This window comes from Mesorhizobium sp. M0991 (assembly GCF_040318915.1).
Classification (GTDB): Bacteria; Pseudomonadota; Alphaproteobacteria; order Rhizobiales; family Rhizobiaceae; genus Mesorhizobium.
Genome location: NZ_JAMYNE010000014.1, coordinates 114386 through 170808, shown reverse-complemented (window position 1 = coordinate 170808; position 56423 = coordinate 114386). Strand labels below are relative to the sequence as shown.

Genomic DNA, 56423 nt, shown 5'->3' with positions numbered 1-56423 from the left:
CGATACAGCCGCGGTCGGGCCGGAGGCTTTCTCCCGTTCGTTGGATTGGATGGGTCCGGGATGCCGGATTTCCGCTCCCGCCGACGCCCCTCGGTTGCGATAGTCAAATCCACGTCCATGCGCAGGTGGCGCGACACTATCACGCTTACCTTCACGTTTCAGCTGCTTCGCCGCCGGCACTATCGGCTAGATAGTGACGTCCGTTCAACCGGACGGGGCGTGGATCGGGGCGAACTCACCGAAGGACCGAGGGGATCGGATGCTGTTTCTGACCAGGCTGTGCATCGCTTCCGTTGTCGCTGACGCGACATGGCGCGACGCACGCTTCGGATTCGCCACGACTGCCGTCCCGTTCCAAAGATGGCGAATATCCGGCGATGCACGTCAGCAGCCTTGAACTGAGCCATGGCGTGCGTGTCTTAAGCGCGGTGCTAGCACCAGCTTACGGTTTCCGGAAGTCTCCTCAGGGGGAGGCATCGACAGCGGTGATCGCGGTAACCAGGATTTCGCCAGTGCGATGGTTCGCCGGAAATCCTCCGTTGATGTCTCTATCTGGTCTGCCGCTCCAGACGGCCTCTTCAACGGGCTGATCTGGCCGAAGGTCGGCTTCGCCTCAATCGCCTAAGCCGCAATGGCGCCGATCGACTTTCTTCCCCTGCCGGCTTCGCCGTCATTCCTCGCGAAACAACAAAGTCGCTTGGCTGCCATCCTCCGCTGACGCTGCGGTCCCAAGCGATGCGGCGTCGATCGCCTCCGGCCCGCAGATCGCCATCGAGGCCGCAATGGTGCGGGCTCGAAACAGAGTTCAAGGAGAAAGTTCATGGCGACCATCGGAACCTTCAAAAAGACCGGCAACAACGAGTTCACCGGCGAAATCGTCACCCTCTCGCTTCAGGCCAAAAACGTCCGCATCGTGCCCGAGGCAAACCACACCGGCGACAGCGCCCCCAGCCATCGCGTCTTCGTAGCGCAGGTCGAGATCGGCGCCGCCTGGGCCAAGCGCTCCAGTGAGGGCCGCGACTATCTCGGCCTGAAGTTGGACGATCCAAGCTTCACCGCTCCGATCTACGCCAACCTCTTCGACGATGAGGACGGAGAAGGCCACAGCCTCATCTGGTCCCGGCCCAACGGCCGCCGCAACGGCGATTGAGAAAGCCGCGAGCTCCCGCCCGCGAACCGAGCGGGAGCTGTCGTTGCTTGTGGACGCTGCAGTGGAGTGCCGTTGCAGTTCACAGCGGCCATCAAAATCGCAATCCGAGAATCATCCGTATCATCTTTGAATATTCGGTGCAGGACGTCTGAGCAGATCTGCGGCCTCGATGCCGAGAACGTTTGCCAACTTGTCGACAACGTCTATCGTCGCGCCGTAGACGCTGCGTTCCAATGCACTGATATAGGTGCGATCAACGTCCGCACGGTGGGCAAGTTCTTCTTGCGAAAGCGCCGCCGCCTTTCGGTGCTGCCTCAGATTGTGCGCAAATACCTCGCGTATTTCCATGTCCGCGAGTGCAATGCTTGTCGAGTATTCAGCCACGGAGTATTCTCGACAAATTGACTTCGACGATTGGAAATCGCTTGCTCAAGCCACTGCTCGATCCTGATGTCGCCGACATTGCACCGGATGCCCCGATCCTGACCGGCTATGATGAGGAGCGGCTACTTACCTACATTCGCCTGCTCGACGCGGCGGCGGAAGATGCCGACTGGCGAGAGGTGGCCAGGATCGTCCTGCACATTGACCCAGAACAGGAGCCGGAGCGGGCGTTCCGGTCTTGGGAAACCCATCTTGCACGCGCGCGATGGATGACGACCAGCGGCTACCGGTACCTTCTCGCGGGCGGCGCTCCGCACTGAGCGCCTTGTCATGCTTTGCTGAATCCGCGCAACGATTTGCCGACTCTCCAACTATTCAAATCTCTCATCACTCTGAATGTTGGTGCCGGGGCCTTAGATGCGGTTATGCGGAGAGGACAGGAACCGTGCAGGGCGATTGGACCGAACCGGCGGCCTACGTGCACATGTGCAGCTACCAAGCTGAGGAGTTCGCCGCCGAATATCTGATCCGGAACAATAAATTCATTGCCGAATGCCGCCAGATCGCCTCGCGGCTCTCAGGTTCCGGAGATCCTGTCGATCAGCGCGACTTCGCTGCCCGTTGGGGTGCGCGATTTCAAAACTGCCGGTGCCGGATTTCCGCAGGCTGAGAATATCGTCTGGACAGAACAGGCCTCGCCGCGCGTGCTGCGGGCCACGCGGATGTCCGCTTCCATCAGCCCCTCTCATCAGAGAATTCGGCCTTCCAGACTTATCGGAGCCAGCATTTGGCAGCAGAAGGAAGGACTTCACATTCTTTGGTCTGCTTCAACCGGGAAGAGCCATCTGGTCTGCGAAGACCGCTCCGGCGAATTCGATGCTATCTTATTGCCGCTCGACGCTGCATTTGAGACGCGACTCGATGCGGCGCGCCGGCTCTGGCGGGCGCTGAATGGCCGAGCTGTCAGTCCATCCTACGGCTCGCTACCGCAACAGACCAAGATCAGGCACATCCTCAATTTGCGCGCGCATGATGGTCGCCACATGGGTGCAACCTATCGTCAGATCGCGGAGGTGCTGTTGTCGCGAGAGCCGATTGTACCGCGGGACTGGCGTGATCATCATCTCCGGCACAAGGTCCGGGCCATCTTGCGCCGTGCAGCTTTTTTAGTCGCTGGCGGCTATCGCGATCTTCTCTTCTACCCCCACAGTCGCAGCGCGAAGTCCGGCCGCCGAAGACTTTCTTCGGGGTAGCAACAACACGCCCCCCGATCTTTGCCCTCCCTCCCTTTTCCCCATTTCGAGCATGGTCCGCTTTGCGCGTCCCGGCAGGCCAGGATGACAGCACAACCGAATGGAGATCGAGCAATGTCGAAGGGTCCCGCGGACGCGCCCCGAAAATACCTGCGCACGAAGGAGGCAGCACCCATCGTGGGGCTCTGCGCCCGTACTCTCGAAAAGCACCGGACCTATGGCACCGGGCCAAAATACCGAAAGATCGGCGGACGCGTCCTCTACGACATCGACGACTTGCATGCCTGGATAGAGCTCGGCGCACGCACCTCCACCAGCGATGCGAACGCGACCAATGTTCCGCCGGCAAAACCACATGCAGCCCGCGCGCCGGCTTATGTCGGCAGGCGCGACTGCAGCTCCTGATCTGTGGCACAATGAAAATGCAGTATCCCGAGACCATTCAGCAGCAGCTTGCGCTGCCTCATGCCTACTCATCTGGCTTCGCTCTACGCGGTACGCGGGATCTTATGGCGTGGCTGCTCGCCCCGTTGGTGAAATCCCGCCGCCTAACACCGATCCACTCTCATGCGGACAAGGAATCGCCCTGCGTTGAGGCGGCGAATATGCCTGGCATGGCAACGATTTGGAACGCTGACATCGGTCTGGGCCGCGCCGCAAATCATCCACGCCAATGCCAGGAAATTGCGACAGCGCCTGCTCGCGACGAAACAGCACCAAACGCCGACCTTCATGTGGCCTGGTCAACGCGTCCACAGCCAGACGGCAGCATGCGAGCAGCCGAGTTCCTACAGGCGCAAGCGTCGTAACGTTTGCCTGCTGCGCCCCAGGATCGAGTCATGAGCAAGCACATGAAGATCATCGCCGCGATGGTTGGCGGCTCAGTGCTCGCCGCGGCGCCGGCACTGATTAGCCATCCGCCGCTGGCCATCTGGAACGCGTCCGCGAGCGTCCCCATCGGGCTCTATCGCATTCTGCCGGCCGACAAAATCCGTGCTGCCAGCATCGCCGTCATCGTGCCGCCCGAGCCATTGGCGGCCTTCATGGCAAGACGCGGATATCTGCCGAAAAACGTGCCGCTCCTGAAGCAGGTTTTGGCACTCGGGGGCGCGACCGTCTGCCGCAAAGGTACAGCGATCATCGTCAACGGCAGGACCTATGGACATGCACGCGAGCGTGACAGCCGCGGTCGCCCCCTGCCCAGCTGGCGGGGCTGCCGCGAGATCGCCGACGACGACGCCTTCCTCATGAACCCGGACGCTCCCGAAAGTTTTGACAGCCGCTATTTCGGCCCGCTCCCGCTCTCATTGATTGTTGGTCGCGCCGTTCCCGTCTGGACCACCGAGCGCGCCGCTCCGGCGCTGGATGTCACCAACAATGTTTCCCGGCGAACCGTCACGTCTCGGCCTCAACGCCCACTAAACACTCATGAAAGGAGCACTGCAATGCCCCAGATCGGCACCTTCACGCGCAATGATGACGGCTTCTTCGGCAATCTCTCAACGCTGACAATCGAGGCGAAGATTGCCATCCTGCCTGCTGAGAAATCCAAAACCGAAAACGCGCCCGACCACCTCGTCTATTGCGAGGGAATGGCGGTCGGCGCGGCGTGGGACCGCACCGGAGACAAGGCTGGGGACTATATCTCCGTCTCAATTGACGACCCGTCCTTTACGCAGCCGATCCGCGCGAAGCTGTTCCGGTCCGACGCCGAGAACCGCGTCTGGAGCCTGCACTGGAACCGGTCATCGAAGCGCGAGGGGCGAGGCTGAACAGATGTTGTTTGAGCCCTTCGATGAATCTCTCTCGTCAACGTCTTTGACCGAGCGGACGCCGGTCAAACCCTTGGAGAGGATCGCCAGTCCGGCAGCAGCACGCGACGAACATCAGAGGCGGCCGGACACTTGCTTTTCACTCCAGAGGCCGATTTCATCAGCGTTTTGGCAAAGCTGGTCCGGCCAGCGAGGCGTCGCGCTTAGCGGAAGTGAACACCGAAGCGGGCTGGCAGCTCATCGGTTCCGGGGTCGGCGGGATGCCGTCCACAGAGGTGTGACAAGGATTGCCACATGCGTCGTGCTCGCCTTCGCGACTCCGGAAGCTGTTGCAGACGCATGCTCTCATGGTGAACGGCCGGCTCACTCCGAGAGCACGATCTTGTCGGCTGGCCAGTGGTCGCGGCATATCCGGGAAGCGGCTAAACGGTTCGCCATTCCGGAGCGTTTGCTTAGCGGCGTCATGCATGTCGAGAGCGTCGGCGATGTTCGAGCGCGTTCAAGAAAGGGCGCAATAGGGCTGATGCAGATAATGCCGGCGACGTGGGAAGAACTGCGCGTTAAGCATCGACTCGGCGACGATCCCTATCAGCCTCGTGACAACATTCTTGCAGGCGCTGCGTATCTTCGCGAAATGCTCGACAGCTTCGGGCGCAGCGGCTTTCTTGCCGCTTACAATGCCGGCCCTGGACGGTACAAGGAACATCTGTCAACCGGCCGTCCGCTGCCACGCGAGACGGTCGACTACGTCAGGAAACTCGCGCCGCTGATCAATGGCGCAATTCCCAGTCCGACGTGTGCACGGCAAGGAAGAGACAGAGCCAGCTCACGCAGAACCGCGCTTTTTGCGCATACCAATGACATTCGGAACGCCGCTGCATTGAATGGCAATGGTTATGCAGACACGACCTTTACGGCGATTCATTCGTCCACAATGCGGTCGCTAATGGGCAATTCTGTTGCTGACCTGACCGCGATCGAGCCGTGGCCAGGTGAGACCCGTTTCTGGTCGAACCACGCTGTTCCTGGGCTATTCGCTCAGCGCGCTTCACCCGCATTGCGATGATCGGCACATTCCTCCTCGATTGCATTCCGGCCTGCTCCGTCGCCGAAATTGCGGCGGAAGGGTTGGCCGCAGATGAGGGCGGAGAGATTGGCAGGATAAAGGGCCGCGAGGTGCGGCTCGGTCGGCCGATTGTTTTCCTTGTGAGTTTCAACTCAATTCGCGATGTGCTGGCACAAACGGCGATGTGCGCTATTCCTATTTTTCGGTTTTTCCAACGGAAACCGCACCTCTTGGCCGCCTAGCATGAAACGTGACGATAACTTTCGCGTCCGCCCTGGTCGCATCCGCTCCCGCGCCGGCCAGCGCGCGCGACCCTTCATCTTCCAGGCGCTTGCGGCCACACAGCGCGCTGGCGGTCACCTTACAAGCAAAGGCCGGATCACCTCGCCACGAGCTTCAACGTTTGGCCGCGGCAGGTCGGCGGCCATCCGCACCAGTCACCTCATCTCTGAGCGCTCACGAGGCGCCGTCGTCAAGACCCGTGTGGTGCGGCAGTTCAGGGGGTCTCCACCACTCGCCACCTATCTCAAGTACCTTCGCCGCGAAGGTGTTACACGTGATGGCGAGAAGGCGAGGATGTTCGGTCCCGGCACCGAAGAGGCAGATGATGACGCCTTCTCCGACCGCTGCAAGGACGATCGGCATCACTTCCGTGTCATCGTCTCGCCGGACGATGCAACGGAGCTCGGTGACCTCAAGAACTTCGCTCGTGAACTGATGGTCGACATGGAGCGCGACCTCGGCACGAGGCTCGACTGGATTGCCGTCGATCACTGGAACACCGAACATCCGCACGTTCACATCCTCGTTCGCGGCGTTGCCGACAATGGCGAGAATCTTGTCATCTCTCGCGACTACATCCGCCAGGGCATGCGCGATCGGGCGAGCGACATTCTGACCCAGACGCTGGGGCTCCGCACCGACCTCGACATCCGCCAGGCCATCGAGCGGCAGGTCGACACTGAACGCTGGACGCAGCTCGATCGCCAGCTTGCTCGCGACATCAACCGTCATGGCGTCATTGAAGTGGCACCACATCCTGATGGCCAGCCCGACGAGTTCCTAGGGCCTAAGGTCGGCCGGCTCCGGCAACTGGAACGCCTAGGCCTCGCTTATGAGATCCATCGGGGCCAATGGATGGTGGCCGAAGAAGCTGAGGCGACTTTGCGCGCCCTCGGCGAACGCGGCGACATCATCAAGCGCATGCACCGCAGCCTCACCGCGCAGGGGCTAGAAAGGGGGACAACCGACTATGTGCTCGCGGCCGAAAAGATTGATGCGCCCGTGATCGGACGACTGCTCGAACGCGGCCTCGACGAACTGCGCGGCACGGCCTACGCCATCGTCGACGGCATCGATGGTCGCCCGCACCACATTCGTTTCTATGACCCTGATGCGGCCGGGGACTCTGCCCCAGGCTCGGTCGTGGAGTTGTGCCGCGATGCGGGTGCAAATGGCTCTGGCAGGGTCAGTCTCGCCGTCCGCTCTGACCTTTCGATCGAACACCAGGTGCATGCTTCCGGCGCGACTTGGCTCGATCGGCAACTTGTTGCGCGCGAGCCGGCCGAACTCCGCGACGGCGGCTTTGGCAGGGACGTAAGACAGGCACTGGAAGATCGGGTCGACGAGCTTGTCAGGCGCGATCTGGCCAGGCGCGAGGGACAGCGCGTTATTCTAGTGCGAAATCTGATCGATACGCTACACGATCATGAGGTGGAATCGCTCGGTGCCCGCCTCGCCATCGAGACCGGCCTGTCATTCAGAAACACTGCCAACGGCGATCATGTGGCTGGGATTTACCGGCGGCGTTTCTCGCTGGCTTCCGGCCGGTTCGCGATGATCGACAATGGACTAGATTTCAGCCTCGTGCCCTGGTCGCCTTCGCTCGATAAGCGCTTTGGCAATCAGGTTTCCGGAGTCGCGTGTCTGGATACAGGGAGCATGGATTGGAGCTTGGGAAAGAAGCGCGGCATCGGGTTGTGAAACGTACAGGCACAGATTCTATCTGATGCTAGCGACAGGAAGCCAGCACCGTGCGTTCTGTCTGTACCTTCCCCCCCGAGCGCCATGGCCTCTTTCAAAACGAAGCTCGCAAAATCTTCAATCAGTCCGCTGTCAGCACGACCTTGACACTCTGTGAACGGTCGGCGGCAAGACGGAAGGCATCGGGGGCGGAAGAAAGCGTGCGCTCCGCTGTCACCAGCTTCAGGACGTCCACCTCACCCGACACGATGAGATCGACCGCCCGGCCGAACTCCGTGCCGAAGCGGAAGGTGCCTTTGAGGTCGATCTCCTTGGCCATCACCGCATTGGCCGGCAGTGGGATCTGGCCACCGGGAAGGTTGCCGACCTGGACCACCGTGCCGCCACGCCGGACGCTGGCGATCGCAGCGGCAAGGCCGGCCGCGCTGCCCGAAATCTCGAACGCCACATCAAGCGAACCGCCGGCCGAGAGCGCCTGGAGTTCGGCGTCGCCGCTGGAAATGTCGACCGTCCTGTCAGCGCCCAACCTGCGGGCGAAGGCGAGCGGCGCGGCGACGATATCGACGACGGTCAGTTCAGCGCAGCCGGCAAGCCTGGCCGCAAGCATGGTCAAGAGACCGATGGGGCCGGCACCAAACAGGACGACGTTGCGGCCCCTGATGTCGCCGGCCCGCGCGACGGCGTGCAGGCTGACCGCCAGGGGTTCGGCAAGTGCCGCCGCCTGGTAGGCCACATCAGATGGAACCTTGAAGCATTGCGCGGGCGTGGCGTCGAACAGACTGGCGAAGCCGCCCGGCATATGCGGTGTCTTCGATGCCGAGCCCATGAAATAGATGTTTTCGCAGAGATTGGCGCGCCCCTCCAGGCATCGCGCGCAATGCCCGCACCAGCGCGACGGATTGACCGCGACGTGGTCGCCGACGCCGAGTCCGGGCGCGGCGCCGTTGATCTCGACGATTTCGCCGGCGATTTCATGGCCGAGGACAAGCGGCGAGGTGACGACGAAGTCGCCGGTGCGGGCATGGCGGAAATAATGCAGGTCGGAGCCGCAGATGCCCCCTGCCCCGAAGCGCACCCGCACCATACCTGGTGCCAGCGGTTCGAGCGGATGCTCCACGACGCGCAGGTCCTGCGGGCCGAACAGCGTCGCCGCAATCACCTGGCCACTCACCGGATCAGGCCCATCTCGGTGGGCAGCCAGAGCGTGATGGCGGGTATGAAGGTGATCAGAAGCAGCGCCACGATAAGCGGCACCAGCCACGGCAGTATCGCCATGGTGGTGCGCTCGACCGAAAGCTTGGCGACACGTGACAACACGAACAGCACCATGCCGAGCGGCGGGTGCAAAAGCCCGATCATCAGGTTGAGCGTCATGATCAGCCCGAAATGCACCGGGTTGATGCCGTAGACGGCGGCGACCGGCAGCAGGATGGGCACCAAAATCGTGATCGCGGCGATGGTATCGAGGAAGCAGCCGACCACCAGCATCAGGATGTTGACCAGGATCAGGAAGACCCACTTGTTTTCGGTCAGCGCGAAGATGAAGGTCGAGAACAGCTGTGCTGCCTGGCTGACGGTGAGCAGCCAGGCGAAGATCGATGCGGCGGTGACGATGAACAGCACCGACGCGGTCGTTTCGATCGTGTCGAAGCTGGCCTTGGCAAGCAAACGCAGCGTCATCGTGCGGTAGCGCACCAGCCCGAGGAAAAGCGACCAGATCACGGCCGCCATCGCCGCCTCGGTCGGCGTGAACCAGCCCATCGTCATGCCGCCGATCAGGATGACCGGCGTCATCAGCGCCATGACCGCGGAGAAATTGAAATACCAGTCCGCCGCGATCAGCACCAGCAGCGCGATGCCGACCGCGATGTTGATCGACAGGCCAAGCTGCACAAGCACGTAACAGCCAATCGGAAAGGCAGCCACCACCAGCACCTCGCCCGCCGCTTCGGCCAGCCGCCGAAGCTCGAAAGGTGTGTCGGAACCCCAGCCGCGACTGTAGGCAAAGATGGCGACCGTAATCATCATCAGCACGGTCATGACCACGCCTGGCAGGATGCCGGCCATGAACAGCGCGCCGATCGAGACATTGGCCATCATGCCGTAGATGACGAAGGGCAGCGAGGGCGGAAAGATCGGCCCGAGCGTGGCGGAAGCGGCGGTGACGCCGACCGCGGCGTCGATAGGATAGCCGTGGTCCTTCATCGCCTTGATTTCGATGGTGCCGATACCGGCGGCGTCGGCGAGTGCAGTGCCCGACATGCCGGAAAAGATCACCGATCCGATGATGTTGACCTGCGCCAGGCCGCCCTTCATCCAGCCGACCAGGGCAAGGGCGAAGGAATAGATTCGCCCGGTGACGCCGGCGATGTTCATGAGGTTGCCGGCCAGGATGAAGAAGGGAACGGCGAGCAGCGGAAAGCTCTCCACCCCGGCGATCATGCGCTGGGCCGCGATGATATCGGGCGCGACGCCGTAGATGACGAGGTAAAGGATCGAGGCGGCCGCCATCGAAACAGCGACCGGCACGCCGATGAGCATCAGGACAAGAAAGCCCCCGACCAGAAGCAGCATCGCTCAGACCCCCGCCGTCTCGAACGCACCGGGACGCTCGAGCACCGAATAGCCGCGTCTGTAATTGCCGATGAAGACCTGGATCGAGCGCAGAAGCATCAGCACGAAGCCGGCCAGTACGGCGTAGAAGAACCAGCGCCGCGGCAGGTTCACGGTGACCATGCGCTCATGCGCCACGATCGTGACGTAGCGCCACATCAGCCATGTTCCGTAGGCGAAAAATGCGACGCGGATAATATCGACGGCGAGCGCCAGCCAGCGACCGACGCGCTCCGGCAGATAGTGGTAAAGCACGTCGACATGGATATGGCGCGACAGGCGCACGCACATCGCGGCGCCGAGAAAGACAACGACCACGAGCGCGTTGATGGCGATCTCCTCGGTCCAGGCAAGGCTGTTGTTCAGCGCATAGCGGGTGAAGAACTGCAGGAAGACACAGACGACCATGCCCCAGAATACGGCAAGCGTGATCCAATCCTCGATGCCGTGGTCCGACAGGTCGACGTGTACCGGCACCTCCTCGAAGGCGTGGGCGATCTCTTCGACGGTGATCTCGGTGTGGTGTTCCTCGGCCATTGGCGCGGGCTCCCGAAGCTGGTGGATCGTCAAGGATTGGAAAGGCCGTCCGGCACACTTTGAAGCCGGACGGATGGGCAGGTTAAAGCGGCGAATCCGATTGCCGCCCTATCCTCTTGATTGAGCATCCGATTTGCCGATGCTCTACTTGATGGCGCGGATCGCTTCCCAATCGGCCTTGTTGTAGCCGAACTCCTCGAAGGTGACCTTCTCAAGCACATTCTTCTCGAAGTCGGCACGGTCGACATCGGTTACGCTGATGCCGCGGTCCTTGAATACCTGCACCAGTTCCTTTTCGCGGGCGACGATCTTTGCCGTGGCGCGGGCGGCAGCCTCCTGCATCACCTCGGTAAAGATCTTCTTGTCCTCGTCGGACAGCGAGGCCCAGCGCGACGCCGATATGATGGTGTTGAGATGATCGACGATATGGCCAGTCATCACGATGTTCTTCTGCACCTCGTAGAATTTCTTCGCCTCGATGGTGGTCAGCGGGTTCTCCTGGGCCTCCACCGTGCCGTTCTGCAGGGCCAGGTAGACCTCGGCGAAGGCAATCGGCGCGGTGTTGGCGCCGCAGGCGCGCGGCATGGCCAGATAGGCCGGCACGTCGGGAACGCGCATCTTCAAGCCCTGCATGTCGGAGCACTTGGCGATCGGCCGATTCGAGGTGGTCTGCCGCGTCCCGTAATAGGTGGTGGCGGCGATGTGGTTGCCGGTTTTGTCCTCATAACCCTTGGTCAGGGCCTTGTAGACGTCGCTCTTGGTGTATTTCAGCAGATGGTCGGCATCGCGGAAAGTATACGGGAAATAGGTGACGCCGATCGGTGGATATTCGCGCGCCGCGAAGCTCGATCCGGAAATGATGATGTCGACGGTGCCGAGCATCAGGCCCTGGTTGATGTCTGCTTCCTTGCCAAGCTGCGAGGCCGGATAGACGTCGATGGCGTAGCGGCCCTGGGTGCGCTTCTTGATCTCGTCGGCCGCCCACACGGATTCGGTATGGAAGGGCTCCGTCGTCTCGTAGACATGTGCCCATTTCAGGACCGTTTCCGCCGAGGCCGACGCCATGGGTATGGCAATTGCGGCGATCGCACCGAGCAGAACTGCGTATTTTCTCAGCATCTAATTCCTCCCTGGTTGAATTTGACGGCCAGATCTCCCCCCGGCCAACTGCTATTCCGCAACCTCCTTGGCTGCGGCTCTCTCATCGAAATTGCGTGAGAATCTGATTTGCGACTGGCGCAGATGCTGCTGCATGGCGGCCTTGGCCCGCTCGGGGTCGCGCGCGGCAATCGCATCGCGCACGGCACCATGCTCCTTTGCCGCGATCTGCCAGGAATCGCTGGTCTCGAAATAGATCGACAGGCGTTCGAAGTACGGGTTCATGCGCTGGTCGAAAAGCTCGCCGATGAAGCGTACCAGCACCGCGTTCTCGAGAATGCCGGCGACTGCAGTATGGAATTCCCGGTCGAGCGCAATGGTCATCTTGTTGGGGTGACGCATGGCCTCCATCCGGCGCAGCACGTCGTCGAGCCGTTCGATATCTGCAGGCCGGACGTGTAGAGCCGCTTCGGCGGCGATCGCACCTTCGACGAATTCGCGCGCGCGCAACAGCTCGAACGGACCTTCCTCCATTTCGGGTTCGGAGGCGGCGGCGCTCGGCGGATCGGTGACGTAGATACCCGAGCCGACGCGGATGCGTATGCGGCCTTCGACCTCCAACGCTATCAGCGCTTCACGGACCGTCGGGCGTGAAATTCCGAGCTGGTCGGCCAGATCCCGCTCGGTCGGCAGACGGTCGCCGACGGAAAACTCGCCGGCATCGATCAGCTGCCTGAGCTGATCGGCGACCTGTCGGTAAAGCCGGCGTGGTTCAACTGCCTGGATCGGCATGCGCGTTTAGTTCCCTCCCGGGCCATCCCTGGTACATTGGTCTGACCCATTGACCACAGCTTAGACAGAGGATGCAGAGAGTCAAGCTCGATAGAACCGCGGCCTGCGCAACCGGAACGCGGCGGCATTGCGCAAGCATTCCATGCGTCAGCGCCGTCCGCGAATGACCAGGACGTTCCCGGCGGCGACGAGGACGAGCCCGATGATCGCGTAAGCGGTCCAGGCGTAGCCTTCCAGCGCTGTGGAGATCAAAAGCGCAAAGACGGGAAATATGACGGTCGCATAGCCGGCGCGGGCGCCGCCAATGCGTCCGAGCAGCGTCAGGTAGGCGGCGAAAGCCATGACCGTCGATATGACGGCGAGGAAAACCAGCGAGCCGATATAAGAGGCGGTCGTCGCGAACACGAACGGCTCACCGAGTAGGAAGGCCAGGAACGCCGACCACAGAGTGCCATAAAGCATGCCCCAGGCGCTCGTTGAAACGAGCGGCAGGCCGCGGCGCTGGTTTGCGACGGAGACGAGATTACCGGCGCAGAAGCTCAGCGTGCCGCAGAGGCACAGCAGAAGGCCCACCAACGTGCCGCCGGAAAGCCCGTTCGCGGCGATTTCGGGAAAGAACATCAGCGCTATTCCGGCGAAGCCAATGATGCCGCCGGCGAGAATGCGCGGCGCCGGGCGCTCGCCGATGACCAAGGCACCGAGCACCATGTTGATGACCGAGGCGAGTGAGAAGACGACCGAGAGCAAGCCGCTGACGAGATAGCCGGCGCCGTAATAGAAAAACAGGAAGTTCGATGAGAAGATGAGGATGCCGAGCACAGCAAAGCGGAAATGATCGGTGATCGGAAAGCGGAGCCGCCGGCCGGAAAAGCCCGCCCAGGAAAACATCAGCAGCGTGGCGATGGCGAAGCGCCAGACCAGATTGACCTCGTTCGATACGCCGCTGCCGACCTGAAGTTCGATCGCGAACCACGATGCGCTCCAGGCAATGACCGTCAGCGCGTAAAGCCCGTAGTCGACCGGTTCGAAGGGGCGGTCGCGCGTCGTCGTGCGCATTTCCGCGTTAGCCGGTTCCGCGGCGCCGTTTGGTTCTCTTGTTACTGACATGCTAGCAATGGTCCGTTTTTGCGTGGTCCTCATGTAAGTGAGGCAGGCCCGAGCGGTCACCAGGATAATTGCGCTGGGGTACGCCGCTGGCGCTCCGATGTTGCAGGAGTTTGATATTGATAGGCTCCGTTCGCCGCGAAGCGATGATCACTATCGCCCGCCACGGAAGAACGACGTGTCCCCGCCCGCGGCGCGGCGATTGCAACAACAATGCCGGTCGTTGTAACCATTCCGGCCGCTTGATTTTGGAGGAGACGCAGCATGGACCGATTCACCGGCGGTTGCCTGTGCGGCAACGTCCGAATTGTCGCGTCGGGGCGCCCATACCGGGTCGGCCTTTGTCACTGTCTCGACTGCCGCAAGCATCATGGCGCCCTTTTTCACGCTTCCGCGATTTTTCCTGAGGATGCGGTGACGATCGATGGCGAAACACGCGACTACGCCGGGAGGTTTTTCTGTCCCCGCTGCGGCTCCTCCATTTTCGGACGCACCGCAGACGAAATCGAAGTAAACCTGGGGTCCCTGGATGCGCCTGACCAACTGATGCCAACCTACGAAAGCTGGATCATCCGTCGCGAGTCCTGGTTGCCGCCGTTTCCGCTCACCAGACGATACGAGCGCGATCGTGACGCCACGGATCGCTTTGAAGAATAAGGTCGCACGAACGGTGCGCCGGCGCGTCAGTCCGGAAGATCGGCCTTGCGGAAGCCGTCAATGAACTGCTCAAGCAGCGCAGCGTCGTGGAATGGCTCCGAAGCGATGATCACAGGCTAGTGGTCGCAGCGACAATCAACCCGCCCAAGACGGCAACATTGATGGTGAAGCCGGTACGAAGCGCTTCGCGTTCATCGCCGCTGTAGCGCCAGAAGTTGAGCGCCATGAAAGACGCCGCAATGGTGAATACGGCCAAGGCCGCGGCGGGAAAGGGTCCACCAAGGCCCGTTGCCAGGCAAAAGCCGCCTGCAATCTCCAGCACCGATCCGGCCGCGAGAAGAGGCCCGGGAGCAGGAAAGCCCCGCTCGGCCAGGGACGCTGCGATCGCCCGGAACCTGAGGAAATGCTCGGCGCCCGCCCAGATAAAGACGCCGCCGAGCAAAACCAATCCGAGGTGGTGGAAGAACGCGATCATTCCTTGCTGCCGTCCTGGGTGTAAACCGCAAGCTCGTAACCATCCGGGTCAGCGAAATGGAAGCGCCGGCCGCCGGGGAAGCCATAGATCGGCCTGACGATCTTGCCTCCCGCTTGCTCGACACGCTTGACCGTTCCCGGCAAATCATCGGCATAGAGAATGACGAGCGGGCCTCCTCCCGACCTCGCTGGACCAGCGGCAAAGCCACCTGACAAGCGCCCGTCGTTGAACTCGCAATATTGCGGGCCGTAGTCAGTGAAGGTCCAGCCGAACGCCTTTCCGTAGAAGTCGCGTGACCGCGGAATGTCTTTCACGTTGAATTCGACGTAGTCGATCCGTTGGTCGTTGTTGTTGCTCATGACGCATACCTCTCATGTGATGTACGACGCCGAAAGATAAGCACGCATCTCGCTTGCCGGATTGAACAAAACGGCCATCGACGTATGAGCCGCACACGGCGCTGCCGATGGCGATGCACGTGGCATCACCCCTCGCCTACCCTCTTCGTTCCGGCCGGAAGAAAACGACCGATTCTTGCAACCGTTCTCGATTGGAAGACGTTGTCTCGAGCGACGGCCGGGCGCAGCCGCTGCGCCGTAGGTTCACCGCCGCTAATCCGAAGGGGAGCGAGATGAGCGATCCCGTCCCAGCGCAGGCAACGGGTTCATTTCAGCAACGTCCAGCGTCGGCGCGGCTTCGCGGGAGCTTCGCCTCGGTGTGGGTGCATCGAATGGACCCGGCGGGCTCACCGCCAATCGTCGTCATGCCCGACGCAACGATCGATCTGCAATGGATCGGAGGCAGCTTGCGAATTGCTGGCCCCGACAAGGAGCCGCAGACCGAGGTTCTGGCAGCGGACGAGGTCGTGATCGGCTTGCGCTTCCATCCTGCCGCGGCGGCGGCATGGCTGGGCGTGCCGCAAGTCGAGCTGGTCGGCAAGAGGCTGTCGCTCGACGATTTGTGGGGGGCGCGCGCTCGCCGCCTCGCCAGCCGCGTGCGCGCCAGCGACAATCTCGAGGATCTGGCCTGCTCGCTTCAACAGGTCGTCGCCGAGGAGGTGGCTTCCCGCGCGCCAGACGTTCCCATGCAGGCGGCATATCGCTTGATCGAGCGCGGGCCGCCAACCGACGCGCCGCTCGTCCCTTGGTTGATGCGCGCGCTCGAGATGAGCGAAAGGACGTTGCGCCGGCGCTTCGACGAGAGCTTCGGCTATGGTCCCAAGACGCTTGACCGTATCCTCCGCTACCAGCGCTTTCTGCGGCTTTCGAGCTACTCCAGCAGCTCCACCGCCATGCTGGCAGCCGAGGCGGGCTATTCCGATCAGGCGCATCTTGTCCGCGAGAGCCGCCGCCTGACGGGAAGCACCCCGCGACAGATTCATCACCTGCTGCACAACGAGTGAAACCTCGGCGCGTCCTTCGACTTGGCGGCACGCTGTTGGCCGTTTTGTTCAAGTCTTCACTGTCGCCCGACTTTATTCATGGTGTCTCCGATAACCAGAGGAGACTGCCATGAAACCGCGCATTTCGGTTTTGACTATCGCTGTCGCCGACCTCGAGAGTTCTCTCGCGTTCTACCGCGACGGTCTCGGCTTGCCGACGGAAGGGATCATCGGCCGCGAGTTCGAGCACGGCGCCGTCGCGTTCTTCACGCTGTCCGGCGGGTTGAAGCTCGCGATCTGGGCTCAGGACGACCTCGCCTACGACACCGGCCTGCCCAAGGCGCCGATTACCTCGACCTGGTTCACAATCGGCCACAACGTTGTGCGCCGCGAGGAAGTCGATCAAGTGATGGATGAGGCCGCCCGCGCCGGAGCCGAGATCATCAAGCCTGCCCGGGACACGTTCTTTGGCGGATATGCCGGATACTTCCGCGACCCGAACGGACATCTGTGGGAGGTCGTCTGGAACCCCGCCAACATACCGAGTGAGGATCCTCTTTAAGGGCGGCGCGGGCCTGCAGTCTCGAACCGCGTTAGTCATCCCCGGCGCTGGCAAATTCTGTCGGCATCGGGCGGCGAGCGGCCATGCTTTCCCAAGCAACGAGGACAGTGTGACGGCAGGCCACCAGCACAATCTTAAGGGCTGACTATGTTGCTCTATCCAGATTCGCCTCGCCTGCATGACGCATCATGCGGCGAAAGCTCATTGAGATATGCGCCCGCCTTATGTGCCCAATGGACTCCCAGTCGCCGATCTCGGCGGCGGCAAGGACCTCTTCCATTTCGCGGCGGAACGCGGTGAACTCCTCGACAAGGCCCAATTGCGGCATCATCTTCAGGACGACGCGCGCGACTTGAAAATACAGGCGCTCGCTGATCTCGCGTAGCGGCTGGTTGCCGGTCATCGCGGTGAGCTCGTAGAAAAAATCCATATTGAGGCGCAGGAAAGCGCGCTGGTCGGGATTGAGTATATCGGAATCGCAGCGCGCGATGAGCGCCCTTATCCGGTCGAGATCGTCCGCCGTGCGCGGGATCGGCGAGAGCTTGCCGACGAGCAGCGCCAGCTCCAGGCGCAGGTGATAGACCTGTTGCAATTCCTCGATATCGACATCGGTGACGATCGTGCCGACGCCATGGACGGACTGAACCAGACCTTCGGATTCAAGGCGTGCCAGGACGCGTCGTACCGGCGTGCGACTGATCTGGAACTCCTGGGCAAGTTCTTCCTCGGAGAGATGGCTTCCCGGTGCATAGTCGAGCAGGCAGATGCGGTCGCGCAGTATCCGGTAAATGCGCTCGAACCGTTCCCGCGCCGAGAGCGGGCGCGGCGGCGCGGCGGTCACGGCCATGGGGGTGGCATCTTTCTCAAGCGTCACCCAGCCTCCAGGACAGCGTGCAGGAACTGCCGTGTCCGCTCGTTCTTGGGGGCGCCGAACAACTCGCTTGGCGGTCCCTGCTCGCAAATCTTGCCCGCGTGGAAAAAGCAGACGCGATCGGAGAATTCCTTGGCAAATCCCATCTGGTGGGTGACCATCAGCATGGTGAGGTCATGCTCCCTACCAAGTTTTCGGATGACTTCAAGCACTTCGCCGACAAGTTCGGGGTCGAGGGCCGAGGTCACCTCGTCGAACAGCATGATCTTGGGCCGCATGGCGCAAGCGCGTGCGATGGCGACACGCTGCTGCTGACCGCCGGAGAGCTGCGAGGGATAGTGGTCCTTCTTCTCCGACAAGCCGACCATGTCGAGCAGCTCGGCGGCACGCGCCTCCGCATCGGCCCGCTTCATGCCGAGCACGGTTATCGGTGCCTCTATGCAGTTCTGCATCGCCGTCATGTGCGGAAACAGGTTGAACGACTGGAACACCATGCCGATCTTGGCGCGGATCTTGCGGATATGTGCGAGATCGGCGGGAACAAGCTTGCCGTTCCTCTCCATATGGGTGAGCGGCTCGCCTTCGACCCAGATGACGCCGTCATTGATCGTCTCCAGCGTCATCAGCATGCGCAGCACCGTCGTTTTGCCGGAACCGGACGGGCCGATGATGGAGACCTTTTCGCCGCGTGCTATTTCCAGATTAAGCCCGTCGAGAACGGTTAACGTGCCGTAGCGTTTCGATACATTGTCGAAGCGGACCATCGGTTGTTCCGTCATCGCATGGTCCTCCGGTTGAGCAGGCCTTCGAGGGAGCGAATGAGCGCGGCAGAAACCAGGCTCATGGCAAGGAAGAAGAGGCCGACCAGCGTCATCGGCTCGGTGTAGCGGAAGGTTTCGGAGCCGATGATCTTGGCCGTCTGCATCAGCTCCAGCACGGCGATTGCGGAAAGCAACGGCGTCTCCTTGAACAAGGCAACCAGATAGTTGCCGAGCGCCGGAACGATCGGCGGGATCGCCTGCGGAATGATGATGTCGCGGAACGTCGTCCAGGCCGACAGATTGAGTGCGACCGAGGCTTCCCACTGGCCGCGATGGATGTTGTCGAAACCGGCGCGATAGACCTCGGAGCAATAGGCAGCGTAGTGGATGCCGATGGCAAGCACCCCGGCGGTGAAGGCGTCGAGCACGACACCGAATTTCGGAAAGACGAAATAGAGAAAGAATATCTGGATCAGCAGCGGGGTCGAACGGATCAGTTCGACCAACACCGAAATTGTCCAGCCGGTCCATGGCACGGCGATGCGGACGACGGCCAGAACCAAGCCAAGCGAGGCGGCAAGTGCAAAGCCGATCAGCGTCGCCTCGATGGAGACGATGGCAGCGCGGGCGAGCACCGGCAGGATTTCAAAAGCAAATGCCCAGTCCCAGATCATGCTGCCTTCCCCCGCGCCAGTCCGAGCGACGCCCGCCTTTCGAGAAGCCGCATGCCGATGGTGAGAACCAGCGACATTGCCAGGTACATCAAGAGGACGAGCGTAAAGATCGGAATGGTCTTGAACGTGTTCTGGTTCATTTGTTGCGCCTTGAAGGCGAGGTCCGAGAGCGTGATTAGCGAAACAAGCGCTGTCGATTTCAGAAGCTCGATGAACAGATTGCCCCAGGGTGGGATCATGGCGACAAAGGCCTGCGGCAGGATGATCCGGCGCAACATCTGTGGGCGGCTCATGTTCAATGCCGTACACGCCTCCCACTGGCCGCGAGCTACCGACAGGATCGCACCGCGCACGACCTCCGACCCGTAGGCGCCGACATTCAGGCCGAGCGCCAGCACTGCCACCACGAAAGCGTTGATCGTGACGCCGAATTGCGGCAGCACGAAAAACAGCCAGAACAATTGCACCAGCGCCGACGTTCCGCGGAAGATCTCGACATAAACCGTGGCCAGCCATCTGAGCGGCGTCGGGCCGTACATCCTTGCAAGTGCTGCAAGCACGCCCATGACTATTGCAAGCAGGCTGCCGAGGACGGCGATCTCGATTGTCAGGACCGCGCCTTGCAGCAGCCCCGGCATGAACACTCTATAGCTTTCCTGTGTTGCCAAGGCGCCGATCACGACAAGCGCGATGACCAGCATGGCAACGAGCGTACGGATTCCCATGCGATTCCCCCGGGGAAAAAAGGGCGGCGCTTTCGCGCCGCCAGCAGTTGGGAACCTATTTGCCTGCGCAGAGCTCTGCGGTGGTCTTGTTGGGGAGATAATCCTTGCCGAAGCCGAGCGGCTCGACCAGCGCGATGTGCTCCGGCGAACCGAGGAACTTCTTCAGCTCGGCGTTGAACGCCTCCAGCAGATCGGTATCTTCCTTGCGGAAGCCGAAGCCGCCATGGCCTTTTACCGACTTGCCGGCAACCTCGCCGAACGGCTTTGTCGATTCGACGCCGTCGGCCTTCTTGGCCATGTCGGCGATCGAAAGAGCGGTCAGCGCGGCAGCATCGGCGCGGCCCGACTGAACGGCGGCGACCAGGCTGGACTGGTCAGGCAAGGAGACGATCTGCCCATCGGCAACGCCCGCGTCCTTGGCGAAGCCGCCTTCGACGGCGCCGGCCATCACGGCAAGCTTGAGATCCGGGTTGTCCTTGATGCTGGAAAAGTCCTTCAAGCCCTTCGGGTTGCCTTTTGCCACCAACAAAGCCTCGCCGATGCCGTAGGAAGGCTCGGAGTAGTTGATCTCGGCGCAGCGCTTCGGAGTGATGAACATGCCGGCGGCGATGATGTCGAAGCGGCCGGCCTTGAGACCCGGAATGAGCGAGCCGAATTCGGTCAGCACGCCGTCGACCTGCGAGATGCCCAGCTTGGCGAGCACCGCCTTGGCGACTTCAGGGGCCTCGCCGGTCAGCTTGCCGTCTGGCGTGGCGTAACCGAACGGCGCCTCGTTGGCGAAACCGACGCGGATGTAGCCGTCCTTCTTGGCCCGTTCGAGGGTGGTTTCCGCGTGAGCGGACAGCGACGTCAATGACGTCGCGGCGAGCGCGATGCAGGCAGCCGCTTTCACGACCATACGGCGCGATACCGATGAATTGAACATGCTTTTCTCCCATTGGACAACTGATGGATGGTTCCCAGGGCGCGGCCTTCTTCGAGGTCGACGCCTGCTTGATAAGACGTATACAACTGCCCTAGACATTTCGCAAGCAGAGATATAGAAACCAAGAAAATTCGACGATAATTCGTAGTTAGCCAATAAATCGATGTCGAGTTGTGCACAATTTGGCCTGTTTGCTTTTTTACGAAAGGGCAAACAGCGTACCTGGAAGGCAGGATTTCGGTGGCGACCGCGGACGGGCTCGGGACATTCACGCAAGCGGAGTATGGGCAGCGCCTCGCCGGCGTGAAGACACGCATGCAAAAAGCCGGCTTCGATCTCATCGTCTGTCAGGATCCAGCCAACATGTGCTGGTTGACCGGCTATAACGGATGGTCGTTCTACGTTCCGCAGTGCGTGCTCGTCCATCTGGAGGAGGACCGGCCGATCTGGTTCGGCAGGGCGCAGGATGCCAAGAGCGCACGCCTGACCACCGGCCTGCCCGAGACAAACATCGTGCCGTTCTCGGAACGGCTGGTGCAGCAGCCGGTCGAACACCCCTATGACGAACTCGCCCAACTGATCCGGTCGCGCGGTTGGGGAAAGGCCCGTATCGGCGTCGAGATGGACGCGCATTATTACACTGCGCGCTGCCACGCCCACCTTGTCGAGGGGCTGTCCGACGCGCACTTCGCCAACAACCACGATCTCGTCAACTGGGCGCGGCTGGTGAAATCCGAAGCCGAGCTAGTGCTGATCCGCGAGGCGGGTGCGATCTGCACGCATGCCATGAACCGCGCCATCGAGAAAATGCGGCCTGGCGTGCCTCAGAACCATGTCATTGCGGAAATCTATCACGCACAGATTATGGGCGTGCCCGGAGCGGGCGGCGACTATGCCGCGATCTGTCCGCTGATGCCCGTTGGCGAGGGCACCAGCACGCCGCACCTGACGTGGTCCGACGCGCCGCTGCCGGACAGCGGCCTCGCCATTCTGGAGATCGCCGGCGTGCGGCGCCGCTATCATGCAGCGCTGACCCGAACGGTACATTTCGGCAAGCCGCCGCAAGCCATCCTCGACATGGCCAAGGCGATCGTCGAGGGCGTCGATGCTGGCCTCGAGAAGGCGCGCCCCGGCAACACCGCCGAACAGGTGGAAGCCGCCTGGCAGGCAGTCTTGAGGAAGAACGGGCTGAAGAAAGACAGCCGCGTCGGCTATCCGGTCGGACTCGCCTACCCGCCCGATTGGGGCGAGCGTACCGCGAGTCTTCGTCCCGGCGACACCACCGAGATGCAGCCTGGGATGTGCTTCCATTTCATGGCCGGCGTCTGGCTCGACGATTTCGGCATCGCCATCTCGGAATCGTTCGTCGTCACGGAACGTGGCGGCGAACGCCTCTGCGATGTGGCGCGCGAACTCATCGTCATCGACTGACATGGCGGCCGGGAAACCGGCTGCCGAAAAGACCATGCCCGCCAGCAAGCCGGCAACAAGCACGAGGACGCCCGATGGACCGCAATCCGTTTTCCGAAGCCGAAATCGCCAGCCGCCTGGCAAAGGTCCGTACTGCACTGGTCGAACGCGAGCTCGACGCGGCGGTGTTTGCCTCGCCGGAGAACGTCTTCTATCTCACCGGGCTCGATCACTGGGGGTATTTTGCCCCTCACCTGCTGATCGTCCCGCTCCGGGGAAACCCCGTCCTGGTCACCCGCTCGATGGAAAAGGTGACGATCGAGAATCAGGTGAAGGCAGCGGAATTCCGTGGCCATTCGGACAGCGAAACGGCGGCCGACCTTGCCGCGCGGGTGCTTACAGAGCTTGGCCTGTCCGGCAAGCGGATCGGCCTCGAATACTGGACGGCCGGCCTTAGCCATGGACTTGCCGTGGCGCTCCAGATGCAAGCAGATGCAAAGTGGAGCGATGTCTCCGGTCTGATCGACAAGATGCGGCGGGTGAAGAGCGCCGAAGAACAGGCGCTGATGCGGCGGGCCGCCAAGGTGACGGACGCCGCCGCCGGTGCCGCGATCGCCGCGATCTCCGATGGCGCTTCCGAACAGGAGGTCGCCGCCCAATGTGTTGCGGCAATGATCCGCGCCGGCGGTCATGCGCCGGGCTTCGGACCGTTCATCCGCCCGGCCGCGCGCCTGGGTGAAGAGCACACGACCTGGGGCGACGGGATCTACCGCAAGGGCGAGCCGGTCTTTGTCGAACTGTCCGGGTGCATCTCGCGCTACCACGCCCCGCTCGGCCGGCTTGTTCGGATCGGCCACATCAGCGACGAAGACGCCGCAATGGCGGAGGTGACCGCCAAGGCGTTCAACGCGGTCATCGAGGCGCTGCGGCCGGGCGCCAAGGCGCGCGATGTCTACGCCGCCTGGCAGGCCGTCGCCGACGAGGCCGGTCTTTCCCACTATCGCCGCCATCACTGCGGTTACCTTGTCGGCGCCGGCCAGCCGCCGTCATGGACCGGCGGCAATTCGGTGACCGGCTTGAGGCACGATTCCGACCTCGAGATCGAGACCGGGATGGGCTTCCACATCCTGTCGTGGCTGATGGGAACGGGTCGCGGCAATGACTTCGTCTCCAACACGGTGCTTTTGACCGATGCGGGTGCCGAAGTGCTCACCCGCACGCCGGCCGGCCCGATCGTTCGATAGGCCTGCACACATGGCGCGCTACTCGGCATTTTCGATTTTACGCAACGCGCTGTCCGGCCAGAAGAATTGGCAGCGCGCCTGGCGGGCAGCGGAGCCAAAATCTTCCTATGACGTGATCGTTATTGGCGGCGGCGGACACGGCCTCGCCACCGCCTTCTACCTCGCCGAGAACCACGGCATCCGTAACGTCGCGGTGCTCGAAAAGGGTTATGTCGGCGGCGGCAATGTCGGCCGCAACACCACCGTCATCCGCTCCAACTACCTGCTCGACGGCAACACCCAGTTCTACGAATTCTCGATGAAGCTCTGGGAGGGCATGTCGCGGGCGCTGAATTTCAACGTCATGTTCTCGCAGCGCGGCCAGCTCGTCACAGCGCATTCCGCCGATCAGCTCGACAGCTTCAGCCACCGGGCCAATGTCATGCGGCTGAACGGCATCGATGCCGATATCCTCGACCGGGAAGAAGTGCGCAGGCTGGTGCCCTATCTCGATTTTTCCGACACCGCCCGCTTTCCGATCCATGGCGCTATCTTCCAGGGCCGGGCGGGCACGGCGCGCCACGACGCCGTCGCCTGGGGCTATGCGCGCGCCGCCGACGGCCATGGCGTCGACATCATCCAGAACTGCGAAGTGACAGGCTTCGTCCGCGACGGCGACAGCATCGTCGGCGTCGAAACGACGAAAGGCCGGATCGGCGCCGGCAAGATCGGTCTCGCTGTTGCCGGTCATACATCCGTGCTCGGTGCCAAGGCCGGCCTTGAACTGCCGATCGAAAGCCATGTCCTGCAAGCCTTTGTCACCGAACCGCTGAAGCCGTTGGTAGACCAAGTCGTCGCCTATGGCGCCGACCATTTCTACGTCAGCCAGTCCGACAAGGGCGGGCTGGTCTTCGGCGGCAATCTCGACGGCTACAATTCCTACGCCCAGCGCGGCAATCTCGGCGTCGTGCGCGAAGTGGCGGAGGCGGCGATTGCGCTGATGCCGTGCATTTCGCGCGTCCGCCTGCTGCGCCACTGGGGCGGCGTCATGGACATGACTCCCGATGCCAGCCCGATCATCTGCCCGACGCCGATCGACGGCCTCTATCTCAACGGCGGCTGGTGCTACGGCGGCTTCAAGGCGACGCCGGCTTCCGGCTGGTGCTTCGCCCACACGATCGCCACCGGCAAGCCGCATCCCTTGATCGCGGCCTACGGGCTCGATCGTTTCCGCACCGGCCACACGCTCGACGAAGCCGGCGTCGGTCCTTCCGCCTGGCTGCAATAGGAGGCGGAACAAAATGCTGCTCATCGAATGCCCCTGCTGCGGCCCGCGCGACCATGACGAGTTCCGCTATGGCGGCGATGCCTCGGTCACGCGTCCGGCCCATGACGATCCCGATCCGGAGGCCTGGTACCGTTATGTCTATGTCAGGACAAACCCGGCCGGCCTGCACCGTGAATTCTGGCAACACGTGACCGGTTGCCGGCAATGGCTGGTGGTCGAACGCGACACACGCAACCACGCCATCACAGCCGTCGACTTCGCCAGAAAATTGCGGGCCACGAAATCAACTCTCAGGAAATCACCGGCATGAGTTCGAACCGCAAACGACTGTCGGTGGGTGGCCGCATCGTCCGCGAGCGGCCGGTCGAGTTTACTTTCGACGGCCGCAAGCTGGCTGGATATCGCGGCGACACGCTTGCCTCCGCGCTGCTCGCCAATGGCGTCACCCTGGTCGGTCGCAGCTTCAAATATCATCGACCGCGCGGCATTTTTTCCGCCGGGCCCGAAGAGCCGAATGCGCTGGTTACGCTCGGGAGCGCCGGCAGGCGCGAGCCGAACCTGCCGGCGACGACACTGGAACTCGCCGACGGCATGGTCGTGGAGAGTCAGAACCGCTGGCCATCGCTTGCCTTCGACGTGCAAAGCGTCAACGGGCTGTTGGCACCATTTCTGTCCGCCGGCTTCTACTACAAGACCTTCATGGGCCCGACGCGCCGCGCCTGGATGTTCTACGAACATTTCATCCGCAAGGCGGCCGGCCTGGGTAGGGCCGGCACCGACGCTGATCCCGACCGCTACGAGGTTCGTCATGCCTTCGCCGATGTCGCCATCGTCGGCGGCGGCCCGGCGGGATTGTCGGCAGCGCGGGCGGCCGCCGCGGCCGGCGCGCGGGTCGCGCTGATCGAGCAGGATTTCCTGCTTGGCGGCCAGCTTCTGGCGGAACCGTCCGACAGCGCAGCGGCCTCATGGCTGAGGCAGGCCGAGGCCGAGTTGGAGGGCTTCGAAACCGTCGCGCTGATGAAGCGGACGACCGCTTTCGGCAGCTATGACGGCAATGTCCTTGGACTGGTCGAACAGCGCGATCCAACCGATCCGCTGCCGAATGGCGAGGCCCGGCAAACGGTCACCATGCTGCGCGCCCGTTCGATCGTTTTCGCCACCGGCGCCATCGAGCGGCCGATGGTGTTCTCGAACAATGACCGGCCCGGTGTCATGCTTGCCTCGGCCGCCCGGACCTATCTCAATCGATTCGCCGTCCTGCCGGGCAAAAAAATCGTCGTCGCCACCAACAATGACGGTGCCTGGCGCACCGCCTTCGACTATGCCGTAGCCGGCGCGAAGGTGACGATTGCGGATCTTCGCGCAGTCCCGCCAGCAGCACTTGCCGCAGAAGCCGCACGGCTCGGCGTAATGATACGGGCCGGGACGCGGATCGTCGACCTGCGTGGCGGCCATGCCGTCAGGGACACAACGCTCAACGGGCCGGACGGCCCGTCCTCGGCCGCCTGCGACCTGGTCTGCGTGTCCGGCGGCTGGTCGCCAACCGTGCATCTCACCTCGCACCTTGGTGTCAAACCTGTCTATCGCGACGACATCGGCGGCTTCGTGCTGGGCGCGTTTCCGGCCGGCCGGTTCGGCGCCGGCGCGATGATGGGGGCCCATGCAACTGCCGAAGCCATCGAGGAAGGTCATCGCGCCGGCATCGACGCGGCAGCCTCCTGTGGCAAGTCGGCGCCGGTGTCCGCTCCGTCCAAACTCGATCTGGACCAGACCGCCACGATTTCGCTTCGCGAAGCCCCTTCCGTCGATCGTGGAAAAGCCTTCGTCGATTTCCAGATGGACGTGACGACAAAGGACATCGAACTCGCCCATCGCGAAGGCTATGAATCGGTCGAGCACCTGAAGCGCTACACCACGCTCGGCATGGGCACCGATCAGGGCAAGACCAGCAATTTTCCCGCACTTGCCGCCATGGCAGCGCTGCGCAACGCAACGATTCCTGAGACCGGCACCACGACCTTCCGCCCGCCCTATACGCCGGTTGCCATCGGGGCGCTTGCCGGGCGCGCCATCGGCCATCATTTCAAGCCGATCCGCCGCACGCCGATGCACGACTGGCACATGGCGAACGGCGCCGAGATGCTCGAGGTCGGGCTCTGGATGCGGCCCTATTTCTACCGGCAGTCGGGGCGCGACGTGAGCGAGGCCTATGTCGCCGAAATGCGTACCGTACGTCAGGCGGCGGGCCTTATGGACATTTCCACCCTTGGCAAGATCGATGTCCAGGGCCCGGATGCGGCGATATTCCTGGATCGCGTCTACGCCAACGGCTTTGCCAAACTGGCGGTAGGCCGCGCCCGCTACGGCGTCATGCTGCGCGACGACGGCATTGTCTTCGACGACGGCACCACGACGCGGCTGGCGGAAAACCGGTTCTTCATGACGACCTCGACCGCCAAGGCCGCCGATGTGCTGTCGCGTCTCGAATTCCTGCTCGACACGGCCTGGCCGGATTTGCGCGTGGCCGTGACCTCGGTCAGCGATGAATGGGCGGCGATGTCGGTTGCCGGGCCTAACAGCCGCGCAATCCTCAGCGCTGCTTTTCCTGGTCTCGACGTCTCCGACGCGGCGCTTCCGCATATGGGGCTACTCGAAAGCGAGTGGGAGGGCCGTTGGCTCCGCATCCTGCGTCTTAGTTATTCCGGCGAGCGTGCTTACGAAGTCTATGTCGGCGCCACTGCAGGTGAACAGCTCTGGAGTCGCTTGCTCGAAGCCGGCAGACTGTTCGACCTGAAGCCTTACGGCGTCGAGGCGCTTGGCGCGCTGCGCGTCGAAAAGGGCCATGTCGCCGGACCAGAGATCGATGGGCGCACGACACTCGACGATCTCGGCCTCGGCCGCATGGTCGGCAAGCGCAGCAGCTTCGTCGGCGACGTCCTGCGATGGCGCCCTGCCCTCCAGGCGCCCAACCGGCAGCGTCTGGTCGGACTGGAATGCATCGAGGACGGAAAACGCCTGCGCGGCGGCGCCATCCTGTTCCTGCCGGATGAGAAACCCTATGGCCATGGGCGCGGTCGCGTCACCTCCGTCACTTTCAGCCCCGAACGCGGCCATTATGTCGGGCTGGCCCTGCTTGCCGGTGATGTCGCGGCAGAAGGAAGCGAGGTCGTGGCGGTCTATCCGATGAAGGCCGAAACGGTTCGCGCCCGCGTTGTCTCGCCGGTATTCATCGATCCGCAGGGAGAACGGCTGCATGGCTAGCTTGACCTCTTCGCGGGATTTCAGCCTGTCCGTGGCCGATTGTCCGCTTATCCAGATCGAGGGCTGGGACGCGACACTGAGACAATTCGAAAAGAGCGTCTTGGCGTCGCTCGGCAAGAAACTTCCCGCTTCGGTCGGAGAGACGGTTCGCCACAAGGGCCTTTTAACCATCCGCGTTGCACCTCGCCGCCTTTGGCTGGCTCTCGACGAAGGCACGCAAGCGCCAGCCCTTGTCGTAGACCCCGATCTCGGCTGTTCCGTTCCCCTCGGGGAAGGTCGTGTTCGTTTGAAAATGGCCGGCCCTGGTATCGCAAGGCTTCTGTCCGGCTGCATTGCCGTCGACTGGCACGCGCCGGCCGCCGCTCCGGTCCGCGCCGTGCTGACATCCTTCCATCATGTCTCCGTGCTCTTCCTGCGCACCGGCGAGACCGCGTGCGAACTCATCGTGCCGCGAAGTTTTGCCCGCAGCCTCACGGATTGGATTGCCGGCGGCTAATACCGGTTCCTCGGGCAAGGACCGGCTTTAGGGGCGATCCAAGCCGCCATCATGAAGCCATCTACTCTCTTGCTGGCCATTCTTGCAGAAGCGTAATCCCATACTTCGGCGCGGCTGCTTTGAGCCGCTCGATATCGGCAGGCGTTGGCGGCCCGACCACTTCTCCCTTGCCGAGTTCATGGCCACCTTCGGCGAGAAACTGCTCGAACACACTTGGCGTGTCTATCAGGATATAGCGAACGAGCTGATTGCCGGGATTCATAAGCTGGTGCGGGATGCCACGCTTCAAAAACATGCTCTCGCCGGGCGAGAGCGTTCGGATCACACCGTCCACGAGTGCGGTCAACTTCCCTTCGATGACGTAGACCGTCTCGTCGTCATTCGCATGAACATGGATTGGCGTTTTCGTGTGCCCGTCGCTTCTGTTTTCGAAGAGACTCAACGAGCCTCCCGTCTGTTCGCCGGAGACCAGTCGCTTCATGACGATGCCTGCGAGCACGAATTCTTTTGGTTCAACATCCGTCATTGATCCAATCCTGCCAGGCACATTTGGAGGGCCGTCAAGCGGACGAACCGCGCCGCGACATCCGGCAAACGTCGAACGGGCTCATGCGTTCCCGGTCGCTGGAGTTCCCTCTTCCCAAGCTCCGTTTGGACGAAAAGCCGGCTTCGTTCTTCCCGGACTTGCTGGTCGACACCGACATCCGCCAATTCGAGGGCGCCGCTGAGGTCCGCCTAACTGACGGCGAAGCTGCAACGGGCTGCCAGGCTCTCGCCAGGCCCAAGCACCGACAGTCCATTCCATTTGTCGATCGAACCACGATTGTGAGCATCGACAGCATGACTGAGCGGCTCAAAACAGAAGAAGTCGCTCTCCTTCGATGGCGAATAGACCAGGTAAAAATTCAAGGGCGATGAAGCTTCAATCCGCAGGCTGCAACTGTGCTCCGGCCACGATATCGTGGCGACGCCGTCCCAACCGGCAAACAGATTGTTTATCCATCCACTCGGCAACACGACTGGGGCGCCGAAATCCCAATCGGGACGGGTTTTGATATCCACAAACCGTTCGGGGAGATGGTTGAGCAGTTCGAGACAAACCTGCGAGGCCGGCGCATGAAGCGCGGTTCGTGCCGTTCTCGGGAACCATGGATGGATGCCAAGCCCGAACGGCAATCTGATCGAGGCCCGATTGACGATGCGAAGTTTCAGCTCGAGCCCCTGTCCGGTCAGAGCGTAGCGCACCTCGGCGCGATATCGATATGGGCCGGGTCCGTTGCTGATGAGCGACAGCTTTGCGTTGTCTTGCGCTACGCTGTCGACGTCCCACTCGCGCGAAAATCCATTGCCGTGAATGGGAAATGGCTCGCCTGCAACATTGGCAGGCAGTTCGTGGAATTTGGAGTCGAATGTGAATCCGCCGCCTGAGATGCGATTTGACCACGGCAAAAGCAGGTTGCAGGCAAGATCGACCGGGTTGCTGCTCCCGCCGTTTGGCCAAGGCCGGAAGATCGGCACGCGCCCATAGTCCAGTCTCGCAAGACCTGCCCCAAGCGACGGGACGATTTCAGCGGACAGGTCTCCGCTTCTGATCTTGATGGTCCCGACCATCAGCTTCAGACGGTGTCGACCTTGGCAGCGGCGATCGGCTGTTGATGGCGGCCTTTGCGAGCCACTGCAAGAAGGTCGTTCGACGCGATCCCGATGAGCGCCTTCATCTGATCGTGAGCGTCGTCGGCCCTGCGCATCCTAATTGCCTCCAGCACGTCGCCATGCGCGCTCAGTGTCTGCTGGTAATTAGCGGTGGCCGATGTGGTCAATCGGAAGGAGAAGCTGAGGGCGGCCGCAAGCATATTGCCGAGATTGGCGAATACCGGGTTGCGGCTGGCACGAAGGATGGCCGTATGAAACCTGACGTCGGCATCGAGACACGCAGCAAGATCGTCCTGCGGAGCAATGCGCATGGCTTCATACGCCGCTTCGATGACTGCGAGATCGCCTGACGTCGCCATCTTGGCCGCAAGTTGGGCGGCAGCGGGTTCAATGACCAGCCGCGCCTCGATCAATCCCCGAACGAAATCGAGATCGGGCTCGATATCGCGCATCCATTCCAAAACCTGTGCATCCAGCCTGTTCCATTCGCTCGACACGCGCACACGCGTCCCGGCCCGCTTGCGTGCCTCGATCAATCCTTTCGCCGAAAGCGTCAGAAGAGCATCGCGAAGCGCGGTGCGGCTCGCCCCGTAGATGACGCAAAGTTCGGCTTCCGTCGGCAGGACGGAGTGCTGCGCGTAGGAGCCGGCGAGGATTCGCTGTCCGAGATCGCGTGCGATGCGATCCTTGAGCGATGACGTGGCGCCCTCTGCGGCAGGAATGTCCTGCGTGCCTTGGCCAGTCGAAGCGATCGCCGCGTCCATCGTCATGTCCTGTTCAAGTGGTACTCGGCAATTACCACAGCAAGTATCAGCAGCGAGCCCTTGGCAAGCAACTGATAGAAGGTTGGCACGGACGTCAGTATCATTCCGTTGTTGAGGACGCCAATGATGGCGACGCCCAGCAGCGCGCCGATGATCGTACCCTTCCCGCCCTGCAAGGCGCAGCCACCCAGCACGGCCGCTGTGATGGCCTCGAGTTCCAGACCTTGGGATCCGGATACGGGCTGCCCCGAGCCGGTACGGGCAGCCAACAGAATCCCGGCCAATCCGGCTGCCACTCCACTCATGATGTAGATGCCGACGCGGTAGCGATTGATATTGATGCCGGAGAAGCGTGCGACAACGGGATTGCCGCCCAGGGCATAGATGTTGCGGCCAACGATCGAGCGGGCAAGGAAGAGATGGAAGACGATCGCGGTCAGCAAAAGAATCCAGATCAGCAGAGGCAGGCCGAGGATTCGTCCGATCCCGATGAAGCGGAAAGTGTCGCTGAAAATCGCGATCGATTGCCCATCGGATATGATGAACGCGATGCCGCGGAAGATCGCCATCGTACCGAGAGTTGCGATGACAGCGTTGACCCGCCCATAGGTGATGATGATGCCGTTCACGAGGCCGGCAAGACCGCCCAGGACCAGGCCGGCAAGAATGCCCGCGGCGGGTGATCCGGTGGCCTGGATGGCCATTGCCGTCGATACTGTGGTCAGACCGACAATTGCGCCGACGGCAATATCGAGCCCTCCGGCGACGATGACCACGGTCTGGCTCATCGCCAGAACGCCCAGGATGGTAATGCCTAGACCGATGTTCAGCAGGTTTCGGCCCGAGAAGAACACGTCGCCTCTCAGGGTGCCGAAAATGAGCACGAGAATGGCGAGAGCAACAAGAAGGCTTATGTTGTGAATGCCGATGCGCTCTGCGATGCGCAAGGAAGCGCGCCTTTTGCCGGTTTGTGTTGTTGCTGTGCTGAGCTCAAGGCTGTTCACTGAATTTGTCCTCCGAGCGATGCTACAGATTGCGGCATGGCGTGTTTCAGGATCGTGGTCTCGTCGATGTCAGGGCGGGAAAGTTCGGCCGTGATCCGACCTCCAGCCATGACAAGCACCCTGTCCGCGAGCCCGATCAGTTCCGGCATTTCTGAGGAAATCAGGATGATGCCGATGCCGCTGGCGGCGAGTTCGTCGATCAGGCGATAGATTTCCGCCTTGGCGCCGATGTCGATGCCGCGGGTTGGCTCGTCGAGGATGAGAAGCATCGGCTGCCGCGCAAGCCAGCGCGCGAGAACGACCTTCTGTTGATTGCCACCCGACAGTTTGGAAACCTCTTCGTCGAGGTTGGGTGCTTTGATCGACATCTTTGCTGCAAGCGGTGAGACGATCTCCAGAGCCTTGCGCCGGTTGAAGAAACCGAAGGTCGACGTCTTGTCGGGCACGCACAGCGAGGCATTGTCAAGAATGCTTCGGAACAACAGCAGGGCTTCGTGCTTGCGGTCTTCCGGGGCAAAGCCGATGCCCGCCACGATCGCTGCATGCGGACTGTTAGGGCCAACGGACACGCCGTTCATCGTTATGCTTCCGTCGACGCGCCTATCATAGCCGACAATCGCCTTTGCCAGTTCGGATCGACCCGCACCCATAAGGCCGGCAATGCCGAGCACCTCGCCACGGCGGACCTTGAGGCTCACATCGGTGACCTGGTCGGTGGTCAGGCCCGTCACCTCAAGCAACGGTTTTCCCGATTGCCACGTCTCGCGTGTAAACAGATCGGCAATGTCGCGGCCGACCATGAGCTTGGCTATGGTCTGCTCGCTGGCACCGGCCGCGGGGGAATCATCGACCAGCCGGCCGTCCCGCAAAACGACAATGCGATCCGCAAGGTCGATGACCTCGTTCAGCCTGTGAGAGATGTAGACGATCGAAGTGCCCTCTTCGCGCAGCCGGCGAATTACTGAAAACAGACGGCGCGCTTCGTCGTCGGTCAGCGACGAGGTCGGCTCATCGAATGCGATCAGCCGGCCGCCGGCACGTATGGCGCGCATGATTTCGATCATCTGGCGCTGTGCCGGACCGAGTGTGCTGCAGAGTTGACGCGGCCGCATATCCTGCTGCATGCCGAAGGTCGCAAGCACCTTATCGGTCTGGTCCTCGAGCCTGTGCCAGTCGAGCAGGACGCCTGCCAGCCGCGGCAGTTCGCCGACGAAAATGTTCTCGGCCACGGTCAGGTTCGGAACGATCTCCGGCTCCTGATGGATGACGCGTATTCCGGCTCTGTGGCTGTCGCGCGGTTCGCTGAAAACGATCGGCGTGGAGCCATGCAGCACGATGCCGGTGTCCGGTGCGAACACGCCCTCGAGAATTCGCATCATTGTCGACTTGCCGGCGCCATTCTCGCCAACCAGGGCAAGCACCTCTCCTGGCCGAAAGGCAATCGAGACATTGTCGAGCGCCTGCACGACGCCGAAGCGCTTCGATATCCTATCGAGCGAGAAGAAATCCGATTGCATCAAAGCTCACTCCCGAGGATCGATCCCGTGTGCCTGCCGACGAACTGCCGGCCCAAAAAGCGTCATGCGCCTGCGGCGCATGACGCATATCTGGTTCAGTGGCAGAGCTTGGCTTTGTAGTCCGATGCAAAATTGTCGGCAGTGATGTATTCCGGATCGGTGAAGGATTGCACGGGTAGCTTGGTTCCATCCTTGATGGAGGCCAACAAGATCTTCACCGCCAGTGCGCCGTGATTTGCCGAATTGAGCCACATCGTACCACGGAATGCCGAAGGCTTTCCGGATCCGAAGGCGTCGCAGGCGCGGCTCCCGTCGATGCCAATGCCCATGCCCTGGTCTGCGGAATAGCCGGCATTCTCCAATGCTCGCGCACCACCCAGCACACCATCATCGTTGCATGAATAGAATATCCAGTTCGTGACGCTAGGATTGGCCGTCAGTGTGGTGGTCATCACGTCGATGGCGTTGACCATCGTGTTATCGTAGGGGACGCGAACAATGTTGCCCGGCTTGAAATCGGGCACCGCCTTCAAGAACGCCTCTTCCGCGCCCTTGTTGCGCTGCATGCAGGTATCAGCCTTGCGGTCCTCGATCGAGGCGATGCGCACCTCTTTGCCCGCCCAGCCATCAGCCTTGTAGAGCTTGGCAAGCTCTTCGCCCACCCGCGCACCGATGTTGTAGGCATTCATGCCGACATAGGGGACCTGGGTGCCATCCTGGTAGTAGATATCGTCGTCCACCGCCACCAAGGGAATTTTTGCGGCCTTTGCTTTCTCCGCGATGACCGGTCCCAGCGCCTTGTCGGGGACGACGATGGCGATTCCCTTCACACCGTCGCCGACCATCGTGTCGAAGGTGGTGATCGTCAAATTGGCGTCGAACTGGACGTCCTGCGACACCAAAGCGGCCCCCGCCGCCTCCGCCGCTTTCTTGGCGCCGCCGACTTCGGCGACGAACCATGGATGGTCTCCCATCTTGTTGATGTAGCCGATCTTGATATCGTCCGCGCTTGCTGCGCCACTCATCAATCCGGCAGCCAGTACCGCAAATGTCGCCAAAGCCTTTGTTGTGGTTTTCATGAAGATCCTCCCTGAGCTCAATGGTGGTTGCTAGTCGTGGTAGAGAACCGAGCGGCCACCATCGATGGTGATCGTCTCGGCATTTATGAACGGCGCTTCGTCCGAAGCGAGGAAAACCGCCGTCATTGCAACCTCGTCCGGCCGGCCAATTCGCTTGGGCGGATGGAGGTCGTGGGCTCGCCGCTTTTCCTCGGCGGGGTTCGGGAATGTGTTCCAGTAGGCTTCCGCGATCGGCGTCTCGATATAGCCGGGGGCGATCGCGTTCACCCGGATACCGCGCGCGGCATATTCGATGGCCAGCGAACGGGTCAGGCCCAAAAGTGCATGCTTGGCGACCGGATACGGGAATGTATGGGGAATGATCTGGAACGCGTGACAGCTCGCTATGTTGACGATAGACCCCGAGCCCTTCGCCAGCATCGTCGGCAAGACCGCCTTGGCGCAGAACCATGCGGCCTGGAGGTCGAGCTTGAGACAGCGGTCCCATTCCTCGTCCGGCATCGCCAGCGGTTCGTAGAAGACGTTGGCACCGGCATTGTTGACCAGAATGTCGACGCCACCATAGGTCGTGATCGTCCGGGAGACCATGTCCGCGACCGCGGATGCGCCGGTGACGTCCGTCTCGATGAACAGGGCGTCCGCGCCCTGGGCACGCAATTCGTCGGCGATCGCTTTTCCGCTTACCGCATTCAGTTCGGCAATGACGGTCTTTGCCTCCTGCATCGCAAAGGCGCGTGCAATGGCGGCACCGATGCCTTGGCCGGCGCCCGTGATGATTGCGATCTTTCCTTGCAGCCGTCCTGCCATTGCATTCACCAGTCCACCACGGTGCCGTCCGGCATGACGGCGTTGCGGGCATGCAGCACTTCCTGCTTGAAGGGGTGGCGCGCGATCACGTCCTCATTGACGGTGACGCCAAGGCCCGGCAGTTCGGGCAGATCCCAGCGGCCTGGTCTACGCTGAATTGGCCAGGTGACCACGTCGTCGTACCAGGCGACGGCACCGGACATCTCCTCCTGAATGACAACGTTTGGCGTCGATATGCCGAAATGAAGAGCAGCCACACCGGCGATCGGACCGAGCGGGTTGTGCGGCGCAAGGCCGATGCCTGCGGTTTCCGCCATGGCCGCGATCTTCTTTGTCTCGAGCAGACCGCCAGTGTGGCAAATATCAGGCTGGGCAATGTTGAAGGCGCGGGCTGCGATCGAGTGCGTGAATTCGCGGCGCCCGATCAGCCGCTCGCCGGACGCGATCGGCACGGCCGATCGCGCCGTAATATGCGCCAGTCCGGCAACATCTTCGGGTGGAACGGGCTCTTCCGCGAACATGATGCGGGCCGGCTCGATTGCTTTGAGGTAATCCATCGCCGCGTTAACAGATGCAGGGCGTCCGTGGAAATCGACCATGATGTCGATATCCGGGCCTACCGCCTCGCGAAGTGAGCCAACCATATTGGCAACGGAGTCGACTGCCTTGGCGGGCGATACGTAGTGGGTGTAGGGAATGCAGACGACCTTGACCGCATCGTAGCCTGCTTGCGTCACGGTGCGTCCGCGTTCCACGATCGCATCCGCGGATCCGGTCTCATAGACCGCCTTCATGTCCCCGAGGCCGAGATGCGTGTAGGTACGCAGATAGTTGCGAACCTGGCCGCCCAAAAGGCGCCAGACGGGGACGCTCAATGACTTGCCCAGGATGTCCCAGAGCGCGATCTCGATGCCGCTGACAGCGGACATTCCCTCAACGCCGAGACGCCAAAAGCCGTGCCGCGTAAGTATCTGGTAGCACTGCTCCACATTGCGCGGATCTTGCCCGATGAGCAGGGCTTCAAGATCCTGAAGCGCCCCAACGACGGCTCGGGTCTTCCATTCCAGCGTTGCCTCACCCCAGCCAAACAGGCCGGGCTCGTCGGTTTCGACGCGAACGAAGACCCAGTTGCGCATTTCCGCATTGCAGACGCGCGCCTTGATGGCCGTGATTTTCATTGGTCCTCCCAGACCTGCCGTCTTTTTTCGAGGCAATATGTATGACTTATTACCGATAATATGGACAAGTCAAGCGCAACATCGATGTGGACCAGCGCCGTCAAGGAACTGGTCCTCAGGAGGATCCGAGCAATTTTCGATCAATCCTTGTCCGCCGATGGAAGGGCTGTCAGCCGCCGATCCACGAATATCGCGGGAAAGGCGTGGCTAAATCACCGCGCAGACCGTTTTCGTCTCGAGATAGTTCTCCAGGCCCGGTGCGCCGTTCTCATAGCCCCAACCGGATTGCTTGTGGCCGCCCTTCGGCAATTCCGGCGAGAAGTAGGAATGGCAATTGATCCAGACGGTGCCCGACCGGACACGTGCGGCAAGGCGATGCGCAGTGGAAAGGTCGCGGGTCCAGACGCTTGCGGCGAGGCCGTAGGGCGAGTCGTTCGCATGGCTTACCGCCTCCGCGACATCGTCGAACGGTGTCACGGCAACGACCGGGCCGAAGATTTCCTCGCGCATTATGCGCATGTCCGGGCGTACGCCGGTAACCACGGTCGGCTCGAAGAAGTTCTCGAAGCGCCGGCCGCCGGCGATGATCTCGGCGCCGCTGGAAGCACCATCGCCGACATAGAAGGCGACGCGCGCAGCCTGGGTTCCGTTAACCAGCGGACCAAGGTCGGTATCCGGGTCAAGCCCGTGTCCGAGACGCAGCTTTCGCGCCTCTTCCGCCAGACCCTCCACCAGACGGTCGTAGATCGAGCGATGCGCATAGACACGCGAGCCGGCGACGCACACCTGGCCGGCATTGGCGAAGATCCCCCGGGCCACTCCGGGGATTGCGAGCCCCATGTCCGCATCGGGCATGATGATGGCCGGCGACTTGCCGCCCAGCTCGAGCGTCAGCTTCTTCAGATTGCCGCACGCTGCGGAGACGATCATCTTTCCGACTTCCGTCGAGCCGGTGAAGGCGACCTTATCGACATCGGAATCTGCAGCCAATGCTGCGCCCACAGTTTCACCGAGACCGGTCACGATATTGACGACGCCGTCCGGCAAGCCGGCTTCGATCATCAGTTCGCCGAGCCTGAGCGCGGTGAGCGACGTTTCCTCAGCCGGCTTGAGCACGATCGTACAGCCGGCGGCAAGCGCCGGGGCGAGCTTCATCGAGGCCATGAGCAGCGGCGAATTCCATGGCGTTATGGCTGCCACGACACCAATAGGCTCGCGCACCGTATAGGCGAAAATCTTGCTGCCCGCCGGTTGGTAGCTGATGGAGGTGGGGATGGTCGTGCCGAGGATTTTCGTGGCAAAACCGGCAAAATAGCGGAACTGCTCGGCCGAGGCGGGAATCTCGGCGAAGCGCGAGGTCTTCAGCGACTTTCCCTGGTCAAGCGTCTCGAGTTCTGCAAGCTCATCGGCATGGCGCTCAATCAGGTCAGCGATGCGCCATAGCAGGTTGCCGCGTGCCGACGGTGTCATGTCGCGCCAGCTCTCGCCTTCGAAAGCAGCACGCGCCGCAGCAACGGCGCGCCCGGCGTCATCGGCTGTGCCTCGCGCCAGCAGCGCGAGCGTGTCGCCATTCGCAGGATCGGTCGCGGGCAAGGTTGCGCCATCGCTGGCGTCGCGCCAGCCGCCGCCGATCAGGTGCCGCATTCTGGGTTTGGCCAGGAACGCCTTGACGCCTGCATGCCTGGCTTTACAGTTTCGAATGATGACCGTCATGTCCGTATCCCGCAAGCGAGCGCCTCGACCGCGGCGAGAGCACCGCGGATGATGGAATGATAGCCGGTACAGCGGCAGATATTGCCTTCGAGCGCAGCGCGGATCTGAGACTCGTCGGGAGCCGGATTCTCCAGCAGCAGGGCGGTCAGCGCAACAGTGATGCCGGGTGCGCAGTAGCCGCACTGGAAGGCGTTTTCGGCCGCCAGAGCCTCGCGCAGGACAATGGCTTCGGGAACGTCGTCGAAACCTTCCGGGGTGATGATGGTGGCCCCGTCGAGCTGCCACGACATGAGCAGACAACTATTGATCGCGCGACCGTCCATCAGCACGAAGCAAGCGCCGCAGCGGCCGATGCCGCAAGCCACCTTGGCGGCAGTCATGCCGAAATGGTCGCGCAGCAGGTCGATCAGGCGTAACTCGGCAGGCACGGCCAGCGCCCGGCGGCAGCCGTTGAGGTTAAAGGTAATCTCGATCTCGGCGCTCACGCTGCACTCCTCTGCAGGGCGTCGAGTACCCATTCAGGATCGACCGGGATGCGCTCGGGCCAAGCCCCTGTGGCGTCCGCAATCGCGTTGACGATGGCTGGCGTCACGGCGCCAATGCCAAGCTCACCAACTCCGCGCGGACCGAACGGGTCGTCCTCGTCCAGATCCTCCAACGCGAAGGTCGCGAGGCTTTCCGGCGTGTCGGCAATGCCTGGCAGCATGTAGAAATCGAGGTTGCCGGCAAGATACCGGCCATCCCGCATCGCCGCGTCCTCAGTGAGGGTGAAGCCCAGCCCCTGGACGCCGCCGCCTTCGATCTGGCCAAGATAGGCGGCAGCATCGAGCATCGGTCCGGCCGCGGTGTGCTGATGGAGCTCGAGCACGCGTACCTGCCCGGTGATGCGGCTCACGGCAACGCGCGCCAGTGTCGCGCCGAAGGCGAAGATCAGGCGTGCATTGCCTTCCAGATAGTCCGATTTCGGAAACTCGAAGCTGACGGCAGCAACTGGCAGCCGGTCCGGAGGCAACGCCTCGGCAAGCTCGGCGAAACTCACGAGCAGTGAACCACTGTTGGAATGTCGCTCGACGATGCCGCCGGGCGCCAGCGCCAGCTTCCCGGCTTCGCGGCAAAGCACCTGGCCCGCTGCGGCCAGCAGGTCGCGCGTAAAAGATGGTGCGGCGACTGCCGCGACGCGCCAGACTACGTGAGTGCCGCGCGAGGCGGTAGAGGAACCGGATTCGGGCGTCGCCGCCGTATCGCCGGTGACCGGCCGGACATCGTCACGGCCGCAGCCGAGCGCTCCGGCGACCGCGGCTTTTACCGAGGTGAGCAGGCCCTGTCCCATCTCGTCCAGGCCGTAGAGTGCTTCGATCACGCCATCCGGAGCCAGGCGCAACGCGCCTCCGGCCGGGTCCGGCGGCAGCGTGCCGAGTCCGTTGCCTTGATAGTTCATCGCCATGCCGACGCCGATCGTCTCATAGCCGTCGAACGACGGGCCGCGCGGCTTGGCCCAGATCGGGTCAGCAGCGGCGGCTTGCAGCATCTCGGCCAGACGTTCGGACGGCGCGACCTGCTGGCCGAGATGGCCTCGCGTGCTAGGCTCGCGCAAATTGCGGCGCCGTATCTCGATAATGTCGATGCCGGCGGCTTCGGCCAGACGGTCCAGCTGGCACTCTACCGCGAAGGCCATCTGGTTGGCACCGAAGCCACGAAACGCGCCGCAGACGCCGTTATTGGTGTAGGCGAGCCTGCCCGAGCTGAGGACGTTGGGAACGACATATGGCCCGCAGGCGTGTTCGAGCGCCGTCTCAAGCACGCCCGGGCCGAGCGACGCATAGGCGCCGGCATCCGCGATCACATCCACCTGCTGGGCGAGCAGACGACCCTCGGCGTCGCAGGCGGTGCGCATATGGATACACATCGCATTGCGCTTGGTACCCGCGATGACAGATTCCGCCCGGTCGAGATGCAGCCGCACGGCGCGTCCGGTCTTCAGCGCCAGCAGGGCCAGGGCCGGCTGCACGGTCAGCTCGTCCTTGCCGCCGAAAGCGCCGCCAGTCGGGCTGGTGACCACCCGTATCTGCTCTTGCGGCATGCCGAGGATGCGCGAGAGCTGCATGCTGTCGCGGCGGCCATGCTGCCCACCGGCAAAGACGTTCAGGGTACCATCCGTACCGACGAAAGCGTAGCCGCCCTCCGTCTCCATAAAGCCGTGCATCTGGCTCGGCGTTTCGTAGACAGCCTCGACGATATGAGCCGCCTTGGCAAAAGCCGTGGCGGCATCGCCACGCGTGAACTCGAAGCTGCACTGCAGATTGCCTGAGACATGGACCGGCTCCGCTCCAGCGGCGAGTGCCTGTTGGGGATCGCTCACAATTGGCAGCGGCTCGTATTCGACCCTGATGAGAGCAAGCGCGCGTTCGGCCGTCTTCGTGTCAACAGCGGCGACGGCAGCAACAGCGTCGCCGATATAGCGCACCTTGTCGAAGCACAGTGCAGGCTGATCCTGCACGACAATGCCGAAGGCATTGCTGCCGGCGATGTCGCGGTGCGTTACAACCGCCGCGACGCCGGGCAGCGCCTCGGCCGCGCTCGTATCGATGGAAACGATCTTTGCATGGGGGACGCCGGCACGCCGAATGCGCCCGACCAGCATGCCGGGCTCGCGATGGTCGGTCAGGTATTCGAGCCTGCCTGCGATTTTCGGCGCACCGTCCGGCCGCTGGTGCCAGCTTGCACCGATCTCCGATCGGGACACGAGAATTTCGGCAGGTGGGTTTCCGGACGGTACGGTCCGCCGGCGCGGCGAATGTGCTCCTTGGGACAACTTTCCGCCGAGCCCGAAGACCAGCGCATTCGCCACGACACTGCGCCGATAGCGGTCGGACCGCCATGCATCATCGATCGCCGGCGTCTCTTCCAGAATTGCGGCGTGCAGCTCGGCCCAATCGATCTCCCGCAGGTGCCGGCCGACAAGCAGCGCTTCAGCGCGGTCGAGACGGGCCGCTTGCCCGCCGCCGCTGGCCGCGAGCCGCGCGACGATGATGCGATCATGCGCTGTCTCGACCAGCCCGGCGACACCGGCCACGCTTGGGGTGAATGCGGCGCGCAGGCCGACTTTGCGATGGGTCCAGCGAGCGGCAGTTGGTTGCGGTCGAACAATCACCGCCTTGATGAGGCCCGCGGACGGCGCGGCGGCCAGCCATTGCGCGAGCGACACGACGGCGTGCCCGGCCGGTGAGACGATCTCCAGCTTCGCGTCGGTCGCGAGCAGGGCCGGCAGAAGGCAACCCATGCGCCCGGCGACGTTGCCGCCCAGCGTTCCGAGATTGCGGACGGCAGGTCCCGCCGTGGCGCGGACGGCGGCTGCGAGCAGAGGCAAATTCTCGCCTATTGCCCGGTCACGCTCCAAGGCACCCAGGGTCGTCAGTGCGCCGATGCGAAACCCATCGGCGGCCGGTTGGATGCCCTTCAGGCCGGCGATACGGCCGATGTCGATGAGGCACCCCGGCTTTGGCAGGCCTTTCGCCCAGCCGAGCTGCAGCGCCGTGCCTCCGGCGACCAGTTGCGATGCGCCCTCGCCTGCCAACGACAGCGCCTCGGCAACGGAGGCCGGGCGAAGTACCTGGAGATCCGGTCCGGTCATGTGGCTACCGCGGTCGTGCCGAAACGAATGCCTTTTTCCTTCAGCCAGCGGCGGTAGGCGATGGAGGAACCGTCGGCGCGTGTCGGGATTTCCATCCGCGGCTCGAGCGGAAGGCGCAGCGGCCGCTGGTTCTCCACGATGATCCGGTCTTGCAGGAAGATGACCTGTTCGAAGTTGAGCAACGCCGTCTGCGTCGAAGCGGAATCGACAAGGTACATGACCGGCTGGGCGCGGCAGAGATCTTCCTCGATGGGCTGGATGAACAGCGCGATCGCATCGAGCCGACCGGGCGCTCCGGGGCATACACGGTATAGCATCACAACGAATGGGCTCGGCACACGATAGGTCAGATGCACAAACGCGCCGGAGCTTTCCGTTGCGGCAATGCGCGGCTGGAAGAACGTGCAGTTGGTCGCCCAGACCTCGTCCACCTCGCGACGTATCTCGCTCAGATAGGCAGGCACTTCCGTGTGCGGCTCCGAACCGAGAATGTCGGTATGCACGAAGGGGAAATGCGCCATGTCGAGGAAATTCTCTACGACACGCAAACCCGAAGCCCGCATCGTCACCCAGCCGCAGGGCACGTAGCGGCGGTCGGGTTCCGATGCCTCGGCGATCTCGAAGATTTCCTTTCCGGGCTGGCCCAGCGTCGTCCAGACGCAGCCGTAGCGCTGCCGGACGGGCAGCGCGGGGCCGCGGTTGCCGTCGTCCAGGATCTCCCGAACCGTGATTGCACCCGTGATGTCACGGACCAGTTCGATGTCCTGGCCGAGCAGCCGCGTGCGGCTCGGCGCGCCATCTAGATCGGCGACCGTCTCCACCGCGTACCAATCGTCCAGTGCCGCCCTGTCCGTCGTCTTCATCACCGAGGCCCGCCCTATTGGGTCCATTGCAGGCTGCCGCCGGAATTCTCGGCAAGGAAAGCGGCGCGCCGGGCGAACAGGCCAGGCGCGACGCGATGGATTTCGGCGATGATCTCGCGCAGGTCGCCGGTGCGCAACGCGCCGTCCTCGGCCAGGATTTCGCCATCGACCATAGTCAAAGACACGTCGCTGCCGCGCACGGCGTGGACAAGATTGTGATGGAAGTTGAAATAAGGTCCGTCGCGGAAGACCGGCGTCATGCGCGGCGTATCGGTGCGGACCGCGATGATGTCGGCGCGCTTGCCGACTTCGATCGAGCCGATCTCGTGGTCGAGCCCGATCGCCCTGGCGCCGAGGATGGTGGCCATCCGCAGCACCTGCCAGCTATCCATGGCGGCGGCGTCGAGGTCCTTCAGCTTGCCCAGCAGCGAAGTCACCTTCATCTCTTCGAACATGTCGAAATTGTTGTTCTCCTTCTCGCCGTCGGTGCCGATCCCGACAGGCACGCCGGCCTTCAGCATCTCGGCCACCAGCGCGATGCCGCTTGCCAGCTTCATGTTGGAAACAGGATTGTGGGCCACCGAAACGCGGCGCTTGGAAATAAGCTCGATCTCTTCTCGATCGAGCCAGACGGCGTGGGCGATCATGGCGCGCGGCGTTTCGAAGAAGCCAAGGTCGTCCAGCGCGAACATCGGGCGTTTGCCGTAGCGCCGCTTAAATTCCGCGATCTCGATCTCGGCCTCGCTGCAATGGGTGTGGAAGCCGGTGTCGTGTTTCCTTGCGAGTTCTATCGCCCGACGCTGGCCGGCTTCGTCGGCATAAAACAGATGCTCCAGCCCGACCCACACATTGATGCGGCCGCCCGCCTTGCGATGCCAGCCCTCGATCATCGCCTCGTTCATGTCGAGCGTGTCGAAGTAGTTGTAGTCGGGATGCTCGCCGACGTAAGGCACGGCGACCAAGCGGTTGCCGATCGCCTCGGCCGCCCGGGCGCTGCCTTTCATGAACCGCCACATGTCGACGACGGTGGTCGTGCCGCCGAGCACGGATTCCGCGTAGCAGAGCCACGATGCCGCCTCGGCCTCGTGCGGCTGCAGCACGCGATGCATCGGATTGATATGGAGCGTCAGCCAGTCCCAGACCGGCAGGTGCTCCGCCGTGCCGCGCAGAAAACCGGAATGCGCATGCGCATTGACCAGCCCGGGCAAAAGCACCGCATTGTCGAGCTTCTTCACGGCCACGGCCGGATACGCAGCGCGCAATGCTGCGAGTGCGCTGACCGCGGCGATACGACCATCTTCGACCAGCACGGCGCCGGCAGGCAACACGTGGTTATCTTCATCCATGGTGAGCAGCGTGTCGGCAGCAAGGATGAGGCTTCGCGTCATCGCGGGTACTCCGTGTGCGTTCCGTCGGTCATGACATCCTCAAGCTGCCGCCGCGAGCAGGAAATCGGCGGCGCGCTCGCCGATCATCGTGGCGGGCGCGTGGGTGTTGCAGGTCGGGATCGTCGGGATCACCGAGGCATCGGCGACATGCAGGCCGTCCAGCCCGTGCACGGCGAGACGGCTGTCTACGACGGCCATCGCGTCCTCGCCCATCTTGGCGGTTCCGCAGACGTGGAAGAAAGTCGAGCACGCATCGCGGATGAAGTCGATGGTCTCGGTGCGGGTCAGTCGGCGGTCGGGTGCGGCAAAGCTGGCGAAGAGACCGGCGTTCGCTTTTGCAGCCGCCATCTCCATCACCATCTCGACTGCGGTGACCATGGCGTCGAGGTCTTCCGGTTCCGCCAGAAAGTTCGGCTGGATTTCGAGCGGCCCGCCGGGCTTGCCGTCGAGCAGCTTCAGCTGCCCGACGCTCTTCGAGCGCATCAGACCCGCACCGAAGGAAAAGACATCGCCGGATACATCGTAGCGCGCGCGGATCGCAGGTTCGGCGCTGTTGCCCTGGACCGGAAAGGCGTGCAGGTCGGGCTGCGGCAGGTCCGGACGCGACTTCCAGTTGACCATCGAGCCACCGCCATTGCCCACCACGGGTCCGATCGGCCGTTTCGCGCGGAAGACGCACGCCTGCGCCAGCGGATGGTCCTGAAGGTTCCGGCCGACACCCGGCAGGGCGCAAACGACCGCAATGCCAAGGCGCTTCAGTTCGACCGGATCGCCGATGCCCGACAGCATCAGCAGGCGTGGCGTGTCGATGGCCCCGGCCGCGAGCACGATGCTCTCTTGCGCGCGTGTTTCGCCGATTTCGCCGCCGACGAGGTGCTTGACCGCGACGCATCGGCTGCCTTCGACCGTCAGGCCGATGGTCGCGGATCTGGTCAGCACCGTCAGCATCGGGTGATCCAGGATCGGCACGAGATAGCCCGTCGCCGAACTCCAGCGCTTGCCGTCGAAGATGTTGAAATTCGCGGCCGCCGTCCCCTCGTTGCTGGAGCCGTTGGGATCGTCGATTACGGGGATGCCGATCTCGGCCGCGCCATCGATCAGCGCCTGCGCGACCGGGCACAGTGCCGCCGGCCGCTCGATACGGAGCGGACCGCCCGCTCCGCGAAACTCGCTTGCACCGTCGCGCCAGTCCTCGCAACGCCGGAAATAGGGCAGCACGTCGGCGAAGCTCCAGCCCTTGGCGCCGCCAGCCTCCCAGGCATCGTAATCATGCGGATGGCCGCGATACCACATCATCGCGTTGATAGCGCTTGAGCCGCCCAGCAGGCGACCACGCGGGATGCCGATGGTACGGCCGTTCACGCGCGGTGTCGGAGCATAGTCATAGCCCCAGTCATAGGTGCCGCGGCCAAGCGGCACCCATTTGCCGGGGTCCTCGATCTCTTCGATCCCAAGACCCGTCGGGCCGGCTTCGATCAGGAGCACGTCGGCGCCGGCATCGACCAGCCGCCGCGTCACCGCACAGCCACCGGAACCCGAGCCAACCACCACGTAGTCGTAGCTGGGTTTCAGCGCGCGTCGGGGGACGACAGGTCCGAGGATGCCCATGATCTCGTCAGTTGTGCTCGCTCGGGCCCATGATGACGATGCCTTCGCTCGCCTCGACGTGGCGGACGAAGATATACTTGTCCTCGCGGCCGTCGCTGTGTTTGCGCTTGATGTCCGGCTGGACCGTTCCCGAGACCTTGGCGACCACTATATAGGGTGCCTCCATCGCGAGCCCCCATGCGCAATGCGCGTCGAACTCGTCCACCGTGCGCACTGTATGGGCGTTCTCGACGCCGGCGCCGCGCGCGATCGCGGCAAGGTCGACGCGGCCCAGCGCCGTATGCGTCGGCGGGCCGCCGATCGACTGGTAGCACTCATTGTCCCAGACCACGATGAAGAGGTTCTTCGGTTGTTCGTTTCCGAGCGTGGCCAGGATGCCCAGATTGAAGAGCAGGCCGCCATCCGTATCGAGCGAAACGACGCGGCGGTGCGGCAACCCGGCGGCGAGCCCGAAGGCCTGCGGCGTGACGCAGCCGAGTTGCTGCTGGAACAGGCTCGCCTCGCGCATATGCGGCGCGGCGTTGTACCACTCATCGACGCTGCCGCCGAGCGAAAGGATCACCAGCTCATCCTTCAGCCGCGCGGCAAGCGCCTTCATGCAGTCAAAGCGTTTCATCGCACCACCTCGCCGCCAAGCGCCACGGCCGAATGGTAGTAGGACGCATAGGACCAGGAATAGGCGTCGACGATGGCGCGCTCGATCCTCGCCTCCTCGGTGACGATCCGGTACGGCACGCGCAGCGCGTTCAGCACCGGCTCCATGGTGATGCCATGCGGGATTGCCCACCAGTTGTTCTCGCCAAGCTCGCCGCGGTAGCTCATCAGCATCACGACCGGGATACCGGCTCCGAGGCCCATGCGGGCCAGCGGCTCGACCGAGGCGCGCAAGCCGGAGTTTTCCATGACCAGCGCCGCGCGCTTGCCCGACAGGAAGACCCCACCGCAGATCGCTGCGCCCTCGCCCTCGTTGGTGACGTGGATCGTGCGGATATCCGGATCGGCATCAAGGGCCGGGTAGAGTTCCTTGAACAGCGAATCGGGCAGATAGCAGACGATGCTCACCCCTGCCCGTTTCAGCCCTCGAATGACCGCGTCGACCGCACTCTGCTTCATGACATCCCCTTCGGCCGGGAAGTCTCGCAAAGCTCAGTTGTTCGAGATAGAGACAAATTTCTCTCTTTATCGATGCGCAAAATGCAACAACTAATCATGCAGCGCCTTGACCATGCGGGCCAGCAGCGCCGCGAATGCGGAGGCCGCATCCGACATTTCGCGTTCCAGTCGGGCGAGCAGCATCAGCCGGTGCGGGTTCATGCGCGAATCGCGCAACGGCACGAAAACGAGCGATCCGTCAGCCACTTCCGGTTCGATGCCGAGCTTGGTGCGAAGCACCACGCCGAGGTTGAGGCGCACCATTTCGGTCATCAGTCCGATCGAGTTGGTCCGTGACCGTCGCGTGAGGTCGATCATGGAGCGCCCGATCGCATCGTCGATCGAAATGCCCAAAGCAAGGCTGTTGTCCGAGACGATGACCTGTTCGCCGGCAAGATCGAACAGCTTCACTTCCTTGCGGCCGGCAAGGCGGCTGTCCGGATGAGCGACGACGCCCAGCGGCAGAGGCGTGCTCGCGATCTTGCGCACGTTGCGCGGCACGCGCACGTCGAAAGCAAGCGCCAGATCGCATTCGCCGTCGGCAACCGCATCGCAGGCGCGCTGCGACCCGGCGACATGCACATCGACCGATATCTGCGGGTGGCGCTTCCAGAATTCCTTCAGCGCGTTCGGCACCAGCCCGCGCGCCGCGCTCTCCACGATCGCCACGGACAACGAGCCGCGGTTGAGGCCACTGAGATCGTTGATCTCGGACGAGGCGCGCGCCAACTCGGTGATGCTCTGACGCGCGTGGTAGAGGAGAAGCTCGCCTGCGCTGGTCAGTTTCAGTCGCTGGCGCACACGCTCGAAGAGCGGCGTGCCCAGTTCGTCCTCCAGGCCCTTGATGACGCGGCTGATGGAGGATGGCGCCACGTTGAGCGCCTGCGCGGTCTGGCGAACCGAGCCCAGCCGCGCGACCATTTGGAAATAATGGATGCGCGGTGAGACCAGCCCAAGTCGGAAGGGATCCACTCAGGCGGCCTCGAAGGCGGGGACGATCTCCATTTCCGGCACCAGCACGAGACCTTTGTCGGTGATGCGGATTTCGGGGATGACCGAGAGCGGGATGAGGTTGAAGCCCATATAGGGAATGCAGCAGCCGGCCGCCTCCCATTCCCGTTTGAGGATCTTCACCTCCTCCGCGACCTCGGTGACGCGCTTGTCGGACAAAAGGCCGGCGATCGGCAGTTCAACCATGGCAGTCACTTTACCGTCGACGACGACACAGACGCCGCCTTGCGTTTCCTCGATCGCCCGCAGCGCCACCTGCATGTCGGCCTCGTTGACGCCTGCGATGATGATGTTGTGGCTGTCGTGGCCGACGGACGATGCGACGGCGCCGCGTTTCAGCGTGAAATTGCTGAGCAGCCCGTAGGCGACGTTGCCGTCCGACTTGCCATGGCGCTCGACCACAGTGACGAAGCACAGGCCGTGGCGGTCGAAATGGTTCTGCCAGTCGTTGGCCGGATCGAGCGTGATCTTCTGGTGGCCGAGCGTGATCCCCGGCAGTTCGGTGCGGATGGTATGCGCCACCACCTTGCCGGTTGGCAGGTCCGGCGTCAGCTTGATCTGCTTCGGCAGCTTCACTGTGTAGTAGGCCGCGTCCGGATAGCGGTAGCGAGTCGAGAGGGCCTGGTCGAGCAGCGGCGTGATCTTGCCATCATCGACGACGAGTTCGCCGCCATACCACGTGCTGACGGGATCGAAGCCGTCGTCGAGCAGCACCAGGTCGGCACGGCGGCCACCACCGAGGCCTCCGATTTCGCCTTCCATGCCAAAGCGCGTCGCGCCATGCAGCGAGCCCATCGACCAGGCCTGCTCCGGCGTCATGCCGGCCTTCATCGCCTCGCGCGTCACCCAGTCCAGGCCGAAGAGCATCAGGTCGTCAGCATCGCGGTCGTCGGTGCAGACCGCGATGCGCTTGTGCGAGGCTCCGAGTTCCGTGATCGTCTTGATCGCTGCGGGCAGGCTGTGCCACGGCGTCGTCGGCGGACCGCCGCGTAGGAACAGCCAGATGCCGGCTTCGAGCATGTCGTCGGCGATCTCGCGGTCGATCGCCTCATGGGTATCGGTGACGCCGGACGCCGCATAGGCCGACACGAATTCGCGTCCATAGACGTGGCCCGACACCGGGCGGCCGCGTTTCAGCGCCGCAGCGAGGATGGCATGGCTGCGTTCATCGCCCATAGCCACTGGCACGAAATCCATCTTCTCGCCGAGCGCCACGGCTTCCGGCCATTTGTCGAATAATGCGCCGATCTTCTCGGCTGTCAGGTCGCCACCGGCCGTTTCCAGCAACGGCGAAGTTGCCGGGACGGTGCTCGGAACCGTCAGGAAGATGGACAACGGCGCCAGGCGCGCGTCCTCCAGCATCGCCTCGATGCCAGCAACGTCCATGACGTTGCCGATCTCGTGGCTGTCGCAGAAGAGGGTCGTGGTGCCGTTGAGCAGCGCCGCCTCGGCATAGGCGCAGGCCGTCACCATCGAGGATTCGATGTGGATGTGCGGATCGACCAGGCCAGGCGCGACGATGCCGCCCCTGGCGTCATATATCCTCGCGCTGCCGCCCTTATAGGTGCCGGCCGGCTTCACAGCGGCGATCCGCCCTCCCGACAACCAGATCTCGCGGCCTGGAAGCACGCGCTCCGAATAGGTCGACAACACGCGTGCGCCGGCAATGACCAGATCGGGATCGGCTCGCCCGGAAGCGACGCCAGCCAGTCGCCGGGTCATGGACGAGAGCGGCTGGACGGAAAAGCGCGTGAGAAAGGTCATTTTGCTGCCAGCCTCGTTCTCCTTGAATGTTGGGCGTCAATGGTAGTCGGGGATGCCCGGCATGGTCATGAAGCCGGGAAGCGCGCGGAAGCGACGCGCCCAGCGGCGCAGCGCCGGATACTCGTCATGGTCGACGCCGAAATCGCGGCTCAGCGCAAAAGCCGGAAAAAGTGCGATGTCGGCGATAGTCGGGCGGCCCGCAGCAAACCATTCTTTCTTCTCGAAACCCCGCGCGGTCATATGGTCGTCCATGGCGCGGAGCGCGTGCGCGGCACCGGCACGCAGCGCAGCCTCGTCGCCGGCGGCACCGAACATGGCATGGCGGCGCGCGGCGCCGGCAACGCCGAGACCGCCGGCCGCAAAGAAAAGCCACTGCATCACCTTGGCGAAATCCGCACCATCCGCCGGCAGCCATGCACCCGTTGAATCGTGGCTGCGCGCCAGATGGGCGATGATGGACTCGGCGCCGAACATCGTTACCTCGTCGTCGCGGAGAATGGGCAGGCTGCCCGTCGGGTTCATGGCCAGGAATGGCGGCGTCTTCTGCTCCGCCCCCGGAAATGCATCGACTGCAACGGTCTGCCATTCCAGGCCGAGCATGGAAAGCGCCAGCCGCACCTTGTAGCAGTTTTCGTCCAGCTCGTAGTTGTAGAGCGTGATCCTCGCCATCATGCGGCCCGCGTCGTCGAGGTCGCGCCGGTACGCCCGGTCTCGAGATGATGACGCAGCTCGCTCGTCCAAGCGAAGAAATGCTCCTGCCCCTTGCCGGCATACTTGGCTGCCGGTCCGTCAATCACGACGTGCAGGGCCGATCGTTTGCCGGTTAGTTCCTGCAGGCCAAGAAGCAGCGTGTCTTCGCCGACCGTCAGGCTGAACAGCATCCCGCTCAGCGCCTTCAGATCAGCCACCCCGGATCCGCCGGAGAAGGGCGTAGGCGGCATGGCCTTCACGACATCGATCACCATCCCGGCGGGACTGTCGAGATACAGGCTGCGGACCGGCACCACCTCCTCTGGCAAGGCAGGCAGTTCGGGCAATGCTGCTGCCGGGTCCAGCGCCGTCCAGATCATGCCAGCCGCCTCGGCCGAGCTATAGGCAGACACGGTAATGGACGCCGGCACCCTGAGATCGGGGTGGGCCGGAATGAATCGGCACTGGCCGGCCGCATCGTACTGCCAGCCGTGATAAAGACAGGCGATATGATCGCCGCGGACAAAACCGAAGCTCAGCTTCATACCGCGATGCGGGCAGCGATCCTCCCACACATGCGCTTCGCCGCTGTTGTCGCGCCACACCACCAGTTCGTTTCCACAAAGGCGGGTCCCGGCCGAACTGCCCGGTTCGATCGACCCCGACAGCGCCACTGGGTGCCATCCAGCCTGTATCGTCATTCTGCGTCTTCCTCTCTGGAATATCCCCGAATTTCGGCCCGTTCGCAGTCCATCACCAGACAGTCGATTGGTCCCAGGCTACATGCCATCTCGAAGGCATCGATGAGATCGGGCTGGCCCGAAACCTGGACGACAAAAAAATCGTCCGCGGCTTCGTGCACCAGCAGATCGAGATTGAGCCGAGCGGCACGCCTGTCGGCGAACTCGCTAAAGCTCGACGACACCAGTTGGCCGACGAAGCGCAGGCGCGTTGTTTGAGGCGGAGGCGCAAGGTTCTGCGCTTCCAGTAGGTGCTTCATGCCTATATTTCTCCCGGCCTGCACATTTTTTAAGCAGTTTTCGATTGTGTCTAGTTAGGCATCATTTTTTGGCTTGTGCAAGCCCCGTTTCCCTGACATCTGTTGCGTATCAGGTGATCGGACAGTTGGAAAAAGCCGCGATTATCGAACAACTTGGCAGCCGTCCGTCGCCCAAGAAAACCAGGTACGGCTTGGGATTGCCGGTCCGGGCGGGTGAGCGTCGATGTCGTTGTCAAGTTTTATTCAGCTTATACCCAAGGTCGAGTTGCACTTGCACCTCGAGGGTGCCGTCTCCACAGAGACATTCGCCGAGCTGGCGGCGCTGAACGCGGTGTCGCTGCCGGACGGCAGACCGACATCGGAGCTCTACAACTACGGCAACCTGCTGGATTTCCTGAAGATTTACGATCTGGTTTGCGCCTCGATCAGGACTGCGGACGATTTCTCTCGCATCACCTTCGAGGCACTGGAGCGCTGCGCGAAGGCGGGTGCGCGCTACGTCGAACTGTTCTTCAGCCCGCATGCGCATCTGGCTCATGGCGTGGCCTATTCGACAATGCTCGAAGGCATCCTCGACGGCTTTCACCGTGCGAAGGAGCGCTATGGCCTCGTAGCGAAGCTGATACCGGCGCATGCGAAGCCGCTCGGCGCGGCAGGTGGCGAGCGCTTCCTGGACATGGTTCTGGCCGAGCGCCCGGCTGAGGTGATCGGCATCGGCTTCGATTACGACGAACGCCCGAACCCACCGCCGATGTTCGCGCGCATAGTCGAGCGGGCGCGGGCGGCCGGGCTCAATGTCACCAACCATGCGGGCGAGGACGGCCCGGCGGGCTACGTGCGCGATACCATCGACATCCTCGGCCTGAGACGGGTCGACCACGGCTACCACGTGGTCGACGACCCGACACTGATGGAGCAGTGCAGGGAGATGGGCATCGTCTTCACCTGCTGTCCGAGCACGACGCTGGCCACCACTGTCTGGCGCGACCTCTCCGCGCCCGACCATGCGATCCGCCGCATGATCGAGGCCGGGCTTACCGTGACGATCCACTCCGACGATCCGCCCATGTTCGGCACGACGCTCGACCGCGAATACGCGCTGATCGTCGAAAATTTTGCGCTCGGGCCGCCGGCACTGAAGCAGATCGCGCTGGCTGGCCTGTCCGCCGCATGGCTCGACGACGACATCAAGCAGGCATGGCTGGCTGACTGGTCGGCAGAAATCGACCGCTTCATGGAAACCGAACTGTCTCTCCCGAACTGAACACAACACGGAACAAAGGACCGAAGCATGATCGACCTGCGCAATCTCTCCCGCCGAGGCTTCCTGAACATGGGCGCCGCAGCCGGCGCCTCGCTGCTCCTGCCGAAATCCGGCCTTATCACGCCTGCGCATGCACAAACGCCGCTCGCCGCCGTAGCCGAGGAAAACGCGGTCATCGCCTTCGGCCACACCGGTCCGGTGACCGATGAAGGCTGGACCTGGAGCCACGACCAGGGCATGAAGGCCGTGCAGGAAGCGTTCCCGAAGCTGAAGACGCTGTTCGTCGAAAGTATCCCCTATTCGGCCGACGCGACCCGCACCTTCCGCCAGTTCGTCTCGGAAGGTGCCAATATGGTGTTTGCCACCTCCAACTATGGCGACTTCCTCTACGACGTGGCCAAGCGTTCGCCGGACGTCGCCTTCTATGAATGCGATGGCCGCAACCCGCTCGAAAATCTCTCGACCTATTACCTCGCCCACTGGTACCCGACCTACGTCACCGGTGTCGCCGCGGGCCTGATGAGCAAGAGCGGCAAGCTCGGCTACGTCGCCTCCTTCCCGGTTCCGTCGGTCTTTTCCGGCACCAACGCCTTCCTGATGGGCGCCCGTTCGGTCAATCCCAACGCTACGATGCAGACCATCGTCATCAACTCGTGGTTCGATCCGCAGGCTGCCACCCAGGCCGGCACCGCGCTAATCGACAACGGCGCCGACCTTCTGTTCGGCATCATGGACGAAGCCGGCTATCTGCAGGTGGCCGAGCAGCGCGGCGCGAAGGCTGTCATGTGGAATACCGACATCCGCCGCTACGGGGCGAAGGCCTACGTCTCCTCGATCGCCATCGACTTCAAGAAATTCTATGTCGACCAGGTGCGCTTGCGCCTCGAAGGCAAGTGGACGCCCTCGCAAACCATCCTGCCGATGGGCGGCGGTATCGACCGCGATGCCTGGGGTGAGACGGTGCCCCCGGAGGTCGCAAAGCAGGCCGATGCCGTGCGCGACAAGATTCTCGGCGGCTGGAGCCCGTTCGAGGGCGAGATCAAGGACACCAAGGGCGACGTCAAGGTGGCTGCCGGCCATCGCATGACCGAAGAGGAACTCTACAACTGGGATTGGTCGATCGAAGGCGTCAGCGGCCTCCAAGCGTGATCCCGAAAGATTGCAGAGTTTTCGGATAGACTATGCGGCAGAAGGCAAAGAGCTAAGCAGGATGAATGATTTTGTTCCAGTTCATCATGCTTCGAGCGAGCACCGTTACGGCGGCATGGAGGTGTCGTCCACCTCCCCTGGGCGTTACGAGCCGGGCTCCGGCGCGCCGCCGCTCGTGCTGCTCAAGGGCATCAGCAAATATTTCCCCGGCGTCGTTGCCAACCAGGATGTCGACCTGGACGTGATGCCGGGGGAGATCCACGCCTTGCTCGGCGAGAATGGCGCCGGCAAGTCGACCTTGATGAACATCCTCACCGGCATCTATCAGCCGGATGCCGGTGAGATCGTCGTCGACGGCTATGCCAAACGTTTCGCGTCTCCAGTCGATGCGATCTCCGCCGGTATTGGCATGGTCCACCAGCATTTCAAGCTGGTGACCGCCTTCACGGTCGCCGAGAATATTCATCTCGGCTGGTCCGAAACACCCAAGCGTATTGGCTCGTCCGTGCTCGAGGCGCGGACTGCCGCACTGGCCGAGAAGCTGAACCTCGCGGTGCGGCCATCCGCGCGCGTCGCCGATCTTTCGACCGGGGAGCAGCAGCGCGTGGAAATCCTACGCGTGCTCGCGCGCAACGCCCGCGTTCTGATCCTCGACGAGCCGACTGCAGTGCTTACTCCGGCGGAGGCGCGCGAGCTCTTCAAGGCGCTCAAGCAGTTCGTGTCCCGGGGCAATGCGGTGGTCTTCATCAGCCACAAGCTCGACGAGGTCCTGGAGATATCCGACCGCATCACCGTGCTGCGCGGCGGCCGCAAGGTGGCCACCGAAAAGACCGCGGACTGCAGCGAGAAGATGCTGGCGCGCCTGATGGTTGGCCGTGAGATCGTGCTCAGCAATCTGCGTGCCAGGCAGCCGGGCGCGGCCGGCATCTCCGCCGAGCCGGTGCTCAGCCTCAAATCCGTCGTCGCGCGTGATGACGTGGGCGGCATCCTTCTCGACGAGGTTTCGCTCGACATCCATGCCGGCGAGATTCTCGGCATCGCCGGTGTGGCCGGCAACGGCCAGAAGGAGCTGACCCAGGTCGTCACCGGCTTACGGCCGATCCACTCCGGCCAGATACTGCTCGGCGGAAAGGACGTCACGACCGCCGGCGCGGTCGATTACGCGAAGTTCGGCGTCGGCCACATTCCTGAAGACCGGCTGCACAGCGGCCTGGCGCCGGCGCTTTCGATCACCGACAACGCCATAATCCGCGAATATGCGTCGGCGCCTGTTTCAAAGGGCTTCGCGTTCCGACCGCGCCTTGCGGCTGCTCTCGCGCGCACGATCGCCGAAGCGGCATCCGTTGCGGTGCCCGATTTCGGCATGCCCATGCGCAACCTTTCCGGCGGTAATCAGCAGCGCCTCGTCGCACGCCGCGAGATGCGCATCGCAAGCAAGGTTCTGATCGCCGCCTATCCGAGCCGCGGCCTCGATGTCGGAGCGATCAACACGATGATGAACTACCTCGTCGAATTGCGCGATGCCGGCGTCGGTGTGCTCTTCATTTCCGAGGAGCTGGAAGAGCTGTTCAACCTGTCGGATCGCATCGCCGTGATGTTCCATGGCAGGATTATGGGCGCGGTGGAGACTGCCTCCACCGACATCGAGGAAATCGGCTTGATGATGGGCGGGCAGATGCGGTCCAGCGCTGGCGCCCAGGCCGCTGCCGGGAAGCACTGACCTTGGCGATCAAGCTCCAGCGCGTTCCATCCGCGCAGCCCTCCGTTGCCTTTGCGGCACGTGCCCTGGCGATCGTGCTGGCGCTGGTGGTCGCCGGCCTGGTTCTGGCTGATCGCGGCAATGCTCCCATCGAACTCGCCTGGGAGGTGCTCAGCTCGACTTTTGGCTCGAGCTTCGGGCTGGAAGATGTCGGGCTTCTGGTCACTCCCCTGATCCTCACCGGCCTGTCGGTCTGGGTGGCGCTGAGAATCGGCGCCTGGAACATCGGCGCGGAGGGCCAATTCTATGCCGGCGCCTTCAGCGCCACGGCGGTCGCGCTGTTCATTCCCGGCCCGACCTGGCTGATCCTGCCTGTTATGTTCATCGCTGGCGCGCTCGGCGGGCTGCTCTGGATACTGGTGCCGACGCTGGCGCGCGCCTACGCCGATGTCAGCGAACTTATCACCACCCTGCTTCTGAATTTCGTGGCGACGCTGATGGTCTATTATGTCGCCACCGGCCCATGGCTCGACCCGAGCGGCCACGCGCTCGCGACCACTGCGCGTCTGCCGCATGACGTGCCCGAATTCTGGGGTATCGTGCACTACGGTTTCCCGCTGGCGATCCTGCTCATCTTTGTCATCGCAGGACTGCTCAACTACACGCGCTGGGGTTACGAGGTGCGGGTCGCCGGGTCGAATCCAAGCGCGGCGCTTTATGCGGGCATGCCGTTCCGACGCCGCCTGATCGTCGTCCTGCTGATGTCGGGAGCGATCTCCGGCATCGCCGGTATGCTGGAAGTAGCTGGCACGGTGCATCGCCTGCAGGGCGGCATCTCCAACAATTTCGGCTATCTCGGCATCATGGTCGCGGTGCTGGCGCGCGGTTCCTCACTTGGCGTGCTCGCGGGCGCGGCTTTGATGGGCGTCATCCTGAATTCGGGCATCATCCTGCAGACGCAAGGCATCACCGTTTCAGCCGTGCTCGCCATCACCGGACTGATCCTGTTCTTCACGGCGATCGGCAAC

At 62.8% G+C, this 56423-nt stretch carries 57 protein-coding genes (1 of these 57 cut by a window edge); 22 read left to right on the top strand and 35 right to left on the bottom strand.

From position 1 onward, the window contains the following. Positions 1-820 precede the first annotated feature (820 nt). Positions 821-1150 (top strand): DUF736 domain-containing protein, encoded by a 330-nt coding sequence (locus NKH70_RS21160; RefSeq protein WP_352716627.1) that lies wholly within the window; start codon positions 821-823, stop codon positions 1148-1150. Positions 1151-1270: 120 nt separating this feature from the next. Here the strand turns inward: NKH70_RS21160 and NKH70_RS21155 are convergent, their stop codons facing one another. Continuing rightward, the gene (locus NKH70_RS21155; protein WP_352716766.1) at positions 1271-1498 is read right to left on the bottom strand and encodes a helix-turn-helix domain-containing protein; all 228 of its coding nucleotides are present in this window, start codon (positions 1496-1498) and stop codon (positions 1271-1273) included. Between the two features lie 77 nt (positions 1499-1575). Between NKH70_RS21155 and NKH70_RS21150 the strand changes: the two genes are divergently transcribed. The 8 genes from NKH70_RS21150 (at position 1576) to NKH70_RS21115 (ending at position 7608) form a co-directional block, all read left to right on the top strand. After that, complete coding sequence (locus NKH70_RS21150) at positions 1576-1854, top strand: DNA -binding domain-containing protein (protein WP_352716625.1); 279 nt, start codon at positions 1576-1578, stop codon at positions 1852-1854. Beyond that, the gene (locus NKH70_RS21145) at positions 1800-2204 is read left to right on the top strand and encodes a transcriptional regulator domain-containing protein (RefSeq protein WP_352716623.1); all 405 of its coding nucleotides are present in this window, start codon (positions 1800-1802) and stop codon (positions 2202-2204) included. Before NKH70_RS21150 ends, NKH70_RS21145 begins: the two co-directional genes overlap by 55 nt. A 52-nt stretch (positions 2205-2256) precedes the next feature. Then, entirely contained in the window at positions 2257-2787 is a 531-nt protein-coding gene (locus NKH70_RS21140; protein ID WP_352716622.1) for a DUF2285 domain-containing protein, read from the top strand. A 114-nt stretch (positions 2788-2901) separates the two neighbouring features. After that, entirely contained in the window at positions 2902-3192 is a 291-nt protein-coding gene (locus NKH70_RS21135) for a helix-turn-helix transcriptional regulator (protein ID WP_352716621.1), read from the top strand. A gap of 446 nt (positions 3193-3638) precedes the next feature. Continuing rightward, positions 3639-4559 (top strand): DUF736 family protein, encoded by a 921-nt coding sequence (locus NKH70_RS21130; protein WP_352716619.1) that lies wholly within the window; start codon positions 3639-3641, stop codon positions 4557-4559. Between the two features lie 382 nt (positions 4560-4941). Beyond that, on the top strand, positions 4942-5625 hold the full coding sequence (locus NKH70_RS21125; protein WP_352716618.1) for a lytic transglycosylase domain-containing protein: 684 nt from the start codon (positions 4942-4944) through the stop codon (positions 5623-5625). Then, positions 5622-5867, top strand: coding sequence for a hypothetical protein (locus NKH70_RS21120; RefSeq protein WP_352716616.1), 246 nt, complete (start codon positions 5622-5624; stop codon positions 5865-5867). Before NKH70_RS21125 ends, NKH70_RS21120 begins: the two co-directional genes overlap by 4 nt. Position 5868: 1 nt before the next feature. Next, positions 5869-7608: a relaxase/mobilization nuclease domain-containing protein gene (locus NKH70_RS21115; protein ID WP_352716614.1), complete on the top strand. Its 1740-nt coding sequence runs from the start codon at positions 5869-5871 to the stop codon at positions 7606-7608. A 121-nt stretch (positions 7609-7729) separates the two neighbouring features. Here NKH70_RS21115 and NKH70_RS21110 read toward each other — a convergent pair whose 3' ends face one another. The 6 genes from NKH70_RS21110 to NKH70_RS21085 all read right to left on the bottom strand — a co-directional run bounded on the left by NKH70_RS21110 (position 7730) and on the right by NKH70_RS21085 (position 13704). Then, positions 7730-8779, bottom strand: coding sequence for an L-idonate 5-dehydrogenase (locus NKH70_RS21110; RefSeq protein ID WP_352716613.1), 1050 nt, complete (start codon positions 8777-8779; stop codon positions 7730-7732). Continuing rightward, positions 8776-10182, bottom strand: a complete 1407-nt coding sequence (locus NKH70_RS21105; RefSeq protein WP_352716612.1) for a TRAP transporter large permease — start codon at positions 10180-10182, stop codon at positions 8776-8778. Before NKH70_RS21105 ends, NKH70_RS21110 begins: the two co-directional genes overlap by 4 nt. A gap of 3 nt (positions 10183-10185) precedes the next feature. Beyond that, positions 10186-10758, bottom strand: coding sequence for a TRAP transporter small permease (locus NKH70_RS21100; RefSeq protein ID WP_352716611.1), 573 nt, complete (start codon positions 10756-10758; stop codon positions 10186-10188). 144 nt (positions 10759-10902) lie between these two features. Further along, positions 10903-11877, bottom strand: coding sequence for a sialic acid TRAP transporter substrate-binding protein SiaP (locus NKH70_RS21095; RefSeq protein ID WP_502908384.1), 975 nt, complete (start codon positions 11875-11877; stop codon positions 10903-10905). A gap of 51 nt (positions 11878-11928) precedes the next feature. Then, on the bottom strand, positions 11929-12648 hold the full coding sequence (locus tag NKH70_RS21090) for a FadR/GntR family transcriptional regulator (RefSeq protein WP_352716610.1): 720 nt from the start codon (positions 12646-12648) through the stop codon (positions 11929-11931). A 147-nt stretch (positions 12649-12795) separates the two neighbouring features. After that, entirely contained in the window at positions 12796-13704 is a 909-nt protein-coding gene (locus tag NKH70_RS21085; protein WP_352716609.1) for a DMT family transporter, read from the bottom strand. 312 nt (positions 13705-14016) lie between these two features. Here NKH70_RS21085 and NKH70_RS21080 point away from each other — a divergent pair, with 312 nt between their 5' ends. Then, complete coding sequence (locus NKH70_RS21080; RefSeq protein WP_352716608.1) at positions 14017-14409, top strand: GFA family protein; 393 nt, start codon at positions 14017-14019, stop codon at positions 14407-14409. A gap of 109 nt (positions 14410-14518) precedes the next feature. Here the strand turns inward: NKH70_RS21080 and NKH70_RS21075 are convergent, their stop codons facing one another. Together NKH70_RS21075 and NKH70_RS21070 are read right to left on the bottom strand one after the other, a co-directional pair. After that, positions 14519-14884, bottom strand: coding sequence for a DoxX family protein (locus NKH70_RS21075; RefSeq protein WP_352912404.1), 366 nt, complete (start codon positions 14882-14884; stop codon positions 14519-14521). Beyond that, positions 14881-15243, bottom strand: a complete 363-nt coding sequence (locus NKH70_RS21070; protein WP_352716605.1) for a VOC family protein — start codon at positions 15241-15243, stop codon at positions 14881-14883. The genes NKH70_RS21075 and NKH70_RS21070 overlap by 4 nt, the downstream gene beginning before the upstream one ends. 107 nt (positions 15244-15350) lie before the next feature. On the opposite strand from NKH70_RS21070, the gene NKH70_RS21065 reads away from it, so the two are divergent. Together NKH70_RS21065 and NKH70_RS21060 are read left to right on the top strand one after the other, a co-directional pair. After that, complete coding sequence (locus NKH70_RS21065; RefSeq protein WP_352716603.1) at positions 15351-16286, top strand: AraC family transcriptional regulator; 936 nt, start codon at positions 15351-15353, stop codon at positions 16284-16286. A gap of 109 nt (positions 16287-16395) precedes the next feature. After that, positions 16396-16827 (top strand): VOC family protein, encoded by a 432-nt coding sequence (locus tag NKH70_RS21060; RefSeq protein ID WP_352716601.1) that lies wholly within the window; start codon positions 16396-16398, stop codon positions 16825-16827. A gap of 145 nt (positions 16828-16972) precedes the next feature. Here NKH70_RS21060 and NKH70_RS21055 read toward each other — a convergent pair whose 3' ends face one another. From NKH70_RS21055 to ehuB, 5 genes are read right to left on the bottom strand one after another with little or no spacing between them, the layout of a single operon-like run. Beyond that, positions 16973-17701, bottom strand: a complete 729-nt coding sequence (locus tag NKH70_RS21055; protein WP_352716600.1) for a GntR family transcriptional regulator — start codon at positions 17699-17701, stop codon at positions 16973-16975. Then, positions 17698-18477: an ectoine/hydroxyectoine ABC transporter ATP-binding protein EhuA gene (ehuA, locus tag NKH70_RS21050; protein WP_352716599.1), complete on the bottom strand. Its 780-nt coding sequence runs from the start codon at positions 18475-18477 to the stop codon at positions 17698-17700. Before ehuA ends, NKH70_RS21055 begins: the two co-directional genes overlap by 4 nt. Beyond that, entirely contained in the window at positions 18474-19133 is a 660-nt protein-coding gene (ehuD, locus tag NKH70_RS21045; RefSeq protein ID WP_095495147.1) for an ectoine/hydroxyectoine ABC transporter permease subunit EhuD, read from the bottom strand. Before ehuD ends, ehuA begins: the two co-directional genes overlap by 4 nt. Then, positions 19130-19858: an ectoine/hydroxyectoine ABC transporter permease subunit EhuC gene (gene ehuC, locus NKH70_RS21040; protein WP_352716598.1), complete on the bottom strand. Its 729-nt coding sequence runs from the start codon at positions 19856-19858 to the stop codon at positions 19130-19132. The genes ehuD and ehuC overlap by 4 nt, the downstream gene beginning before the upstream one ends. 55 nt (positions 19859-19913) lie before the next feature. Continuing rightward, positions 19914-20783 (bottom strand): ectoine/hydroxyectoine ABC transporter substrate-binding protein EhuB, encoded by an 870-nt coding sequence (gene ehuB / locus NKH70_RS21035; RefSeq protein ID WP_352912408.1) that lies wholly within the window; start codon positions 20781-20783, stop codon positions 19914-19916. A gap of 240 nt (positions 20784-21023) precedes the next feature. On the opposite strand from ehuB, the gene NKH70_RS21030 reads away from it, so the two are divergent. The 6 genes from NKH70_RS21030 to NKH70_RS21005 all read left to right on the top strand — a co-directional run bounded on the left by NKH70_RS21030 (position 21024) and on the right by NKH70_RS21005 (position 28461). Beyond that, entirely contained in the window at positions 21024-22214 is a 1191-nt protein-coding gene (locus NKH70_RS21030; protein WP_352977254.1) for a M24 family metallopeptidase, read from the top strand. Between the two features lie 74 nt (positions 22215-22288). Beyond that, a complete protein-coding gene (locus NKH70_RS21025) occupies positions 22289-23437 on the top strand; it encodes a M24 family metallopeptidase (protein ID WP_352716594.1) in 1149 nt (382 codons plus the stop codon). A 10-nt stretch (positions 23438-23447) separates the two neighbouring features. Continuing rightward, a complete protein-coding gene (locus NKH70_RS21020; RefSeq protein ID WP_352716592.1) occupies positions 23448-24704 on the top strand; it encodes a sarcosine oxidase subunit beta family protein in 1257 nt (418 codons plus the stop codon). 13 nt (positions 24705-24717) lie between these two features. Further along, positions 24718-25014 carry a sarcosine oxidase subunit delta gene (locus NKH70_RS21015; protein WP_352716590.1) on the top strand — a complete coding sequence of 99 codons (297 nt, stop codon included), beginning with the start codon at positions 24718-24720 and terminating at the stop codon, positions 25012-25014. Further along, positions 25011-27965 (top strand): sarcosine oxidase subunit alpha family protein, encoded by a 2955-nt coding sequence (locus tag NKH70_RS21010; protein ID WP_352912410.1) that lies wholly within the window; start codon positions 25011-25013, stop codon positions 27963-27965. Before NKH70_RS21015 ends, NKH70_RS21010 begins: the two co-directional genes overlap by 4 nt. Beyond that, entirely contained in the window at positions 27958-28461 is a 504-nt protein-coding gene (locus tag NKH70_RS21005; RefSeq protein WP_352716587.1) for a sarcosine oxidase subunit gamma, read from the top strand. The genes NKH70_RS21010 and NKH70_RS21005 overlap by 8 nt, the downstream gene beginning before the upstream one ends. 61 nt (positions 28462-28522) lie before the next feature. Here the strand turns inward: NKH70_RS21005 and NKH70_RS21000 are convergent, their stop codons facing one another. The 21 genes from NKH70_RS21000 to NKH70_RS20900 form a co-directional block, all read right to left on the bottom strand. Beyond that, entirely contained in the window at positions 28523-28987 is a 465-nt protein-coding gene (locus NKH70_RS21000) for a cupin domain-containing protein (RefSeq protein ID WP_352716586.1), read from the bottom strand. A 209-nt stretch (positions 28988-29196) separates the two neighbouring features. Further along, entirely contained in the window at positions 29197-30072 is an 876-nt protein-coding gene (locus NKH70_RS20995; RefSeq protein WP_352716585.1) for an aldose 1-epimerase, read from the bottom strand. A gap of 5 nt (positions 30073-30077) precedes the next feature. After that, a complete protein-coding gene (locus NKH70_RS20990) occupies positions 30078-30878 on the bottom strand; it encodes a FadR/GntR family transcriptional regulator (protein WP_352716583.1) in 801 nt (266 codons plus the stop codon). A gap of 2 nt (positions 30879-30880) precedes the next feature. Continuing rightward, positions 30881-31732, bottom strand: a complete 852-nt coding sequence (locus NKH70_RS20985; RefSeq protein ID WP_353025924.1) for an ABC transporter permease — start codon at positions 31730-31732, stop codon at positions 30881-30883. A 146-nt stretch (positions 31733-31878) separates the two neighbouring features. Beyond that, the gene (locus NKH70_RS20980; RefSeq protein WP_352912413.1) at positions 31879-33399 is read right to left on the bottom strand and encodes a sugar ABC transporter ATP-binding protein; all 1521 of its coding nucleotides are present in this window, start codon (positions 33397-33399) and stop codon (positions 31879-31881) included. A gap of 95 nt (positions 33400-33494) precedes the next feature. Then, positions 33495-34478: a substrate-binding domain-containing protein gene (locus NKH70_RS20975; RefSeq protein WP_352912415.1), complete on the bottom strand. Its 984-nt coding sequence runs from the start codon at positions 34476-34478 to the stop codon at positions 33495-33497. A gap of 30 nt (positions 34479-34508) precedes the next feature. Beyond that, positions 34509-35285, bottom strand: coding sequence for an SDR family oxidoreductase (locus NKH70_RS20970; protein ID WP_352716577.1), 777 nt, complete (start codon positions 35283-35285; stop codon positions 34509-34511). A 5-nt stretch (positions 35286-35290) separates the two neighbouring features. Next, positions 35291-36463, bottom strand: a complete 1173-nt coding sequence (gene dgoD / locus NKH70_RS20965; protein WP_352716575.1) for a galactonate dehydratase — start codon at positions 36461-36463, stop codon at positions 35291-35293. 207 nt (positions 36464-36670) lie between these two features. Continuing rightward, positions 36671-38176, bottom strand: coding sequence for an aldehyde dehydrogenase family protein (locus NKH70_RS20960; protein WP_353025913.1), 1506 nt, complete (start codon positions 38174-38176; stop codon positions 36671-36673). Beyond that, entirely contained in the window at positions 38173-38661 is a 489-nt protein-coding gene (locus NKH70_RS20955) for a (2Fe-2S)-binding protein (protein ID WP_352716572.1), read from the bottom strand. The genes NKH70_RS20960 and NKH70_RS20955 overlap by 4 nt, the downstream gene beginning before the upstream one ends. Next, entirely contained in the window at positions 38658-41807 is a 3150-nt protein-coding gene (locus NKH70_RS20950; protein ID WP_353025912.1) for a molybdopterin cofactor-binding domain-containing protein, read from the bottom strand. The genes NKH70_RS20955 and NKH70_RS20950 overlap by 4 nt, the downstream gene beginning before the upstream one ends. Further along, entirely contained in the window at positions 41804-42670 is an 867-nt protein-coding gene (locus NKH70_RS20945) for an aromatic ring-hydroxylating dioxygenase subunit alpha (RefSeq protein WP_352716762.1), read from the bottom strand. The genes NKH70_RS20950 and NKH70_RS20945 overlap by 4 nt, the downstream gene beginning before the upstream one ends. Before the next feature lie 14 nt (positions 42671-42684). Beyond that, positions 42685-44058 (bottom strand): amidohydrolase family protein, encoded by a 1374-nt coding sequence (locus NKH70_RS20940; protein WP_352912419.1) that lies wholly within the window; start codon positions 44056-44058, stop codon positions 42685-42687. 39 nt (positions 44059-44097) lie between these two features. Then, positions 44098-45666, bottom strand: coding sequence for a GMC family oxidoreductase (locus tag NKH70_RS20935; protein ID WP_353025911.1), 1569 nt, complete (start codon positions 45664-45666; stop codon positions 44098-44100). A gap of 7 nt (positions 45667-45673) precedes the next feature. Next, positions 45674-46282: a thiamine pyrophosphate-dependent enzyme gene (locus tag NKH70_RS20930; RefSeq protein WP_352716564.1), complete on the bottom strand. Its 609-nt coding sequence runs from the start codon at positions 46280-46282 to the stop codon at positions 45674-45676. Beyond that, complete coding sequence (locus NKH70_RS20925) at positions 46279-46779, bottom strand: thiamine pyrophosphate-binding protein (protein ID WP_352716563.1); 501 nt, start codon at positions 46777-46779, stop codon at positions 46279-46281. Before NKH70_RS20925 ends, NKH70_RS20930 begins: the two co-directional genes overlap by 4 nt. A gap of 90 nt (positions 46780-46869) precedes the next feature. After that, entirely contained in the window at positions 46870-47790 is a 921-nt protein-coding gene (locus NKH70_RS20920; RefSeq protein WP_352716561.1) for a LysR family transcriptional regulator, read from the bottom strand. Beyond that, positions 47791-49593: an adenine deaminase gene (locus NKH70_RS20915; RefSeq protein WP_352716559.1), complete on the bottom strand. Its 1803-nt coding sequence runs from the start codon at positions 49591-49593 to the stop codon at positions 47791-47793. A 36-nt stretch (positions 49594-49629) separates the two neighbouring features. Next, positions 49630-50265: a glutathione S-transferase family protein gene (locus NKH70_RS20910; protein WP_352716557.1), complete on the bottom strand. Its 636-nt coding sequence runs from the start codon at positions 50263-50265 to the stop codon at positions 49630-49632. After that, positions 50262-50984, bottom strand: a complete 723-nt coding sequence (locus NKH70_RS20905) for a Rieske 2Fe-2S domain-containing protein (RefSeq protein WP_352716555.1) — start codon at positions 50982-50984, stop codon at positions 50262-50264. Before NKH70_RS20905 ends, NKH70_RS20910 begins: the two co-directional genes overlap by 4 nt. Then, complete coding sequence (locus NKH70_RS20900) at positions 50981-51283, bottom strand: hypothetical protein (protein WP_352716553.1); 303 nt, start codon at positions 51281-51283, stop codon at positions 50981-50983. The genes NKH70_RS20905 and NKH70_RS20900 overlap by 4 nt, the downstream gene beginning before the upstream one ends. Before the next feature lie 223 nt (positions 51284-51506). Here NKH70_RS20900 and add point away from each other — a divergent pair, with 223 nt between their 5' ends. From add to NKH70_RS20880, 4 genes are all read left to right on the top strand, one after another. Continuing rightward, on the top strand, positions 51507-52547 hold the full coding sequence (gene add / locus NKH70_RS20895; protein ID WP_352912423.1) for an adenosine deaminase: 1041 nt from the start codon (positions 51507-51509) through the stop codon (positions 52545-52547). A gap of 27 nt (positions 52548-52574) precedes the next feature. Next, positions 52575-53696 (top strand): BMP family ABC transporter substrate-binding protein, encoded by a 1122-nt coding sequence (locus NKH70_RS20890; RefSeq protein WP_352912425.1) that lies wholly within the window; start codon positions 52575-52577, stop codon positions 53694-53696. Positions 53697-53811: 115 nt separating this feature from the next. After that, positions 53812-55416, top strand: coding sequence for an ABC transporter ATP-binding protein (locus tag NKH70_RS20885; RefSeq protein ID WP_352912463.1), 1605 nt, complete (start codon positions 53812-53814; stop codon positions 55414-55416). A 2-nt stretch (positions 55417-55418) separates the two neighbouring features. After that, positions 55419-56423, top strand: the 5' portion of a protein-coding gene (locus NKH70_RS20880) for an ABC transporter permease (RefSeq protein ID WP_502908383.1). The gene runs 48 nt beyond the window's last position; the window shows 1005 of its 1053 coding nt (coding positions 1-1005); its start codon is at positions 55419-55421; its stop codon lies off the right edge, out of view.

Coding starts and splice junctions, on each gene's coding strand:
- NKH70_RS21160 (WP_352716627.1), top strand. CDS start 821: ATGGCGACCATCGGAACCTTCAAAAAGACCGGCAACAACGAGTTCACC.
- NKH70_RS21155 (WP_352716766.1), bottom strand. CDS start 1,498: ATGGAAATACGCGAGGTATTTGCGCACAATCTGAGGCAGCACCGAAAG.
- NKH70_RS21145 (WP_352716623.1), top strand. CDS start 1,800: ATGGATGACGACCAGCGGCTACCGGTACCTTCTCGCGGGCGGCGCTCC.
- NKH70_RS21140 (WP_352716622.1), top strand. CDS start 2,257: ATGTCCGCTTCCATCAGCCCCTCTCATCAGAGAATTCGGCCTTCCAGA.
- NKH70_RS21135 (WP_352716621.1), top strand. CDS start 2,902: ATGTCGAAGGGTCCCGCGGACGCGCCCCGAAAATACCTGCGCACGAAG.
- NKH70_RS21130 (WP_352716619.1), top strand. CDS start 3,639: ATGAAGATCATCGCCGCGATGGTTGGCGGCTCAGTGCTCGCCGCGGCG.
- NKH70_RS21120 (WP_352716616.1), top strand. CDS start 5,622: ATGATCGGCACATTCCTCCTCGATTGCATTCCGGCCTGCTCCGTCGCC.
- NKH70_RS21115 (WP_352716614.1), top strand. CDS start 5,869: ATGAAACGTGACGATAACTTTCGCGTCCGCCCTGGTCGCATCCGCTCC.
- NKH70_RS21105 (WP_352716612.1), bottom strand. CDS start 10,182: ATGCTGCTTCTGGTCGGGGGCTTTCTTGTCCTGATGCTCATCGGCGTG.
- NKH70_RS21100 (WP_352716611.1), bottom strand. CDS start 10,758: ATGGCCGAGGAACACCACACCGAGATCACCGTCGAAGAGATCGCCCAC.
- NKH70_RS21095 (WP_502908384.1), bottom strand. CDS start 11,877: ATGCTGAGAAAATACGCAGTTCTGCTCGGTGCGATCGCCGCAATTGCC.
- NKH70_RS21090 (WP_352716610.1), bottom strand. CDS start 12,648: ATGCCGATCCAGGCAGTTGAACCACGCCGGCTTTACCGACAGGTCGCC.
- NKH70_RS21085 (WP_352716609.1), bottom strand. CDS start 13,704: ATGCGCACGACGACGCGCGACCGCCCCTTCGAACCGGTCGACTACGGG.
- NKH70_RS21080 (WP_352716608.1), top strand. CDS start 14,017: ATGGACCGATTCACCGGCGGTTGCCTGTGCGGCAACGTCCGAATTGTC.
- NKH70_RS21075 (WP_352912404.1), bottom strand. CDS start 14,884: ATGATCGCGTTCTTCCACCACCTCGGATTGGTTTTGCTCGGCGGCGTC.
- NKH70_RS21070 (WP_352716605.1), bottom strand. CDS start 15,243: ATGAGCAACAACAACGACCAACGGATCGACTACGTCGAATTCAACGTG.
- NKH70_RS21065 (WP_352716603.1), top strand. CDS start 15,351: ATGGCGATGCACGTGGCATCACCCCTCGCCTACCCTCTTCGTTCCGGC.
- NKH70_RS21060 (WP_352716601.1), top strand. CDS start 16,396: ATGAAACCGCGCATTTCGGTTTTGACTATCGCTGTCGCCGACCTCGAG.
- ehuA (WP_352716599.1), bottom strand. CDS start 18,477: ATGACGGAACAACCGATGGTCCGCTTCGACAATGTATCGAAACGCTAC.
- ehuD (WP_095495147.1), bottom strand. CDS start 19,133: ATGATCTGGGACTGGGCATTTGCTTTTGAAATCCTGCCGGTGCTCGCC.
- ehuC (WP_352716598.1), bottom strand. CDS start 19,858: ATGGGAATCCGTACGCTCGTTGCCATGCTGGTCATCGCGCTTGTCGTG.
- ehuB (WP_352912408.1), bottom strand. CDS start 20,783: ATGTTCAATTCATCGGTATCGCGCCGTATGGTCGTGAAAGCGGCTGCC.
- NKH70_RS21025 (WP_352716594.1), top strand. CDS start 22,289: ATGGACCGCAATCCGTTTTCCGAAGCCGAAATCGCCAGCCGCCTGGCA.
- NKH70_RS21020 (WP_352716592.1), top strand. CDS start 23,448: ATGGCGCGCTACTCGGCATTTTCGATTTTACGCAACGCGCTGTCCGGC.
- NKH70_RS21015 (WP_352716590.1), top strand. CDS start 24,718: ATGCTGCTCATCGAATGCCCCTGCTGCGGCCCGCGCGACCATGACGAG.
- NKH70_RS21010 (WP_352912410.1), top strand. CDS start 25,011: ATGAGTTCGAACCGCAAACGACTGTCGGTGGGTGGCCGCATCGTCCGC.
- NKH70_RS21005 (WP_352716587.1), top strand. CDS start 27,958: ATGGCTAGCTTGACCTCTTCGCGGGATTTCAGCCTGTCCGTGGCCGAT.
- NKH70_RS21000 (WP_352716586.1), bottom strand. CDS start 28,987: ATGACGGATGTTGAACCAAAAGAATTCGTGCTCGCAGGCATCGTCATG.
- NKH70_RS20995 (WP_352716585.1), bottom strand. CDS start 30,072: ATGGTCGGGACCATCAAGATCAGAAGCGGAGACCTGTCCGCTGAAATC.
- NKH70_RS20990 (WP_352716583.1), bottom strand. CDS start 30,878: ATGGACGCGGCGATCGCTTCGACTGGCCAAGGCACGCAGGACATTCCT.
- NKH70_RS20980 (WP_352912413.1), bottom strand. CDS start 33,399: ATGCAATCGGATTTCTTCTCGCTCGATAGGATATCGAAGCGCTTCGGC.
- NKH70_RS20975 (WP_352912415.1), bottom strand. CDS start 34,478: ATGAAAACCACAACAAAGGCTTTGGCGACATTTGCGGTACTGGCTGCC.
- NKH70_RS20970 (WP_352716577.1), bottom strand. CDS start 35,285: ATGGCAGGACGGCTGCAAGGAAAGATCGCAATCATCACGGGCGCCGGC.
- dgoD (WP_352716575.1), bottom strand. CDS start 36,463: ATGAAAATCACGGCCATCAAGGCGCGCGTCTGCAATGCGGAAATGCGC.
- NKH70_RS20960 (WP_353025913.1), bottom strand. CDS start 38,176: ATGACGGTCATCATTCGAAACTGTAAAGCCAGGCATGCAGGCGTCAAG.
- NKH70_RS20950 (WP_353025912.1), bottom strand. CDS start 41,807: ATGACCGGACCGGATCTCCAGGTACTTCGCCCGGCCTCCGTTGCCGAG.
- NKH70_RS20945 (WP_352716762.1), bottom strand. CDS start 42,670: ATGAAGACGACGGACAGGGCGGCACTGGACGATTGGTACGCGGTGGAG.
- NKH70_RS20940 (WP_352912419.1), bottom strand. CDS start 44,058: ATGACGCGAAGCCTCATCCTTGCTGCCGACACGCTGCTCACCATGGAT.
- NKH70_RS20935 (WP_353025911.1), bottom strand. CDS start 45,666: ATGGGCATCCTCGGACCTGTCGTCCCCCGACGCGCGCTGAAACCCAGC.
- NKH70_RS20930 (WP_352716564.1), bottom strand. CDS start 46,282: ATGAAACGCTTTGACTGCATGAAGGCGCTTGCCGCGCGGCTGAAGGAT.
- NKH70_RS20925 (WP_352716563.1), bottom strand. CDS start 46,779: ATGAAGCAGAGTGCGGTCGACGCGGTCATTCGAGGGCTGAAACGGGCA.
- NKH70_RS20915 (WP_352716559.1), bottom strand. CDS start 49,593: ATGACCTTTCTCACGCGCTTTTCCGTCCAGCCGCTCTCGTCCATGACC.
- NKH70_RS20910 (WP_352716557.1), bottom strand. CDS start 50,265: ATGATGGCGAGGATCACGCTCTACAACTACGAGCTGGACGAAAACTGC.
- NKH70_RS20905 (WP_352716555.1), bottom strand. CDS start 50,984: ATGACGATACAGGCTGGATGGCACCCAGTGGCGCTGTCGGGGTCGATC.
- NKH70_RS20900 (WP_352716553.1), bottom strand. CDS start 51,283: ATGAAGCACCTACTGGAAGCGCAGAACCTTGCGCCTCCGCCTCAAACA.
- add (WP_352912423.1), top strand. CDS start 51,507: ATGTCGTTGTCAAGTTTTATTCAGCTTATACCCAAGGTCGAGTTGCAC.
- NKH70_RS20890 (WP_352912425.1), top strand. CDS start 52,575: ATGATCGACCTGCGCAATCTCTCCCGCCGAGGCTTCCTGAACATGGGC.
- NKH70_RS20885 (WP_352912463.1), top strand. CDS start 53,812: ATGGAGGTGTCGTCCACCTCCCCTGGGCGTTACGAGCCGGGCTCCGGC.